At 41.9% G+C, this 55747-nt stretch carries 48 protein-coding genes and 1 tRNA gene (1 of these 49 only partly in view); 17 read left to right on the top strand and 32 right to left on the bottom strand.

The window, feature by feature from the left end:
- Window positions 1-140 precede the first annotated feature (140 nt).
- Both EJN84_RS07930 and EJN84_RS07925 read right to left on the bottom strand, forming a co-directional pair.
- Window positions 141-1484 carry a Gfo/Idh/MocA family protein gene (locus EJN84_RS07930; protein ID WP_129594914.1) on the bottom strand — a complete coding sequence of 448 codons (1344 nt, stop codon included), beginning with the start codon at window positions 1482-1484 and terminating at the stop codon, window positions 141-143.
- Window positions 1485-1837: 353 nt separating this feature from the next.
- Window positions 1838-2416 carry a DDE-type integrase/transposase/recombinase gene (locus tag EJN84_RS07925; RefSeq protein WP_129594913.1) on the bottom strand — a complete coding sequence of 193 codons (579 nt, stop codon included), beginning with the start codon at window positions 2414-2416 and terminating at the stop codon, window positions 1838-1840.
- A 583-nt stretch (window positions 2417-2999) separates the two neighbouring features.
- On the opposite strand from EJN84_RS07925, the gene EJN84_RS07920 reads away from it, so the two are divergent.
- Window positions 3000-4160 (top strand): helix-turn-helix domain-containing protein, encoded by a 1161-nt coding sequence (locus EJN84_RS07920; protein WP_238943968.1) that lies wholly within the window; start codon window positions 3000-3002, stop codon window positions 4158-4160.
- A 185-nt stretch (window positions 4161-4345) separates the two neighbouring features.
- On the opposite strand, the gene EJN84_RS12450 is transcribed toward EJN84_RS07920, so the two are convergent.
- The 8 genes from EJN84_RS12450 to EJN84_RS07885 all read right to left on the bottom strand — a co-directional run bounded on the left by EJN84_RS12450 (window position 4346) and on the right by EJN84_RS07885 (window position 10980).
- Entirely contained in the window at window positions 4346-4705 is a 360-nt protein-coding gene (locus EJN84_RS12450) for a 3-keto-disaccharide hydrolase (RefSeq protein WP_262707351.1), read from the bottom strand.
- Complete coding sequence (locus tag EJN84_RS12445) at window positions 4677-5105, bottom strand: 3-keto-disaccharide hydrolase (protein ID WP_262707350.1); 429 nt, start codon at window positions 5103-5105, stop codon at window positions 4677-4679. The genes EJN84_RS12450 and EJN84_RS12445 overlap by 29 nt, the downstream gene beginning before the upstream one ends.
- 207 nt (window positions 5106-5312) lie before the next feature.
- Entirely contained in the window at window positions 5313-6332 is a 1020-nt protein-coding gene (locus EJN84_RS07910; protein WP_129594912.1) for a S41 family peptidase, read from the bottom strand.
- 8 nt (window positions 6333-6340) lie between these two features.
- A complete protein-coding gene (locus EJN84_RS07905; protein ID WP_129594911.1) occupies window positions 6341-7156 on the bottom strand; it encodes a glycoside hydrolase family 25 protein in 816 nt (271 codons plus the stop codon).
- A 35-nt stretch (window positions 7157-7191) separates the two neighbouring features.
- Window positions 7192-7650, bottom strand: coding sequence for an RpiB/LacA/LacB family sugar-phosphate isomerase (locus tag EJN84_RS07900; RefSeq protein WP_129594910.1), 459 nt, complete (start codon window positions 7648-7650; stop codon window positions 7192-7194).
- A gap of 81 nt (window positions 7651-7731) precedes the next feature.
- Window positions 7732-9756 carry a transketolase family protein gene (locus tag EJN84_RS07895; protein WP_129594909.1) on the bottom strand — a complete coding sequence of 675 codons (2025 nt, stop codon included), beginning with the start codon at window positions 9754-9756 and terminating at the stop codon, window positions 7732-7734.
- 167 nt (window positions 9757-9923) lie between these two features.
- A complete protein-coding gene (locus tag EJN84_RS07890) occupies window positions 9924-10592 on the bottom strand; it encodes a DUF2461 domain-containing protein (protein ID WP_129594908.1) in 669 nt (222 codons plus the stop codon).
- Window positions 10593-10905: 313 nt separating this feature from the next.
- Window positions 10906-10980, bottom strand: a tRNA-Pro gene (locus EJN84_RS07885).
- Window positions 10981-11123: 143 nt separating this feature from the next.
- Here EJN84_RS07885 and aspS point away from each other — a divergent pair.
- Window positions 11124-12875 carry an aspartate--tRNA ligase gene (aspS, locus tag EJN84_RS07880; RefSeq protein ID WP_129594907.1) on the top strand — a complete coding sequence of 584 codons (1752 nt, stop codon included), beginning with the start codon at window positions 11124-11126 and terminating at the stop codon, window positions 12873-12875.
- 77 nt (window positions 12876-12952) lie between these two features.
- Here aspS and EJN84_RS07875 read toward each other — a convergent pair whose 3' ends face one another.
- Window positions 12953-14269, bottom strand: a complete 1317-nt coding sequence (locus EJN84_RS07875) for a Gfo/Idh/MocA family oxidoreductase (protein ID WP_129594906.1) — start codon at window positions 14267-14269, stop codon at window positions 12953-12955.
- Window positions 14270-14651: 382 nt separating this feature from the next.
- On the opposite strand from EJN84_RS07875, the gene EJN84_RS07870 reads away from it, so the two are divergent.
- Window positions 14652-16013, top strand: a complete 1362-nt coding sequence (locus tag EJN84_RS07870; protein ID WP_129594905.1) for a sigma-54-dependent transcriptional regulator — start codon at window positions 14652-14654, stop codon at window positions 16011-16013.
- Between the two features lie 52 nt (window positions 16014-16065).
- Here EJN84_RS07870 and EJN84_RS07865 read toward each other — a convergent pair whose 3' ends face one another.
- Complete coding sequence (locus EJN84_RS07865) at window positions 16066-18498, bottom strand: hybrid sensor histidine kinase/response regulator (protein ID WP_129594904.1); 2433 nt, start codon at window positions 18496-18498, stop codon at window positions 16066-16068.
- A 340-nt stretch (window positions 18499-18838) separates the two neighbouring features.
- On the opposite strand from EJN84_RS07865, the gene EJN84_RS07860 reads away from it, so the two are divergent.
- The gene (locus EJN84_RS07860; protein WP_129594903.1) at window positions 18839-19765 is read left to right on the top strand and encodes a hypothetical protein; all 927 of its coding nucleotides are present in this window, start codon (window positions 18839-18841) and stop codon (window positions 19763-19765) included.
- Window positions 19766-19905: 140 nt separating this feature from the next.
- On the opposite strand, the gene EJN84_RS07855 is transcribed toward EJN84_RS07860, so the two are convergent.
- The 5 genes from EJN84_RS07855 to EJN84_RS07835 form a co-directional block, all read right to left on the bottom strand.
- Entirely contained in the window at window positions 19906-20661 is a 756-nt protein-coding gene (locus tag EJN84_RS07855; RefSeq protein ID WP_129594902.1) for a shikimate dehydrogenase family protein, read from the bottom strand.
- 5 nt (window positions 20662-20666) lie between these two features.
- Window positions 20667-21428: a bifunctional demethylmenaquinone methyltransferase/2-methoxy-6-polyprenyl-1,4-benzoquinol methylase UbiE gene (ubiE, locus tag EJN84_RS07850; protein WP_129594901.1), complete on the bottom strand. Its 762-nt coding sequence runs from the start codon at window positions 21426-21428 to the stop codon at window positions 20667-20669.
- Window positions 21429-21464: 36 nt separating this feature from the next.
- Window positions 21465-22409 (bottom strand): phosphoribosylaminoimidazolesuccinocarboxamide synthase, encoded by a 945-nt coding sequence (locus EJN84_RS07845; RefSeq protein ID WP_129594900.1) that lies wholly within the window; start codon window positions 22407-22409, stop codon window positions 21465-21467.
- A 104-nt stretch (window positions 22410-22513) separates the two neighbouring features.
- Window positions 22514-23485: a PhoH family protein gene (locus tag EJN84_RS07840; protein WP_129594899.1), complete on the bottom strand. Its 972-nt coding sequence runs from the start codon at window positions 23483-23485 to the stop codon at window positions 22514-22516.
- 9 nt (window positions 23486-23494) lie between these two features.
- Window positions 23495-25408: an amidophosphoribosyltransferase gene (locus tag EJN84_RS07835; protein WP_129594898.1), complete on the bottom strand. Its 1914-nt coding sequence runs from the start codon at window positions 25406-25408 to the stop codon at window positions 23495-23497.
- A 226-nt stretch (window positions 25409-25634) separates the two neighbouring features.
- On the opposite strand from EJN84_RS07835, the gene EJN84_RS07830 reads away from it, so the two are divergent.
- The gene (locus EJN84_RS07830; protein WP_129594897.1) at window positions 25635-27278 is read left to right on the top strand and encodes a fumarate hydratase; all 1644 of its coding nucleotides are present in this window, start codon (window positions 25635-25637) and stop codon (window positions 27276-27278) included.
- 484 nt (window positions 27279-27762) lie between these two features.
- Here EJN84_RS07830 and rpsO read toward each other — a convergent pair whose 3' ends face one another.
- Window positions 27763-28032, bottom strand: a complete 270-nt coding sequence (rpsO, locus tag EJN84_RS07825) for a 30S ribosomal protein S15 (RefSeq protein WP_129594896.1) — start codon at window positions 28030-28032, stop codon at window positions 27763-27765.
- 88 nt (window positions 28033-28120) lie between these two features.
- On the bottom strand, window positions 28121-29389 hold the full coding sequence (locus tag EJN84_RS07820) for a carboxypeptidase-like regulatory domain-containing protein (protein WP_129594895.1): 1269 nt from the start codon (window positions 29387-29389) through the stop codon (window positions 28121-28123).
- 217 nt (window positions 29390-29606) lie between these two features.
- Between EJN84_RS07820 and nadB the strand changes: the two genes are divergently transcribed.
- From nadB to EJN84_RS07795, 5 genes are read left to right on the top strand one after another with little or no spacing between them, the layout of a single operon-like run.
- Window positions 29607-31187 carry an L-aspartate oxidase gene (nadB, locus tag EJN84_RS07815; RefSeq protein ID WP_129594894.1) on the top strand — a complete coding sequence of 527 codons (1581 nt, stop codon included), beginning with the start codon at window positions 29607-29609 and terminating at the stop codon, window positions 31185-31187.
- A gap of 1 nt (window position 31188) precedes the next feature.
- Window positions 31189-32031 carry a dihydropteroate synthase gene (gene folP / locus EJN84_RS07810; protein WP_129594893.1) on the top strand — a complete coding sequence of 281 codons (843 nt, stop codon included), beginning with the start codon at window positions 31189-31191 and terminating at the stop codon, window positions 32029-32031.
- A gap of 19 nt (window positions 32032-32050) precedes the next feature.
- Window positions 32051-32815, top strand: a complete 765-nt coding sequence (gene cdaA / locus EJN84_RS07805) for a diadenylate cyclase CdaA (protein ID WP_129594892.1) — start codon at window positions 32051-32053, stop codon at window positions 32813-32815.
- A gap of 12 nt (window positions 32816-32827) precedes the next feature.
- Window positions 32828-33934 carry a DNA replication/repair protein RecF gene (gene recF, locus EJN84_RS07800; RefSeq protein ID WP_129594891.1) on the top strand — a complete coding sequence of 369 codons (1107 nt, stop codon included), beginning with the start codon at window positions 32828-32830 and terminating at the stop codon, window positions 33932-33934.
- A gap of 18 nt (window positions 33935-33952) precedes the next feature.
- Window positions 33953-34246 carry a DUF721 domain-containing protein gene (locus tag EJN84_RS07795; protein ID WP_129594890.1) on the top strand — a complete coding sequence of 98 codons (294 nt, stop codon included), beginning with the start codon at window positions 33953-33955 and terminating at the stop codon, window positions 34244-34246.
- A 7-nt stretch (window positions 34247-34253) separates the two neighbouring features.
- Here the strand turns inward: EJN84_RS07795 and EJN84_RS07790 are convergent, their stop codons facing one another.
- The 11 genes from EJN84_RS07790 to rpe form a co-directional block, all read right to left on the bottom strand.
- Window positions 34254-34913, bottom strand: coding sequence for a hypothetical protein (locus EJN84_RS07790; RefSeq protein ID WP_129594889.1), 660 nt, complete (start codon window positions 34911-34913; stop codon window positions 34254-34256).
- Window positions 34914-35075: 162 nt separating this feature from the next.
- Window positions 35076-35438: a preprotein translocase subunit SecG gene (secG, locus tag EJN84_RS07785; RefSeq protein WP_129594888.1), complete on the bottom strand. Its 363-nt coding sequence runs from the start codon at window positions 35436-35438 to the stop codon at window positions 35076-35078.
- Between the two features lies 1 nt (window position 35439).
- On the bottom strand, window positions 35440-36222 hold the full coding sequence (locus tag EJN84_RS07780) for a tetratricopeptide repeat protein (protein ID WP_129594887.1): 783 nt from the start codon (window positions 36220-36222) through the stop codon (window positions 35440-35442).
- 17 nt (window positions 36223-36239) lie between these two features.
- Window positions 36240-36743 carry an LPS assembly lipoprotein LptE gene (gene lptE, locus EJN84_RS07775; protein WP_129594886.1) on the bottom strand — a complete coding sequence of 168 codons (504 nt, stop codon included), beginning with the start codon at window positions 36741-36743 and terminating at the stop codon, window positions 36240-36242.
- Complete coding sequence (locus EJN84_RS07770) at window positions 36740-38026, bottom strand: sigma-54 interaction domain-containing protein (RefSeq protein WP_129594885.1); 1287 nt, start codon at window positions 38024-38026, stop codon at window positions 36740-36742. Before EJN84_RS07770 ends, lptE begins: the two co-directional genes overlap by 4 nt.
- 59 nt (window positions 38027-38085) lie before the next feature.
- Entirely contained in the window at window positions 38086-38919 is an 834-nt protein-coding gene (locus EJN84_RS07765; protein WP_101486567.1) for a 1-acyl-sn-glycerol-3-phosphate acyltransferase, read from the bottom strand.
- A gap of 110 nt (window positions 38920-39029) precedes the next feature.
- A complete protein-coding gene (gene glmM / locus EJN84_RS07760; protein WP_129594884.1) occupies window positions 39030-40412 on the bottom strand; it encodes a phosphoglucosamine mutase in 1383 nt (460 codons plus the stop codon).
- Between the two features lie 29 nt (window positions 40413-40441).
- Window positions 40442-40981, bottom strand: a complete 540-nt coding sequence (locus tag EJN84_RS07755; RefSeq protein ID WP_129594883.1) for a DUF4827 family protein — start codon at window positions 40979-40981, stop codon at window positions 40442-40444.
- Between the two features lie 122 nt (window positions 40982-41103).
- Entirely contained in the window at window positions 41104-42153 is a 1050-nt protein-coding gene (locus EJN84_RS07750) for a DHH family phosphoesterase (RefSeq protein WP_129594882.1), read from the bottom strand.
- A gap of 29 nt (window positions 42154-42182) precedes the next feature.
- Window positions 42183-44144 (bottom strand): ComEC/Rec2 family competence protein, encoded by a 1962-nt coding sequence (locus EJN84_RS07745; protein WP_129594881.1) that lies wholly within the window; start codon window positions 44142-44144, stop codon window positions 42183-42185.
- 35 nt (window positions 44145-44179) lie between these two features.
- The gene (gene rpe, locus EJN84_RS07740) at window positions 44180-44830 is read right to left on the bottom strand and encodes a ribulose-phosphate 3-epimerase (protein WP_129594880.1); all 651 of its coding nucleotides are present in this window, start codon (window positions 44828-44830) and stop codon (window positions 44180-44182) included.
- 593 nt (window positions 44831-45423) lie between these two features.
- On the opposite strand from rpe, the gene EJN84_RS07735 reads away from it, so the two are divergent.
- From EJN84_RS07735 to EJN84_RS07710, 6 genes are all read left to right on the top strand, one after another.
- A complete protein-coding gene (locus EJN84_RS07735; RefSeq protein WP_129594879.1) occupies window positions 45424-46527 on the top strand; it encodes a TlpA disulfide reductase family protein in 1104 nt (367 codons plus the stop codon).
- Between the two features lie 230 nt (window positions 46528-46757).
- A complete protein-coding gene (locus EJN84_RS07730) occupies window positions 46758-47846 on the top strand; it encodes an N-acetylmuramoyl-L-alanine amidase family protein (RefSeq protein ID WP_238943967.1) in 1089 nt (362 codons plus the stop codon).
- A gap of 21 nt (window positions 47847-47867) precedes the next feature.
- Window positions 47868-48764: an MlaD family protein gene (locus EJN84_RS07725; RefSeq protein WP_129594878.1), complete on the top strand. Its 897-nt coding sequence runs from the start codon at window positions 47868-47870 to the stop codon at window positions 48762-48764.
- 369 nt (window positions 48765-49133) lie between these two features.
- The gene (dnaA, locus tag EJN84_RS07720) at window positions 49134-50531 is read left to right on the top strand and encodes a chromosomal replication initiator protein DnaA (protein ID WP_129594877.1); all 1398 of its coding nucleotides are present in this window, start codon (window positions 49134-49136) and stop codon (window positions 50529-50531) included.
- 124 nt (window positions 50532-50655) lie between these two features.
- Window positions 50656-51915, top strand: coding sequence for a metallophosphoesterase family protein (locus EJN84_RS07715; protein ID WP_129594876.1), 1260 nt, complete (start codon window positions 50656-50658; stop codon window positions 51913-51915).
- Complete coding sequence (locus EJN84_RS07710) at window positions 51912-52538, top strand: ribonuclease HII (RefSeq protein WP_238943966.1); 627 nt, start codon at window positions 51912-51914, stop codon at window positions 52536-52538. The genes EJN84_RS07715 and EJN84_RS07710 overlap by 4 nt, the downstream gene beginning before the upstream one ends.
- A 21-nt stretch (window positions 52539-52559) precedes the next feature.
- Here the strand turns inward: EJN84_RS07710 and ybaK are convergent, their stop codons facing one another.
- A complete protein-coding gene (gene ybaK, locus EJN84_RS07705) occupies window positions 52560-53036 on the bottom strand; it encodes a Cys-tRNA(Pro) deacylase (RefSeq protein WP_101486578.1) in 477 nt (158 codons plus the stop codon).
- 40 nt (window positions 53037-53076) lie between these two features.
- Window positions 53077-55200: a Tex family protein gene (locus EJN84_RS07700; RefSeq protein WP_129594921.1), complete on the bottom strand. Its 2124-nt coding sequence runs from the start codon at window positions 55198-55200 to the stop codon at window positions 53077-53079.
- A 109-nt stretch (window positions 55201-55309) separates the two neighbouring features.
- Between EJN84_RS07700 and radA the strand changes: the two genes are divergently transcribed.
- Window positions 55310-55747, top strand: partial view of a DNA repair protein RadA gene (radA, locus tag EJN84_RS07695; RefSeq protein ID WP_101486609.1) — the 5' end (the start) only. 930 nt of this gene lie beyond the right edge of the window; 438 of the gene's 1368 nt are visible here — the first part of the coding sequence; its start codon is at window positions 55310-55312; its stop codon lies off the right edge, out of view.

Genomic DNA, 55747 nt, shown 5'->3' with positions numbered 1-55747 from the left:
ATTTATTTGCGTGTCCGGCATAAAGCCGAACAGAAGATTAAATGATAAACTTGTTAAAGAACTCGTCGAGTTTGCAGCAATTGCTGCATGATTCGTATATTAAATAATTAACGAACTATTGATAGACCTGACTAGTACAATTACCAATACGGCAGTTTATAAGGTTCTCTGTAATCATACCAATACAATCTGTGAGCTTGTGCTTCCTTATCATCGCCAAAACTATGAGTTACGGGATCCCATTTTACCGGTCTGTTCAACTCGGTTGCGATATTAATCAAGCAACAAAGGATATTTGTGCTGCAACCGGCTTCCACAGGCGCAATCGGGTTTTGACGAGAACGCATGGAATCCAGAAAATTCTGCATATGTGGAGCGCTTACTTCAAAAGCTCCTGCTTCAATCTCTTTTTCCGATTTTTTCAGAAGCGAGGGATCCGAACACTCGATGTATCCTCGAGCAACCTTTATCCATCCATCTGTTCCTATAAATTGTATACCCTTATCATCCGGCTTGTCTTCACGAAATGGTTGCTCTGTCATTACTATTCCATTCGCATATTTAAGCGTTGTGTATTTAGTTCCATTATAACCTGCCGGAATATACTCTATTGGTCCCGAACCATCCAGTCCAAGAGCCCATTGTGCTATATCGAAATGGTGAGCGCCCCAGTCTCCGGTAAAACCGTTTCCCGTTTCCCGATAATAACGCCATGTCGCCCATTCTCCTTTTTCTTGATAATCAGGGGGTGATATAGGAGGGCACATGGAAGGATGGTAATGTACCTTAGGGTCGTTCAACGGACCCAGCCAATGTCTGAAATTCAAATTTGAGGGAACTGGCATTTCAGGTAAATCAAAAGGTTTTGGAGGTTCGCCGATACGAACGAAGACTTTTTCAATATGTCCAATTTTACCTTCTCTCACTAACGAAACAGCTTTTTGGAACTCTGAGCTGGAGCGTTGCTGACTTCCAACCTGAAAAACGCGTTTGTGTTTTCTGGCAGCTTCTACCATGGATAGACTTTCAGATATGGTGTATGATAACGGTTTTTGACAATAGACATCCTTTCCTGACTGACACGAATGGATAGCTGTCAGTGCATGCCAGTGATCCGGAGTTGCAATTGAAATGGCGTCTATATCTTTCCTTTCCAGCATATCTTCATAAAATTCATACGTTTCACATTTAACGGGAAGTCGACTTATTTCTTGCCATCCGGTAACTACATTTTTGAACCGGTCACGTTTCATAGAGTCAACATCACTACCAGCCAAAACTTGTACTCCGGGGCATTGGGCAAATGCATGGAAATCACTAATTCCCTGTCTTCCGAGTCCAATAAAACCTAATGTGATTCGATCACTCGGTGCAATTTTTACTCCATTTATAGTCCAGCTGGGCAAAATGGTTAATCCACTCAATCCTAATGCAGACCTGCCCAGGAACTCTCTACGCGTTATATTCTTTGATTTTTCTTTCATGTTTTAAATTTTTAACTGTCAAGTTTCGCAATGATGCAAGAATAATATTTTATTTTTAAATTACAAAATATTTTCTTTAAAATTTTCCGGTTTTTAACTTAAACCATTTTTCAACCGCCTCAAAAGGAACTTTAATATTTAGCTCTTTTTTTAACTACCGTGTCTTCTCCACAAAAGGTAAAACACAAAGAATTCATCAGGTGTATATCCTTTTCTTCTTTTTGTAGCATATTGTTCTGTGAAAATAGTGTTTGATTCGATAATGCCATTGGCTTGCTCCACCATACCGTTTGTTTTAGGTGTATTGGGTTTAGTAAGACGATGATCAATATTCTTTATTGTACAGAACTCATCTACTTTAGAGGGTTTTCACAGCATCGCCCTTTCTTTAACACCAAAAACGCATTGGTAAATTCAAGTCCGTTGTCGGTAAGTATATGAGTTATCTTGAAAGGAAAAAACTCTTCACACCTGTTCATAAAATTCTCTGCATTTTCGGCTGTTTTGGCATCATACCTCTGATAAAAGAGTGTTCGTGTAGCACGGTCAACAGCTACGAACAAATACTGTTTTACACCATCAATTTTTGGCCGATAGGTTACGTCTACGTGCAGGTAACGGGGTTCATACTCTTTGAACTTTTTTGCCTTTTCTCTCTCCTTTTCCGGTACTTTGTTTAACCCTGCCGATAACAGCGTTCTATAGACAGCACTTCGTGATGCCGATGGATTGGGTTGCCGTGCCATTTCTTCTATTTCATCCGGTGGCAACCGCATGCTTCTGCGAACGGTCTTAATATCTTCCTGCTCTATATCGGCAAGGGAGCAATAAATCTTGTGCGGTCCGGAACCGCGGTCATATAGTTCATCCCTACGCTTCCATTTGCTCACCGGGTTTTCAGACACATTATATTTTTCTGCCGGATGGTTCATTGGCAAATTACTTTTTGAATCGCGAAACGAATGTGTACTTTAGTCATTTCGATGGAATGATAAACTTGTTTCATTTTGTACATTTTTTGTGGTGAATAATTTACCAAGCAAGTTATTTTTTCCGAATTTAGATTTCATGCCCTCGAGGACGGGAAATCTAAATCATCACACCCAATAACGTGGTGAAACTAAACAATAAAGATCTTAAAACATCTATGGTTAATTGTTTCTGAGCAGTAAATCATGATATAGTTAAATTAAATAAGTTATTTCATTCTGAACCTCTACCCCAAGTGTAAAAAATACTCTTGTTTTCGCAAAAGTAATAAGTTTTTTTTATTTTTCAAATTAATTTTAATTTATCCTTGTCCAATAATTTTTTCTGAATCTTTTTCTAGTTGATAAATATCATAAGATCGTTTACCTATTTGTATCATAAGATCGTTTACATGCTAATTGGCATTTCATATCATAAGATCATTTACCTCTTAATGTAGATTTTGTATCATAAGTTCGTTGACATAAATATAAAAAGATCTTTGACAAGTTGTTTACATTTTTGTTCGTAATACAAAAAAGTATTATGAACGAGGAAGAAATATTAAGAAAAGAAGCAGTAAGACTGCACCTTCAGGGAGTATCCGTAAAGGATATAAGTGCACAGTTGAATCGCAGCCGCCAATGGGTTCACAAGTGGCTCAAACAGTATGAAAGGAACGGTTCATCCGAATCCTGGTACAAGAGTGGCAACCGAAGGCCCAAGCAAGTGAGAAACAAAGTATCTCCGGAAATTGAGAAGGCCGTTATAAACATTCGCAAGGAACTCCTTTCAGAGCCTTATCATCAGAGGGGGGCGATCAATATTCTCTACCGGCTTGAAGCAATGGGTATTCAGACACCTTCGACGGCCACCATAAATCGCATCATCAAACGCAACGGGCTACACAATAGAGAAACGACGGTGCTACGCAAAGAGGCCGAATACCCTGCAGGATTTGTCAATGTCCAACAGATGGATCTCATCGGTCCGCGTTATCTGAAAGGCGGGTTTAAATTTTACTTCTTTTCCATCATGGATGTGGATTCGCATTACGCCCGTGTTTACCCGGTTAAGAACAAGTCCGCCAAAAGCATCGTACCCTGCCTGATAGATTGTTGGAGCGATTATCAGTTGCCTGATTTTTTACAGATGGACAATGAGTTGTCTTTCAGAGGGAGCAACAAGCATCCCCGAAGTTTGGGATTACTGCTCAAGGTGGCGCTTTCAAACGGGATTGCTCCCATTTTCATTCCTCCGGCCGAGCCCTGGAGAAACGGCGTAATCGAGAAGTTCAACGATAATGTACAGAAACGGTTTTATACCGCCCATATCTTCTCCGATTTTGAACAAATGAAAAATGAAGCCATTCGTTTCAGCGATTTTCACAACCGGAATCATCGCTACGGCTGCATCGGTTACAAAACGCCGGAGCAAGCCGTCGAGCCTTTAGAAAAACGATCCAGACTATCTGCGGAATGGGATATGAATGCCAAGATCCTTATTGAAGAAGGCTCTCTGATTTTTATACGGTTCATTCGCAGCGACTGTAAATTGCGTATCCTCGATTCGGTTTTTAGTGTTGATGAAGAATTGAAATATTCATACGTAATCGCACGAATCGTCATCGAAAAGTATGTTTTAACGGTCTCGAGAAACAACATCGTTTATCATATTTTCCCTTTCCCGATGTTTCTTCCAAAATAAACAACGTGTAAATGAACTCCTGATATTTTGACTGTCCTAACAAGTCGGCCAACCCCATGGGGTTGTGTCAACGAACCTATGATACATTCCCTTGATTAGAATGTAAACAACCTCCTGATACACTTTCCTCGCTTAGAAGTGTAAACGATCTTATGATACATAACATCTAGTCAACAACTTGGCTTTTATAATTTTCTGATCCATATATTTCTGAAACTTACCGGATTGCCGTGATCCTGCAAAACAATGCTGGCTGCACCGTGCTTTTCGACAAAATATTCCGGAATGCCGATATATTGTGTAGGTCCACGTAATTCGACATGATTTTGAATCAAAACGCCATTTTGCAAAATGGTAATGGCAGGACGTGTAAAATAAGTCCCATCGTTGTTGAAACGGGGTGCAGTGTAGATGATATCGTATGATTGCCATTCACCGGGCGCTTTGCAAACGTTAACCAGCGGCGCGTATTGTTTGTAAATACTTCCTGCCTGACCGTTCCTGTAAGTTCGGTTGTTATAAGCTGTCGAGCACCTGAACCTCATAGCGTTCCTGCATGAATATGCCGCTGTTTCCGCGACCTTGGCTTTCGCCTTCCACTTTGGTGGGTGTTCGCCATTCGATATGCAATTGACAATCATCAAAAACTTTTTTTGTCTTGATGATCCCGGCTCCTTTGACAACGGTAACGCATCCGTCGGCTACTTTCCATCCGGGCAGGCCGCCTTCGGCATTTGTCCATTCTTTGGAGAGGTCGTTGCCATCGAATAGGATGATGGCATCCGAAGGAGCATCAGCTGCAGTTCGACCGGGAGTAACGACAGGAACTTCCGGTTCCCAGATTTCGGTCATTTCCGGTTTCATTTCCATAGGCTGTTTTGTTTGTGCGGACACACTTAAAGCAATGGCTGACAAGGTGAACGCTAAAATGCTAATTTTTTTCATCTGGTAAATATTTTGAAGTAATGTGTTCGACAATAAATATTAATCGATTGTCATTCAATGGTATCCGATAACTTTTGTGAATTTGTCATGAGCTACAGATGTTTCATGTCCATTTGTTTGGCATTGCTCACAAAAGTAATAAATTTGCGGTCAAAAGTGGAATAGTAATTTGAAAAAGTTAAGAAATATTTGGGAACGCGTGAAAAATTATTGACTGACAACCGAGTTTTCTTCAATAATTGTTCTTGCGGTTTCGATAATGGTATCGATTTTTTTATTGGCATCTGCTTCACTCATCATCACCTCGAGATCCGGATCCACTCCAAATTCGATATGCTGTTTTTCGGCATTAAACATCGGACTGGCTGAGAAACGTACCGACCATCCGTTGGGCAACTCCGACGAAAAAGGCAAACCGCTTCCTCCACCGGTTTTGTCGCCAACCACAGTTACTTGTGGAGCATATTTCATAATGCTGACAAATTCGTTAGTGGCACTATAGCAGCCTCTGTTTGTGAGGATTACTACCGGTTTTTGATAGCGAACATAAGGTGAGCTTTCGATATATTTGGGATACAACCCAGAGAAATCGTTGTGTCCCGGACCTATTTTGTGCGAAATGTATCCAATCAGCGTTCGCTCGTTGAAAAATCGGCTGGCGATACGTTCAACGTTGGTCAAACTTCCCCCGCCATTGTCTCTCACATCAATGATCATGCCTTTGCATATAGCCATGCGGCTTATGATTTGCGAAAGAGTACCTTCTCCCACATCATCCGAAAAACTGCCATAATATACATATCCGATATTGTCTTCCAGTATTTTATAAATCATGCCTCCGGCTATCGAATAATCGTTACCTAAATATTTTTCTTGAATCTTTGGATCAAAATTGGCAGGATAATCTTCTTGCCATTTCCAATAGCGAGATATATCGTGCGATGCTATTAGATTTACGTGTCCGTCTTTCAACTCTTCAAGCATCATTCCAAGTAGGTTAAAAAGCGATTCGCTGCTCATATTTTCCGTTATGCGGGGACTGTATTTTAAATAGACCGAATCCCAATCTATTTGTTTGTAATCGAAAAAACAATAATTCCGATCTATGATATACCATAACGCTTCAAAATTGCCTCGTGGCGAATTTTCGAATGTCATCAATTCGTCTCGACATCCGGTAAAGCAAAAAAGCACGATCAAACCCATCAAAACATTTTTCGATTTCATATCTTATCTTATGGCATGAGCAGTTGTTGAAAGTCGGCAAACGAATATCGATAATAATTCAAATCAATATCATCGGCAGCGGCAGCAAGTCTGCCTGTGTGCGAAAACTGCCAGATTACCCATTCATCCCTGGCGACAGTCGGTTCTTGATGTAAATCGCAAATCCAAATCGGATTGTCGGGAAATTCGGATTCGATATAGGCATTGTAGCAATCTTTGTTGGTGTAAATAATCGGATGTTTGCCGTAATGTTCAAACATTGCCTGTTCCATGTTTTTCAATTCGGTCAGCATTTTGGCACGCGACGATTTGTTGCGCGAATCCACATTGATACGCGAATGTTCGACATCTATCGCCGGAATCAAATCGCCGGAGTGAATGTTGGAGTTGCGGATAAAATGTGCGGCCTGTCGTCGTCCGTTCAACCCGAAGATGTAAAAATGGTAGGTTCCTACTTTCAGCCCCGCTGTTTTTGCGGCGCGATAGTTACTTTTGTAGTTCTTGTCTTTATGACTCATGCCTTCAGTGGATTTCAGATACACGAATGTAACATTTTCATCTCGCAACTGTTCCCAGTTGATAAAAGAATTGTGATGCGAAACATCTATTCCCCGAACGAAATATTTATCCGAAAACTCCGAATCGTCGAATGTGTGAAAAACCGAATTTCGCAGACGAACAAAATGAATGATAATAACCGACAAGAGGATGAACAAGAAGCCGGCAGAGACAAATCTGATGATTTTTCGTTGTTTCCGTTTAATTGTTCTGTGTCTTCTTCTGTTTCTTTTCGATTTATTTTTTGCAGATGTGCGAGCGCTCATTTTCGGTTCCGAAGTACAATTGACTTTTGTTGTGTTTATCCACACGCAATTTTGTTGATTCGGCGTTCATGTCTTCCCCCCTCGAATGGTGTATTCAGAAATGTAACCAATATGTCGTATATTTCTTCTTCGGAAAGATAGCGACCCGGCAAAGAAAGGATATTAGCATCGTTGTGTGCTCGTGCATAAAAAGCAATTTCGGGAATCCAGCACAAGGCGGCTCTTATTCCCTGATGTTTGTTGACGGTCATGTTGATGCCGTTGCCGGTTCCGCAAATGGCTATACCGGGATAACATTCTCCGTTTTCTACGGCCGTAGCCAACGGATGTGCATAATCGGCATAATCGGAACTTTCGGGCGAATAAGTGCCAAAATCCTTGTAGGGAATTCCTTTTTCCTCAAGAACTTTTATCACATATTGTTTGGCTTGATAGCCGGCATGATCGGATGCCAATCCGATGGGTTTTTCGGCTTCGTCGAACAAGGTTGCCATTGTTTACATCTTTTTTTATTTTCTTGCAAATATAATTGTGTTTCGAAGAAAAAGTTTCTCCGAAACACAATAAATGTATGATTAGAGCAATTTTTTTACTTGTTGATATACGTTTTGGGCGGTGAATCCGAGCTTTTCGTCAAGTACTTTGTAGGGTGCCGAAAAGCCAAACGAATTCAATCCCCAAACGCTGCCGTCGGCGCCTACAAGTCCTTCGAGAGTTACCGGAAGTCCTGCCGTCAAGCCGAACTTCTTTTTGCCTTTCGGCAAAACCGATTCCTGATATTCGATGCTTTGTTTGCGGAACAATCCTTCGGAAGGAACCGATACGATGCGGACGCCAATGCCCTCTTTGCGCAACAAGGCAGCGCCTTCAACAAGGGTCGAAACTTCAGAACCCGAAGCCAACAGGATCACATCGTAGTTTTCGTCGCTTTCCACCACATAAGCACCCTTGTCGGCTTTCAATGCTTCTTCGAAGCGTGAGGTTGTGGCCGGCAAATCCTTGATGTTTTGTCGCGAAAGGATGAGAGCCGAAGGCGTATTTTTGTTTTCCAACGCCAGTTTCCATGCAACTGTCGTTTCGTGCACATCGGCAGGACGAAGCACAAGCACCGAATTTCGTCCGCTGTGGTTCTGCAGCTTCTCCATCAGCCTGATTTGGGCTTCCTGTTCCACAGGTTCGTGGGTAGGCCCGTCTTCGCCCACTCTGAAAGCATCGTGTGTCCAGATGAAAACGATCGGCTTTTCCATGATGGCTGCCAGTCTGACAACGGGCTTCATGTAATCCGAAAATACGAAAAATGTTCCACATGCCGGAATCACGCCTCCGTGAAGGCTCATACCCACACACAATGCACCCATTGTGAGTTCCGAAACGCCAACCTGCAGGAACGCACCCGTGAAATCGCCTTTTTTGAAAGCATGAGTATATTTGAGAAATCCGTCGGTTTTGTCGGAATTTGACAGATCGGCTGAGGCTACTATCATATTTTCGACGTGTTGAGCCAAATAACCGAGAACGGTTGCCGAAGCTGCCCGAGTAGCCTGGTCAGGCTTTTGGGCAATTTCGTTCCATTTGATATCCGGCAGTTTGCCCGAGAACCATTGTTGTTCCTTTTCGGCTAATTCCGGATGAGCAGCAGCCCATTGCTCATGTTTCGCTTTTTTGGCGGCAACAATTTCTTTCAATTGGGCTCTACGATTTTCATATAGCGCTTTTGATTCGGGGAAAATGACAAACGGATTTTCGGGATCACCTCCCAAATTGCGTACAGTTTGCGCAAAATCGGCGCCGGCAGCGCTCAATGGCTGTCCGTGTGTGGAAACTTTACGTTCGAATGACGAATTGTCGGCAGCTTTGGCACCTTTTCCCATCACGGTTTTTCCGATGATGATGGTTGGCCGCTCGGTTTCGGCTTTGGCTTCGTTGAGTGCCGCGCGTATCGCATCCACGTCGTTTCCATCGATGGTAATAACTTTCCAATTCCAGGCTTCATATTTCTTAGCCACATTTTCGCTGGTGACGGCATTGGTTTCGGTGGAGAGTTGGATGTCGTTCGAATCGTAGAACATAATCAGATTGCTTAAGCCTAAATGACCGGCAATGCGTCCCACGCCTTGCGATATTTCTTCCTGAATGCCGCCATCCGAGATGTAGGCGTAAATCGTATGATTGACGATGTTTCCCAAACGTGCCTCAAGAAATTTGGCGGCAATAGCTGCTCCGGCCGCAAAAGCATGACCTTGTCCAAGAGGGCCCGAAGTGTTTTCGATGCCTCTTTTCACATCAATTTCGGGATGTCCCGGAGTAGGACTGCCCCATTGCCTGAATTCCTTCAACTCGTCGAGGGTGAATTTGCCGCTCAATGCGAGTACCGAATAGAGCATGGGCGACATGTGTCCCGGGTCGAGAAAAAAGCGGTCGCGATGTTCCCAATGGGGATTCTCGGGGTCATATTCGAGAAATTCGCTGAATAACACGTTTATAAAATCGGCGCCTCCCATGGCACCGCCCGGATGTCCCGAATTTGCTTTTTCGACCATTGCTGCCGAAAGAATGCGGATGTTGTCCGCTGCTTTTTGCATGATTGATTTATCGTTCATAAAAGAAAATTATGTAAATAAGTTATGGAATTCAACGTTAAAGATACAACTGAGCAATTTGTTGTTGTTCGATGTTCGCAAAGATAAACTTTTTCGCCTACAAACAAGTGTAAAATTTGATATGTTTAGTGGATAAAACGGTATTTTTGATAATTCTTATCGATCATTCATTTATCGAGTGCTCTGTTGATAAACGCATTGAGTGGATATTGTGCTTTGAAAACATCCATGATGCGCTCTATGAGGTGTTCTTGCATGAAAAAATCGTTCGGCACAGGATAGCCGGTAACGAAATGTTTGTTTTTCAATAAATCTATTTCTTCGAAATCTTTCGGATAACCCTTGGGCGGATTTTTCAGTTTGTCTTCTTCAGACAGAGTGCCGAAATATTTTTTGAACGATTTGTTTTCGAGTATTTTCCTGATTTCTTGTGGATGATGGTATATTTCGTTGCGAACGGATTCGAGTGTTTCGGGAGCCGGCATGTAGATGCCGCCCGACAGCATCGATTCGTCGGGTTGGATGTGAACATAGTATCCCGCCCGTTCGGCTTTTTTCCCGCCTTTGGCAATGAATGCTCCGAAATTGGTTTTGTAGGGAGATTTGTCGTGCGAAAAGCGTACATCGCGATAGATGCGGAAAATGCACTCTTCGGCACTTACCGTACCGATACTTTCGTCGAGTTGACTTAGGGGGACGATGAGAGCATTGACAAATCCGGCAAATTCCCGGTGAGCCGCCATGTATTCGTCCTTATGCTCGTTGAACCAGTTGCGGTCGTTGTGTACTTGAAGTTTCGAGAGAAAATCGAATATTTGTTTGAAATTCGTCATCATCTTGTTTTTTATTGTTCGAAACGATTACCCTAAAAGGCGGAGAAATTCTCCAAAGCCTTTAATACGAATGCAAAAATATTGCTTTTATTTCAGTTGTTTACCTGTTTTTGTGTTTTATTGACGTTAAAACCGAAAAATATATTGCCGAAGAAATGTACTCAATTCAATTTAAGAGTAAAATGATTTTCAAATATGAGTTCCCTTCGATTTAGATGCTCGAATAGCCACTAAAATAGATAAAGCGGGAGAAACAATAAAATTGTATTCTCTCGCTTTTGATTTCGGACGTCGTATTGCCGTCGTTAAATTAATGTCGGGGTACCAAGATTCGAACTTGGGACCCCCTGCTCCCAAAGCAGGTGCGCTAACCGGGCTGCGCTACACCCCGAAAATTCTTTTCCGTTGAATTGTGGCGCAAAATTACAACGAATCTCCCACATCTCAAAACATTTCCTGTTTTTTTTACCTTCGTGCATGTTTCACACAAGAATTCAGTACATTTGCACTCGCGAAAAAACAATTTAAAACCTTATGTATAGAACTAAAACGTGCGGCGAACTTAGATTGGCCGATGTCAATTGCGAAGTGATACTTGCCGGATGGGTGCACAAAATTCGAAAAATGGGGGGGATGACTTTTATCGATTTACGTGACCGATACGGAATTACTCAATTGTCGTTTAATCAGGAAGTGGATGCCAATCTTTGCGAACAAGCCAACAAACTGGGACGCGAATGGGTTGTTCAGGTTACGGGAACCGTGAAAGAGCGTTCGAATAAAAACCCGAATCTTGCGACCGGTGACATCGAACTGATTGTTTCGAAACTCATCGTGCTCAATCCTTCCAAAACTCCGCCTTTCACTATCGAAACAGATACCGACGGTGGCGACGATCTGCGTATGAAATATCGCTATCTCGATTTGCGTCGGACTGTTGTTCGTCAAAATTTGGAACTTCGGCATCGCATGGCTTTCGAAACGCGCCGATATATGGACGAACATGGTTTTCTGGAGGTCGAAACTCCCGTCCTGGTGGCTTCCACTCCCGAAGGCGCTCGCGATTTCATCGTTCCTTCACGTATGAATCAAGGCGAGTTTTATGCATTACCACAATCGCCACAGCTGCTTAAACAATTGTTGATGGTAGCCGGATTCGACCGCTATTTTCAGATTGTGAAATGCTTCAGAGACGAAGACTTGCGGGCCGACCGTCAACCGGAATTTACCCAAATAGACTGCGAAATGTCGTTTGTGCAGCAAGAGGATATTCTGAATATTTTCGAAGGATTGACCAAGCACTTGTTCAAAACGATCAAAAATATAGATCTGCCCGAATTTCCACGTATGAGTTACGCCGATGCCATGAAATATTATGGCTCGGATAAACCCGATATTCGCTTCGACATGAAATTCGTTGAACTAAAGGATCTGACCGAAGGTCACAATTTCTCCGTTTTCGATTCGGCCGAATATGTCGGAGGCATTTGTGCAAATGGATGTGCAAATTACACCCGCAAACAGCTCGACGAGTTGACCGATTTCGTGAAACGGCCACAAATTGGAGCCAAAGGTTTGATATACGTTCGTTACAACGAAGATGGTTCCATCAAATCGTCAGTAGATAAATTTTACGGCGAAAGCGACCTGCGAGCATGGATCGACCGCTTCAATGCCAACCCGGGTGACTTGCTGTTGATACTTGCCGGCGAAACCGAAAAAACGCAAAAACAACTTTCGGAACTTCGTTTAGAAATGGGCACGCGCCTCGGATTGAGAGACAAATTCAATTACAAATGTCTGTGGGTGGTAGATTTTCCGCTGTTGGAAAAAGATGAAGAGCTGGGACGATATTTTGCGAAACATCATCCATTCACCTCACCTAAGCCGGAAGACATTCCTTTGCTCGACACCGATCCGGGAAAAGTCCGCGCCAATGCCTACGATATGGTCATCAACGGAGTTGAAGTTGGTGGCGGGTCTATTCGTATCCACGACAGCGAATTGCAGAAAAAAATGTTTGCCACTCTCGGATTTACGGAAGAAAGAGCTCAAGAACAATTCGGATTTTTGATGAACGCTTTTCAATACGGTGCACCGCCTCACGGAGGAATCGCATTCGGATTGGACAGGCTTGTTTCCATTTTTGCAGGACTCGACAGTATTCGCGATTGCATTGCTTTCCCCAAAAACAATTCGGGACGCGATATGATGCTCGATGCACCGTCGAAAGTTGATCAAGCACAATTGGACGAGTTGGGAATCATGATCAAAGAAAAGAAATAATATCGTTTACTCCATCAAACAACAAAAGCTGCCCCGCGGGGCAGCTTTTGTTGTTTATAAACGCCGGTGTCATCTCATCAAAGAGAATATCCTTCGCTGTAGGTTTTGTTGTAGAGTCTGTTTTTCGTCGCTTCCTCATCATCTACAAAAGTTTGCGTTTCAGGATTCCATCTGATGGGGCGCATCAGATCGTAGGCGATATTACCCAATGTGCAAACCGTGCACGAATGATGTCCTATTTCAACCGGAACAACCGGATCGGTCTTCGATTTTATCGATTCGATAAAGTTGACCAGATGCGGTATTTTGGTTTCGTAAGCACCTTCGGTTTCTTCTACTTTTGGCGGCAGCAAACTGTCGTCTGAAGCCAGAAAATGCTCTCTCGATATTTCAATCCACCCTTTATCTCCCCAAAACTTCACGCCTTTGGTCTTCTGTTCGTTGAATGGTTCTTCCGTCATTACCACTCCGTTTGCATATTTGTAGGTAAGGAATTTTGTGTCCCGGTAGCCGGCAGGAATGATTTCGACGGGACCACTGTTATCCATGCCCAGTCCCCATTGTGCTATATCGAACATGTGTGCACCCCAGTCGGTAGTGAACCCTCCGCCCAATTCTTTATACCAACGCCATGCGCCCCAAAACTGTTCGTTTTGTTCGGGATCAAGGCTTATGGGTGGATTTAGTTGTGAATTGTAATGAACATATTCCGAAGGGCCTAACCACATCTTCCAATCTAAGTCGGAGGGAACGGGTTCTTCCGGTAGATCATAGGGTTTGGGAGGCGCTCCTACATAAGCATTCACGCGCTCGATTTTCCCGATTTTACCTTCCTGTACCATTCGCACTGCGTGTTGAAAATTAGGATCGGAGCGTTGCTGACTGCCGACACCCAAAATCACCCCATTATCTCGAACGGCTTTAACCAACGCCTGTCCTTCCTTGATGGTGAATGTCAGCGGTTTCTCGAGATAAACATTTTTCTTTGCCTTGCAGGCATCCATTGCTATGAAAGCATGCCAATGGTCGGGTGTAGCTATCACAACTGCATCGATGTCTTCACGGGCAAGTAGATCTTTATAGTTGCCATATGTTTCTACTGCAACATTCTGTTGTGAAGTGGCATAATGATTGTTTACCCGCCTTAAAAAACGCTCTCTTTTCACACCGTACACATCGCTGCCAGCCACCACTTCAACTCCCGGGATACTGATAAATCCGTTGAGCAAATACATGGCCTGCTGCCCTAATCCGATAAATCCGAGCCGGATGATTTCGTCATCGTTTTTTTTGTTTTGTGTACACGAGGCCAAAAATTGAGGAAACACGGCAACTCCGACTGCCCCCACTGTTGCGGTCTTTAGAAAATCTCTTCTGGAAAGTTTATTGCTCATGATCGATTAGATATTAAATAAATAACTCTGTTCGTGCGCAAATTTATATCAAAAAAATGATTTTTATACACAGATCAATAAAAAAATCAATACGCCGATTTTTAGTCATTTTCGAGCATACTTTTCCGTTCATGTTTCGGTCGTATTTGGGTCGTACTTGCGTCGTATTTGGTTCGAATAAAAACCAATCGAGATTTTACCCGACCATCAACAATTTCAGGTCATTCTAATTTCTCATGAAAGCTATATTCCAACTTTTTGTTGTTAACGCGCGTGAATGAAGTCCAAAGGAAATTAATCGGTATTCATAAAGGTTATCTTTTCGATACTCGTTTTCATTTTCGAAGAAAAAATTTTATCTTTACCTGTTCTATTTCGTTCAATGAATTCGAAAATATTGATTGTGGAAGATGATGCTTCTTTTGGAACCATGTTGCAAAAATGGTTCGAAAGAAACAATTTCTCGCCGGTGTTGTGTTCTGAAATGCAGTCGGCAAAGGAAAAAATGCTGAAGGCTTCGTTTGATCTCGTCTTGTCCGATTTACGACTTCCTGACGGGGATGGAATTATTTTGCTCAATTGGATGAGAGAGCGACATTTGGATACGCCGGTTATCATCATGACGAGTTACGGCGAGATTTCAACTGCAGTCTCTGCCATCAAACTCGGAGCTTCCGATTTTCTGGAAAAGCCTCTTAATCCTTCGGTCTTGAAAGAAAAAATCGAAGCAATTCTTCGCGCTCCCAACCCCGACGAAAATGTTTCGAAAAAGAGGGTAACGCCGGTTGATACACAATCCGCCGAAAGCAAATTTGTAGAAGGTAAGTCGCCATTGACCGTCCAGATGCATCATTATGTCGATTTGGTGGCTCCCACACTCATGGCTGTAATGATTGTCGGTGAGAGTGGAACAGGCAAAGAACATACTGCCCGAATGATTCACGACAGAAGCGATCGTGCGAACGGACCTTTTGTGGCGGTCGATTGTGGTGTTCTATCGATGGAATTGGCCCCAAGTGAGCTTTTCGGCCATAAAAAAGGTTCGTTTACTTCAGCCGTTGAAGACAAAAAAGGCGTTTTTGAGGAGGCAGATGGCGGAACCTTGTTTTTGGATGAAGTAGGCAATTTGCCTTATGGCGTTCAGAAACAATTGTTGCGGGCTCTGCAGGAAAAGAAAATTCGCCCGGTAGGAAGCAATGCAGATATTGAGGTGAATGTTCGCCTTGTAACGGCAACGAACGAGGATCTTGAAAAAGCTATTGCGGCCGGCACTTTTCGCGAAGATCTGTATCATCGGTTGAATGAATTTATGATTCAGATTCCTCCGTTGCGAAAGTGCTTGGAGGATATTGGCGCGTATGCCGAACATTTTATGAACGAAGCGAATGTCGAGCTCAACAAACATGTGCGATTCATCGAAAAAGATGCGTTAGACCGATTGAAAAGTTATTCCTGGCCCGGAAATTTGCGCGAATTGCGGAATGTGATTCGTAGAGCAGTGCTTTTCGCTACAGAGGATGTCATCAGAGCTGAGTCTATTTATTTGCCGACCGAAAAAGCGACAGATTCGGATGAATTGTTGCCTGAGCAGCTTTCATTAAACAAAAATCCCGAAACCGAAATAGAAAAAATCAAAGCCGCCCTGGCAAAAGTCAACGGCAACAAATCTCAGGCAGCCCGCATGTTGGGTATCGATCGGAAAACGTTGTACAATAAATTGCACCTGTATGGTATAGAGATTTGATTGCAGTTTTGGCCTTTTTTTGATAGCAATCGGGTTTACCTTTTTCTCAATTTTATTTCCCGTTTTTCAGATAATTGATTTTTACCAATTCCGTAAACTTTTCCACTTTTTTCACTGTTTCGGCGAGTTCGTTTTTCCAGTTGGGATACGCCGATTCATTCTGTCCGCGCAACTTATCCATTTTTATCAATACATCACATAAATAATCGGCATTGAGTTGTGCCAGAAATGGATGCATTTTATGGCACAGTCGTTGTGCATTTTCGAAATCGTCCTTTTCAATCAACTTACGCAGCTGCTTCGTATCATTTTCGGAGGTTTCTACAAAATTTGTCAGAATCTCGCGAATGGTTGCCTCATCGTCGCCAAAAAGTGAGGCGAGCGCAGGAAATTGTTGATTGATGGGTGTAGGTATTTCCGATATGTTGTTGAGATGCAAAATTTGGTCGAGCTGGTTCAATCGAATGGGTTTGGTGATGAGACCATCGAATCCGTCTTTAGAAGCCTGTTCCATAGAATAGTCGTCGTGAGCCGTCATAATCCAAACCGGGATTCGTGAATCACGCCGACGTATGGCCTCCAAAATGTCTTTTCCGGTGATGCCGATCATTTCCATATCGGTGAAAACGATATCGAAATTCGAAATTTGATTTAACAACCGATCCGTTTCTTCGGCATTTCTGCAAAGAACGACTTTGCATCCACGTTTTTTCAGGTATTCCGAAATCATATTGCCCAGCGGCGCATCGTCTTCGAAAATTAAAATATTACGAAGTTCGGGGTCTCTTTTTTCGACTGCATCCTCAGGATGAATATTCGGAGTTTCCATTCTTTCGAAAGGAAATTCGATGGCTACTTGCGTACCCTTGCCTTTTTGGGACTTTACCGAAATATTGCCATGCAGGGATTCTACCAACCCTTTTGTAACATACATGCCGAATCCGCTTCCTTCGGTTTTCAAACCATTTTCCATCCGCGAAAAAGGTTTGAAAATTTTATCGATGTTCCGGTTATCGATGCCGATACCGGTGTCGGTAATTGCTAAGACAACTTTTTCGTGATGTTCCAATGTGATGTGGATGCTCCCGCTCGTAGTATATTTCACTGCATTCGAGACCACATTTGTGAGTATTTGTTTGACGACGGTATAGTCAGAATCTGTTGGGAAGGTTGGCTCGGCGAGGTTTTCGAATACAATCTCCAGCTTTTTTTCTTCTATAAGCGGACGAAACATCTCGACAACCTCTTCTACGAGTTCTATCAGATCGAATCGACTAATATTGAGTGTTCCGGAATTTTGTTCCAATCGTGAAAATTCGAGCAGATTCGAAAGCATGTTCAGCATATATTTGCCGGAGCTTTGAGCCGAAATCATCTGATGTTTTTTTTCGGGATCGGATTCCTGTCTGCTCCACATCTCAAGATAACCCATAATAGAGCTGAGAGGCGTTTTCATATCGTGCGAGATGGACAAAAGCAGTTTGTGCCGACTTTCCATAAGGCTTTCGGTGAGTCGTTTTTCTTCGGCTAACTCGCGTCGGGCTCTTTGGCCTCTGTTGAGATCTTTTATGATAAACAAAATGATGGTTGCGACGAGCAGTAAGGAAAAAGCGCCTACGGCAACGGCAAAGAGAAAAATCTTTTGTGTCAGATTTTCGTTTTTCGATGTATTCAGTTTTACCACCTCCACCGTTCTATCGTATAATTGAGTCAGGAGTTCGGATATTTGAAGCGATATCGACTGTTCGGCCTGAATTAAATTCTGCACCTGTTTTTCGATGTCTCTAATGTTGGAGGAATAGCTGAGTGATGCTTCGTGCGTGATATCTTTCAGGTCCTTATAAAATAGGGTGTCGGCTTTCGACGTAAGAACCGTGTCTTTTTTCGTTCGAGTGATAGTGATGGTTGTATCAGGTGCATGTTTTGGATTGAAAACGCCTTTCAATCTCGACCAGAAATTTTTTTCTTTTTTCACGACTATCGTAGTATCCTTGTATGTGGTTACCGAAACGGAATCTTTCACGATATCGGAATAAGATGTGTCGATTTTTTTATCGACTTTCTTCAGCGGATTTTGTGCCTTGAACTGACGAATGAGCTGGCCCACAATCTCGTTTTTTTCCACCAACAACGAATCGATATTGTCCAATAACCGATTTTGATCTTGGCGGATACTTTCCTTTTTAATGGTTGCAATTTGTCGCAAAATGTCCGTTGAAATCGAATCATAGAGATTTCGGTCCATATCTTGAGGTGCAAGCAGATATGAGTTCATGAGATCTTGCGCCTGCTGAACCGAGTTGATGAGATTGCCCGTTTGAGCAAGTAGTCGATAGGAGGTGTCAACATTTTGAGATTGTTCATCAATACTCGTTTTCAGACGTAACGAATAAGCAAGGACGCCGGCGAAATAAAGTGCAATAATCAGAAAAATCAATCCGATCTTTATTCTTATTCCACGTTCTAATGAATTTTCGTCGCTCATGTTTTCTTATTTTGGCCGTTCAAATATAATCAAATTTGGTGGTAACTATTCTTTTTTTTATTACCGAGATCGTATAGATTGATCTTTATTACGAAACAAATGTGGATTTTCCGGATTCTGCGTGTGGAAAAATTCCACATCCTCCACATTACTTCCACACATTCCGGGTTTTGGCACACATCGATATAATGTTTTTAATATTCAGATAATCAAATATGTAATGTTCTATCAGACGAAAAAAAGGTTTGTGTTGTATGATATTTGTAGATGTAAATGCAGACAGATGAAATTAAGATTTCAGATCAAAGTAAGTGAAGTTAAACATTAAAAATTTATCGTTATGAAAAAAGTTATTTTATCATTTGCAGTAATAGCCGGGTTGGGCACATTAACAAGTGTCAATGCTTCGAATATATCGAACGATGAGGCTAACGTGATTACCGTTTGGCAGGACAATGGGTATGTAGATGTAACTCTGGACTCGCTGAATGAGAAAGTGCAGGCATCGATAAATGCTATTTTGCAGGAATATGAATTGAATTCTCTTCAATACAATGCCGAAAAACAGATTACCAAACTTGAAGCTACCAATAAAAGCGACACGAGCGTAAAAGTTTTCTATTTCGATGCCGAAGGCAAGGAAATAAAAATGGAAGCTCCGGCCGAAGAACAAAAGACGGATGCAGGTAATACCGCTACATCGCCAAATGTACTTTTGGTAGAATCGTTTGAAACGAGCCAGGACAGCGATTTTGTTGATGTCAAATTCGAAGAATTAAACGAGAAAGTGCAAGCTGCCGTTCGTGTGATCGATCAAACTTATTATCTGAATGCTTTGCAGTATAATGCAGAAAAGCAGATTACTAAAGTGGAAGCTACAAAGAAGGATGACAATTCGAAAAAAACATTCTATTTGGATGCAGAAGGAAACGAAATTGAAATGGAGTCTTCCGAAAAGAATGTCGAAATTACGTCCGGCACACAAGCTCCTTCCATCGAAACGATGTATGCAATGCAGGATGACGGTTTTGTGGAAGTTAAATTAGAAGATTTGAATGAAAAGGAACAGGAAGCGGTTCGGACGATAAGTGAGACATACGAGCTCAACTCGTTGCAGTACAATGCCGAAAAGCAAATCACCAAGGTTGAGGCTACCAAGAAGGATGATCAATCGAAGAAAACTTTCTATCTCGATAAGGATGGTGTAGAAACAACGATGGATCAATCTTCAGAGCCGCTTCAAAACACGAGCGAAGGCATGGAATAATCAACCGGATTTATGACAATTTACACAATCGTCTCTATATATCTTCTCTTTCCTATCTCTTTCAGGTACAAGTGATTTAACCAAACCTTAACTATGCAAATTACCTCTTTAGGGCGATCTTAAAGGGGTAATTCCTTTTTCTACTGCTGGTTCCAAATTTGCCACGATTCCAATGCCTGAAGTTCGAGCATTTCGCGACCGTTTTTGGTGGCAGCGCCTTGTCTTTTACCTTTCTTCAAAAACAATGTTTCGTCTGGGTTATAAACCAAATCGTAGAGCAAATGTTGCGACGTGATAAGCGAATAGGGAATTTGAGGGCATTCGTCCACATTCGGGAAAGTGCCTACCGGCGATGCATTGACAATGACGGTGAAATCTTTCATGATTTCGGGTGTCAATTCATCGTAAGTAAATCTGTTTTCGCCTGCTGACCGAGAAACAAAACGATGCTCCAATCCCAAGTCGAAAAGAGCTTTGGATACGGCTTTCGATGCTCCCCCTGTTCCCAAAATCAGTGCTTTTCGGTGAATTTGAGGTTGCAGGAGTGGCGCGATCGATTTTTTGAATCCGATATAATCGGTATTGTATCCTGCAAGTCGATAAAAATACATATTGCCCGGTTCGCATGTGATTTTGATAACATTCACTGCCCCTATCGTAGCGGCAATGTCCGAAATTTCATCCAAAAACGGAATGACCTTTTCCTTATATGGAATAGTTACATTCAAACCTTTGAGGTGCTGATTGAACAAAATCACTTCCCGAAGTTGCAGAATATCGTTGATTTCGAAATTAAGGTATTCGGCGTCGATATGTTCACGACTAAATTTTTCGGCGAAGAATGCTGCCGAGAAAGAGTGTTTCAGCGGAAATCCGATTAAGCCGTAAGTGTCCATTCCGTTCAGTATTTGAGGCCTTTTTCTATGGGTTTTTCTGCAATGTACATCGTACAAATTCCGAGTGTTAACCGACGGAGACGAATTTTGGTAAATCTGTTTTTTTTGAGAATCTGCATCATTTCTTTCCCTTGGGGAAAAGCAGCAATCGATTCGGGCAGATATTCATATGCGCGTTTTTCGGTAGCGAGCAGGTCTGCCATCAGAGGCATCACATAGTCGGAATAGACTTCATATAGTTGCTTGATCGGCGTTTTTTCGGGAGTGGAGAGTTCGAGAAAAAGGAATACTCCTCCCGGACGGAGTACACGCAAGATTTCGCGAAAGCTTGTGTCGATATCTTCGAAATTGCGAACGCCAAATGCTGCAATAGCCGCATCAAACGTATTATCGGGAAATCGTAAGTTGGCACAGTCCTGCTTTTCGAACGAAATCACATCGTTCAACCCTTGTTTTTCAACTTTTTGTCGCCCGATTTGCATCATTCCTTCGGAAATATCGATTCCGATTACCTGATCCGGACGAACTATTTTTGCTGCCATGATGGCAAAATCGCCTGTACCGGTGGCAATATCGAGCACATACTTCGGCCTAAATTGATATAGTACTTTCATGGCCTCTCTGCGCCAATATTTGTCGATTCCCATCGATAGAACCCCATTGAGTTTGTCGTAGTTGGGAGCAATGGTATCGAACATGTGCGATACTTGCTCCCTTTTCGACTCAACTGTGTTGTAAGGATGTATTTTTTCTACTTTGTATGCCATTAATGAAAACAGTTGATTTCCGTTTGAGGGATAAATTTATTTATTCAGATATTCCAGAACGTTTTTCTCGATACGCTTTTCCAAATCTTTTGTGTCGGCTTTTACAAATTTTTCGCCCGTAATAGTTTCGAATAGTTCGATGTATCGCTCCGAAACACTCTCACAAAACTCGGGAGTCATCTCGGGTACTTTTTGACCTGCCTGCCCTTGAAAACCATTATCCATAAGCCATTTACGAACAAATTCTTTCGAAAGCTGCCTTTGCTCTTCTCCTTTTTCGAATCGTTCTTCATATCCTTCGCTATAGAAGTAGCGCGATGAGTCGGGAGTGTGAATTTCGTCGATGAGGTAGATTTTGCCGTCCTTTTTACCAAATTCGTATTTGGTGTCCACCAAAATCAGCCCTTTTTCGGCAGCCATTTGTGTGCCGCGTTCGAACAAGGCGTAGGTGTATTTCTCGATTTGTTCGTATTCTTCTTTGTTTACCAGCCCTTGTGCAATGATTTCTTCTTTCGAGATATTCTCGTCGTGTCCTTCTTGTGCTTTAGTCGTAGGCGTGATGATGGGTGAGGGGAATTTCTGATTTTCTCTCATTCCCTCGGGAAGTGAAACGCCACAAAGTGTGCGAATCCCATTCTTGTATTCTCTCCACGAACTTCCGGTGAGATAGCCGCGAATAACCATTTCAACTTTATAAGGTTCACACTTCATACCCACGGTAACCATTGGATCGGGTGAAGCCTGTTTCCAGTTGGGCACAATATCGGCAGTTGCATCCAGAAATTTAGACGCAATTTGATTGAGCACTTGTCCCTTATAAGGAATTCCTACGGGAAGAATGACATCGAATGCCGAAATTCTGTCGGTGGCAATCATCACCAACATGTCACTGCCAATGGTGTACACGTCGCGCACTTTTCCGTGGTAAACAGCTGTTTGCCCCGGGAAGTGGTAATCTGTCTTTGTTAACGTATTGTTCATATAATTTAATGTGAAAAATGATTTAACTTGTTTTTTCTGACAGAACATTTTATTATTCGTCAATCTTAATCTGAAATTGCAGAAGAACTGAAAATTAGTATCAGTCAAATTAAATTTGCTTCTTTTTTGTCCTTCTTGTTTTGTTCGTCTTCCTTTTCGTATGCCTCCACAATCTGTTGCACCAACTTGTGACGAACAATATCTTTTTTGTTGAATTCAACTGTAGCAATACCTTTTATGCCTTTGAGCACATGCATGGCATGAATCAATCCCGATTGCTGCGTGTGTGGAAGGTCGATTTGAGTGATATCGCCCGTGACAATCATTTTGCCGTTGAGCCCCAATCGTGTAAGAAACATTTTTATTTGCGGTTTCGTAGTGTTTTGGGCTTCGTCGAGAATAATCACTGCATCGTTGAGCGTGCGACCACGCATAAAGGCAAGCGGAGCAATCTGAATAATATTGTTTTCGATATATTCTTTGAGCTTGAGCGGAGGAATCATATCTTCAAGCGCATCGTAGAGGGGCTGCAGATATGGATCGATTTTTTCTTTCATATCGCCGGGAAGAAATCCGAGTTTTTCGCCTGCTTCCACTGCCGGTCGGCTGAGAATGATTTTTCGAATTTGCTTGGTTTTCAGTGCGCGTACCGCGAGGGCTATCGCCGTATAGGTTTTTCCCGAGCCCGCAGGACCAATGGCAAATACCAAGTCGTTGTCGTTGAAAGCCTCCACCAATTTTTTTTGGTTAGCCGTTCGTGCTACAATTGGCTTTCCGTTGAGCCCGTGAATGATGAGGTTATCCTGATTCACGATGGGCGGTGTTTTGCCTTTCACAATGTCGAGAATGTCTTCCTCACGCAACAGATTCATTTCGATACTGAACTTTTCCAGTTCATGAATTTTTTCTTCGAAATGGACAATTTCTTCTTCATCGCCAATTGCTTTGATGACGTTTCCACGAGCTACAAGGCGCAATTTCGGGAAAAGTGTTTTCATCAATTGCAAATTGATGTTGTTGATGCCGAAAAATATAACGGGATCGACACTTTCGAGTATCAGGATGCGTTCTATCATTTCGCCTTTTTAAAAATTCAACTTAAATTGGTAAGGTCGGTTTTCCTGTCCCTGCATATAATTTATAAAAGCATAATTCACCATTCTGTTCCCTCCGGGTGTAGGATAATCTCCCGAAAAATACCAGTCGCCTGCATGTTCGGGACAAGCCCTGTGCAGATCTTCGATGGATTGAAAAACGATTTCTACTTCTGCTTTCGTATCCTCAGGGGTAAGCATTTGTGCAATTTTGTCGGATATTTCTTCGTCGGTAAAGGGAGCGTAAAGTTCCTTCACATAATTGACAATCTCTTCCTTTTTCTTGTCTTTTTGAGCCAGAGATTTTCGATAGACATCGTCAATTAAATCCTGCATTCCTCGCTCTTTCAGCAATTGCATAGCTGCTTTGAATGCGATGAATTCGCTCAAGCGCGACATGTCGATGCCGTAATAATCGGGATATCGAATTTGAGGCGACGATGATACGATGACAATTTTTACCGGATCGAGTCGATCGAGGATTTTAATGATGCTTTGTTTAAGGGTAGTTCCTCGCACAATGCTGTCGTCAATAATAACCAGTGTATCTTCATTGCGACGCAGCGATCCGTAGGTGATATCGTAAACATGTGCTGCCAAATCATTGCGTGTATTGCCGCCGGCAATAAAGGTTCGCAATTTGATATCTTTGATCGCCACTTTTTCCGAACGAACCCTTCGCGAAAGAATTTGCTGAATGTCGGCTTGCGTCAGCGAGCCGTTTTTTTCGCTAATTTCCTTTGCTTTTTGTTCGTTGCAATATTTTTCGAGTGCTTCAAGCATTCCAAAGTATGCAACTTCAGCCGTATTCGGGATAAATGAAAAAACGGTATGATCGAAATCGTAGTCGATAGTTTTCAAAATTTTCGGGATCAGCAATTCTCCGAGTTTCTTTCGTTCGCGATAGATGTCGTAATCCGATCCGCGCGAAAAATAGATACGTTCGAAAGAACAAGGTGTAATTTTTTCTTTTTTTTCGGCAATCTGATCCAAAATGAAGCGCCCGTTGCGTTTCACGATAAGTGCTTGGCCGGGTTGTAGTTCGTGCACATCTTCTTTTTTCAGATTGAAAGCTGTTTGAATTACCGGACGTTCGGATGCTACCACAACCACCTCATCGTCATGATAATAAAAAGCAGGACGAATGCCCCACGGATCGCGCATTGCGAAAGCGTCTCCACAACCAATCAATCCGCTGATCACATAACCGCCATCCCAGATTTTGCAGGCGCGTTTCAGCAAAAATGAGATATCGAGCCGCTGTTCGATCAAATTGCTGATTTGTTGCCCTGTAAGACCTTCTTTTTCAATGTGATCGTATTGATACTGAACTTCCCTGTCGAGATAATGTCCCAGTGATTCGAGTATGACAAACGTGTCGGCTGTATCCCGGGGGTGTTGTCCTTCCGAAATAAGTTGAATAAACATCTCGTCCACATTGGTCATGTTGAAATTTCCGGCAAGCAAGAGACTACGAGAAGCCCAATTGTTGCGCCGCAATAATGGGTGTACGTAGGTCAATCCTGTCCGCCCCGTTGTGCTATAGCGGAGATGCCCCAGAAACAGCTCTCCCGCATAAGGAACGTTTTTCTTGACAAAATCCGCATCATTCAGTTTTTCTGCACCGACCTCACGAAATTTTTTCTGTGCATTCTCGAATATTTCGGGAATCGCATTCGATCCTAAACCCCTTTCTCTGAAAATATATTCGGTTCCCGGTGCTGCATCAAGCTTTACCGAAGCCAGCCCCGCGCCTTCTTGTCCGCGGTTGTGCTGCTTTTCCATAAGCAAATACAACTTTTCGAGGCCATATTGCCACGTGCCGTATTTTTCGTAATAATATTCGAGGGGTTTCAAGAGGCGGATAAGTGCTATCCCGCATTCATGCTTAATTTTGTCGGTCATAAACAAGCCTTTCAGAAGTTTGGTACAAAATTAGCGCTATTTAGGTAAATGTCTCTAAGAATTACTCTAAAAAAACGGAAAATCTGTATATCCTTATCCGATTCAATAATAAATCGGTTTCTTCGATTTTCGCTTTTTTAATCGCAGCGATTTCAGGAAAAGTGAATTTATTCGTAATTTTGTGCAAAGTGGAATACAACTAATCCAACACACTAAAAATTAATTTATGGCAACTAAACCATTCGTTTATCAAGAGCCCTTCCCGATATCGAAAGACGATACCGAATATTATTTGTTGACGAAAGATTATGTTTCGGTTTCGGAATTCGAAGGGAAAGAAATTCTAAAAATTCAGCCAGAAGGGCTTACGCTAATGGCTCAAACCGCCTTTCGCGATGTGGAATTTTTGCTTCGTCCTGAACATCAGCAACAAGTTGCGAAAATTTTGGATGATCCGGAAGCAAGCGAAAACGATAAATTCGTAGCGCTCACATTTTTGCGCAATGCCGAAATTGCGGCCAAAGGCATACTTCCATTCTGTCAGGATACAGGTACAGCAATCATCATCGGTAAAAAAGGTCAGCAAATTTGGACAGGTGGCAATGACGAAGAAGCACTTTCGCATGGTGTTTACAATACGTTTGTAAACGAAAATCTGCGTTATTCGCAAAATGCGCCTCTCAATATGTACGATGAAGTAAACACAGGGTGTAATCTGCCTGCTCAAATCGACTTGTATGCCGTTCAAGGCAACGAATATAAATTTCTGTGTATTGCCAAAGGTGGCGGATCGGCAAACAAAACTTATCTCTATCAAGAAACGAAGGCCTTGCTTACCCCCGGTAAACTCGAAAATTATCTGATCGAAAAGATGCAATCGTTAGGCACAGCTGCCTGTCCGCCTTATCATATAGCATTTGTCATTGGCGGTACTTCGGCTGAAGCTAATCTGAAAACCGTGAAATTGGCATCGGCTAAATATTACGATAATATTCCTACCGAAGGGAATGAATATGGACAGGCATTTCGCGATCTCGAGCTGGAAGAGCGCTTGAAGAAGGCTTCCGAAAAATTGGGACTGGGGGCACAGTTTGGCGGAAAGTATTTTGCTCATGATGTCCGCGTGATCCGACTTCCGCGTCATGGTGCATCGTGTCCTATCGGAATGGGAGTTTCGTGTTCGGCTGACCGCAACATTAAGGCAAAAATCAATAAAGATGGCATTTGGATTGAGAAACTCGAAGATAATCCCGGTCGTTTGATTCCCGAAAAATATCGTCAGGCAGGCGAAGCCGGTGGCGTGAAAATAGATTTGAATCGTCCGATGAAAGAGATTTTGGCCGATTTGACAAAATATCCTGTTTCGACACGCTTGTCACTCAATGGCACAATTATCGTTGCTCGCGATATGGCTCATGCCAAACTTAAAGAACGTCTGGATCGGGGAGAAGACCTCCCGCAATATTTCAAGGATCATCCGATTTATTATGCCGGTCCGGCCAAAACGCCAAAGGGATATGTGTCCGGTTCGATGGGTCCAACTACTGCAGGACGTATGGATTCGTATGTCGATTTATTTCAATCGCACGGCGGCAGCCTGATTATGTTGGCTAAAGGTAATCGTAGCCAGCAAGTCACCGATGCATGTAAAAAATATGGCGGGTTCTATTTGGGTAGCATTGGAGGCCCTGCTGCAATTTTGGCTCAGAACAATATTAAAAGTCTCGAATGTGTGGAATATCCCGAATTGGGAATGGAAGCAATTTGGAAAATAGAAGTGGAGGATTTCCCTGCATTTATTCTGGTGGATGACAAAGGAAACGACTTTTTTAAAGTGGTGACACAGCCCAATTGTGCATTTGGCGGATAACGGCAGCGAAACACAAAATTGATAGAATGTGCAGAGGTTGACTAGCATTTTGCTATGTCAGCCTTTGTTATTTTTTTCGAGAAATGGAGGAAAACTGCTCAGAAATGACCAGTGTGTCCGTTGCGGCTATGGAAGGACAATATTGTTGAATAACTACAAAATACTCATCAGCGTAGAGTAGGAGTTGCGTTGGAGTTACATGGGAGTTGCCATGGAGTTGCCTCGGAGCTATAGAATGGAAAAGGAATGGAAGAGGGAGAAATGAGTGGGAATAAATAGCGTTTTGGACAGAATACAAACGATCACGATATTGATGCTCTAACTACCTAACTACATAAAAGCATTGAAAAATAAGATGTTGTAATATTGCGTTTAGGAATCCAATTGTGTTTTTGCGGCATAATTGCTTTGTATGACAAAATAGATAGAGGCTGCTTAGCATTTTGCTCGGCAGCCTCTCATTCAATTTTTTCGTGAGAAATAATTATTTTCTGATGTTCAATTCTTTGATGATAGAGCGATATCTTTCGATATCTGTTTCGATCAAATAGTCGAGCAGCCGGCGGCGTTTGCCTACTAAAATTCTCAACGAACGTTCCGTGTTATAATCTTTCTTATTTGACTTCAAGTGTTCGGTCAAATGCGAAATACGGTATGAAAACAATGCAATCTGAGCTTCAGGTGAGCCAGTATCAGTGTTAGACTTTCCGTATTTGGCGAAGATTTCTTTCTTTTTTTCTGCGTCTAAATACATGTTGAGTTTATTAAATAAATAACTTTCGGGTTGCAAAGATAAGAGTTATTTTTTTATTCGACAAGCAATTCTGAAAATATGATTTTTGTTATTCGCGGCGACGAAGTTTTTCGCTCAGTCGTTTGATTGCTTTCGTGATTTCCTGATCAGGCTCGATTACATTGTAATCGCCCCAAAAATCGGGATCTTGAAAATATTCCACTTTTTCCGCGATCACATCTGTAGATTTGATACGTTCCTGACGAGGAAATTTTACCACACCGTTGCTGTAACGATCGGTAATTGCCATTTCGGAGCCAATAGTGTAGGTGGTTGAAAACAATCCGAAGAATCGATTGGTCCATCTCACTTTGAATGCAACGTCGGTTTTGCAGTAATTAAAATACCATTTTCCATTGCTCTCGATGTAGTTTACAGTGTAGGCCGCATGTTCCATATTTACTTTCATTTTGGCCGGTTTGCGTTTGATGAAAATATTCGATGCATCTTTTCGTCCTTCTACATTCATGTTAAAGTCTATTCTCGAAAAAGCCAGGCTATTGACGTCCAGATAAATCGTGCCACGAAAGAGGATATCTTGACCGGAGACCATTGGCAAGAACGAAATGATGTATTGAGGTTTATTATTGATATTGGTAGTGCCCTCGATATTGAAAATATATTCTTCCCCTTCTTTTCCGAAAACTATTTCCGGATTTTTGGCAACATCGAGTAAGAGTGCATCACTGATCCCTCCCTGAAATTTCAGCATTACGGTATCGCGCGGAGTTATATCCGTGGCTTTGCGTCCGATGTAAATACGCGCCTGATCATCGCTGTAAGAGTGGTAAGGTGCTTTATAAATATCAAGAACCGCTTCGACGAGTGAAATATAATTGTTTCCCTTTTTGATAGATTCACGATAAAATGCAATCATCATGTTCGGTTCATCAGAATAGTTGACAGGTATTTTTTGAAGTGCTTCTTTTATCAAAGGAGCCCCGTCTCCCGAAACAATTTCAATTTCCTTCAACGGGATTGATGATGGGCTCATCAATATGTGATTGTTAGGATTATCGATAAGAGTGATTATCGGAATGGCTTTATTTGCATAGCTAAGATGGCGAATGATAAGTTGAGAATTTTTCGCCGATAAAGGAACACGTATCGAGAAGTAGCCATCTTGGTTGGTAACACTCGATATGTTGGAATTTTTTACCGTTACACTTGCATAAACCAATGGCTGATTGGTGTCTGCGCCAAGCACTCTCCCGCGAAGCGTCACAACTGAATCGTTCGTTTGAGTCGCTTCGTTTGCATATCCCATAACAGTGAATAAGCAGAGTGTTAATAGCAAGATGAATAGGTGTGATTTCATAGGAGTTTGGATTGATTTGTACGTTTCAAAAATATTTTGTATCAAAGAAAATATTTTAATTGCAATAAAACAATATAATTGAGCAATTTAACACAATATTTTTGCGTATATTTTTATGGCGTTTTATGTTTTGTGAAAACATTATTCGAATGCTGTATCTTTTAAATTGAACTTAATTGCGTAAATTTGTAGATGTAAAAGATTTAAGATTCCCAAGATGGTTTACAGATATGATTTTTTAGTGATCGGGTCAGGAATTGCCGGCATGAGTTTTGCCCTGAAAGTTGCCAAATATGGTAAAGTAGCTATTATCGCCAAGAATTCTCTCGAAGAGGCCAATACATATTTTGCTCAGGGTGGAGTAGCTTCGGTCACCAATCCTTGGGACAATTTCGAAAAACATATTGCCGACACACTGGATGCGGGTGCCGGAATTTGCGACGTAAAAGCCGTGGAAAAAGTCGTTCGTGAAGCCCCCAATCAAATAAAAGAACTCATTAGTTGGGGGGTCGATTTCGATAAGGACGAAACCGGTCATTTTGATCTGCATAAAGAAGGTGGCCATTCAGAATTTCGAATTCTTCATCACAAGGATAATACGGGTGCCGAAATTCAGGTGAGTTTGATCGATACCGTCCGAAGTCATCCCAACATCGATGTTTTCGACAATCATTTTGCTATCGATATTCTAACACAACACCACTTGGGGAGGGTTGTCACACGTCATACGCAAGGCATCGAATGCTATGGGGCTTATATTCTTGATCAGGCCACAGGCAGGGTGGATACATTCCTTTCTCGGATAACGATGATGGCTACCGGCGGAATAGGTTGCATTTATCACACAACGACGAATCCTTTGGTTGCCACCGGCGACGGCATTGCAATGGTCGCACGTGCCAAAGGCGAAATTAAAGGGATGGAGTTTGTGCAGTTTCATCCAACGGCTCTTTACCATCCGGGCGATCGGCCTTCGTTTCTGATTAGTGAAGCAATGCGTGGCTACGGGGGCATTCTGCGTACGAAAGACGGCAAAGAGTTCATGGATAAATACGATCCTCGAAAATCGCTCGCGCCACGTGATATTGTTGCTCGTGCTATTGATACCGAAATGAAAATTCGCGGGGACGATCATGTTTATCTTGACGTAACCCATAAGGATCCGGACGAAACTCGGAAACACTTTCCGACAATCTACGAGAAGTGTTTGTCATACGGAATAGATATCACAAAAGACTACATTCCGGTTGCACCTGCTGCACATTATTTGTGCGGAGGAATTCGTGTCAACTTGGATGGAGAATCGAGTATCGGTCGGTTGTATGCTAATGGTGAATGTGCCTGCACAGGTTTACATGGAGCTAATCGATTAGCGTCCAATTCACTGATCGAAGCCGTAGTATTTGCCGATGCAGCAGCCAAGCATGCTATTCCGCGATTTCAAAATTATGCTTTTGAAGAGGGCATTCCCGAATGGAATGCCGAAGGTACTACGTGGCCAGAAGAGTTGGTGCTTGTAACGCAGAGCTATAAGGAAGTGGGCGAGATCATGTCGTCTTACGTTGGCATAGTTCGAAGCGATCTACGTTTGAAAAGAGCGATGGACAGGCTCAACATTCTGTTTCGCGAAACCGAAGATTTATTTCAGCGTTCGGTCGTTTCGCGGGATATTTGTGAATTGCGAAACATTATCAAAGTAAGTTATCTGGTCATAAAGCAGGCTACAGAACGAAAAGAAAGTCGGGGTTTGCATTATACCATCGATTATCCTGACCGATTACCTAATTCTTCTTTGTGATATGGGCAAGAGTATTAATATACGTGGGTCATTGGTTGATCTTTCTACTCCGATTGTAATGGGAATAGTCAACATAACTCCCGATTCGTTCTACGCTCAGAGTCGAAAGACCAACGAAAAACAGATTATAGAACGTGTTGCCCAAATTTTGGAAGAAGGTGGTTTAATTATCGACATGGGTGCGCAATCTACGGCTCCTTCTTCTCCCTTTTTGAGTGTTTCGGAAGAAATGGCAAGACTTAGGCCCGCGTTGAAAAGTGTGAGGCGTGAATTTCCCGATGCCGTTTTATCGATTGATACCTTTTACTCGGATGTGGCGGCAATGGCCTCAGAGGAATTCGGAGTGGACATTATCAATGATATTTCGGGAGGACAGATCGATGAACGTATGTTTAACACGGTTGCTCGACTTAATCTCCCATATATTCTGATGCATATGCGAGGAACACCGCAAACAATGCAGTCATTGACTCAATACGAAAATTTTTTGCAGGACATACTTTTTTATTTTTCTCAAAAAACGACTTCTTTAAATCAGTTGGGAGTGAATGACATTATCATTGATCCCGGTTTTGGTTTCAGTAAAACGTTGTCTCAGAACTACGAGTTGATGTCTTATCTTTCTTATTTCAAAATTTTCGAAGCTCCCATTTTAGTTGGAATTTCAAGAAAATCGATGATCTACAAACTGCTCGAAACATCTGCTAATGAGAGTTTGAATGGTACATCGGTATTAAATACCTATTCTTTGCTCAATGGCGCCGATATTCTACGCGTTCACGATGTGAAGGAAGCTGTAGAGTGTATCAAAATTGTATCCGAGATAAAGAAATTCGAAAAATAATAAATTATACCCTTATCGTATGTTTGCACATTTCGGCATAAAGGATTTCATTGATGTAGTACTAGTTGCTCTTCTGCTTTTTTATCTTTTTCACCTTGTGAAAATTTCGGGAATGCGGCCATTGTTTATGGGCGTTCTGGTGTTTTTGATTATCTGGGTGTTGGTGTCGCAGGTGTTCAATATGGTGCTGCTTGGATCGATCCTCGATCAGTTTGTGAGCATCGGGCTTTTCTTGCTGGTCATCTTGTTTCAAGACGAAATACGTCGATTTCTGATGTCGCTCGGTTCTCGTAAGGGATGGCGGTTTGTGTATAAATTATTTGCTCCTTCCGAAAGACAAAAGAAAGATAACTCGTATCTTACCTCCATCGTACTTGCTTGTATGAATATGGCAAAATCGTACACCGGAGCACTGATCGTGATACAAGGAGACATTCAATTAAGTTTGTATGAACAGACGGGGGAAATCATTAACGCCGACGTTTCGTCGAGGCTGATAGAAAATATTTTTTTCAAAAATAGCCCGTTGCACGATGGAGCTATGATCATCGTCGGTAAAAAAATAAAAGCAGCCGGTTGTATTTTGCCTATTTCACAAAATCCCAACATCCCCAAGCATTTGGGGTTGCGTCATCGAGCGGGGCTAGGTATTTCACAGGAAACCGACGCCAAAGTGATCATCGTATCGGAAGAATCGGGAAGAATCACTTTTGCTTCTCAGGGAAGGCTGAGGATGAATATAACGCCGGAGGAATTGCAACAAATACTTATTGACGAAACTTAAAAGAAGATTGCTATGGTTCTTCAACAACTATCCATCCTCAATTTCAAGAATCTGGAACAAGTAGATATCGAATTATCTCCAAAAATAAATTGCTTTATCGGCAACAATGGCATGGGAAAAACCAATTTGCTCGATGCCGTATATTATCTTTCTTTTTGTAAAAGTCATATCAATCCCGTCGATTCGCAGATCATACGTCACGATGCCGATGTGTGCATGATTCAGGGGAGATATTATGTTTCTAATCGGCAAACCGAGGAAATTTATTGCGCTATCAGACGACATCAAAAAAAGCAATTCAAACGAAACAAAAAGGATTATGACCGGCTCTCCGATCATATAGGTTTTATTCCGTTGGTGATGATTTCGCCTGCCGACAACGAAATTATTTTGGGAGGAAGCGATGAACGTCGCCGATTTGTCGATATGGTTATATCGCAATTCGACAAAGAATACATGAATGCATTGATTCGCTACAACAACGCTTTGCAGCAAAGAAACGCTCTGTTGAAAAACGAACCCTCACAGATCGATCCGACATTACTCGATTTATGGGAGGAGCAAATGGTTGAGGAAGGACAATCCATATTCGAAAAAAGAAACGCTTTTGTCAAACAGTTCATTCCTATTTTTGATCTTATATACAAACAGATAAGTCGTTCAGGCGAATCGGTATCACTCGAATATGTGTCGCAACTCCATGCCTCGGATTTTGCGCGTCAACTTAAAGCCGGAAGACAGCGCGACATGATTCTCGGACATTCAACAATGGGTGTTCATCGCGACGATTTGGAAATGCTCCTCGAGGGTTATCCGATCAGAAGAGTCGGTTCTCAGGGGCAAAACAAGACGTTTTTCGTTTCTCTTAAACTGGCGCAATTTCGTTTTTTGCGCGTGATGTCCCATACTACGCCTATTTTGTTGCTCGATGATATTTTTGATCGATTAGATACTTCGCGCGTGGAAGAAATCGTGAAACTTGTTTCGAGTTCTGATTTTGGACAAATTTTCATTTCGGATACCAATCGTGAGTCGTTGGATGAAATATTGTCGGCAACGGATCATGATTATCATATCTATAAGGTGGAAAATGGCGATATTTCGCGTGTCTTTGAATAACCATATTTAGATGAAGTTATGAGAAAACAAGAATCTAAATCGTTAGGCGATATTTTATCCGAATATTTCGATGGCAATGCGGTATTGAAAACCAATCTTGCCGAACGAAGGGCTGTAGAAGCTTGGAAAACATTGCTCGGATCGGGCGTCGGTGAGTATACACGCAATGTTTATCTGAAGCGTAATGTGTTATATGTGCAACTATCTTCGTCGGTGTTGCGTGCCGAATTGCAAATGAATAAACAAAATTTGATCGACAAATTGAACGAAGCGGCAGGGATGAATGTGGTAAAAGATATCGTGTTGCGTTAACAAAAAATCAAAAAAATGCCGAAACGCCTAAAAATAATCCTTCCGGATAGGGCGAATTCACTTCGTGAATCAAATCGTAATTGAACGTAATATGCGTGAATCCAAGTCTAAATCCTGCTCCCACAACTATTGACGGCACAATTCCGCTGTCTTTCGAAACTTCATTGGTTGTTTCGTTTTCGACACTTGTCCATAGATAATTCAATTCGGGCTGCGCAAATATCGTAATAAATTTTATCGGGTAGATGTATCCGAAAATATTCGCACCCAAAAGGTTGTTTTTATACAAGTACGAATCTCCATAATCATAAGCCCTTGTTTTGGTATAATAATATTTGATGCCTGCCCCGGCCATGAAATGGTTGCGAAACGAATAGCCAATCTGTGGTCCCAAACCGAGAACTGTATAATTCCTGCTGAGAGAAAGGCCGAGATTTGCGCCGAATCGTAATTTCGTTTTATCGAAACCATTAATTTCGTTGCTTTTTGTAATTACTTTGTTTGTTTTTTCCGGTGCATCTGAGGTTGTGCCGTTATTTTTATAGGTGTGGATGTTGCGACTGTCATTTTTATCTACCCTGACAGTGTCGAGCCTGAAATTATTTTGAGCCTGAATAAATATCGGAATAAAGCACAATATAAGGTATATGCTTGCAGATTTTCTCATCTTTGTCTGTTTTAGCAAAAATATCGTTAGAAAGAGAATTGAAAAACAATTCTTTAAAATTTGGATGTAAAAATAGTGATAAACAAAAAAGGCTGTATCTACCCGAAACAGCCTTCTATTATTTGTCTTTTATTAATTTCGTTAATTTGTCGATTGAGGGGGCTATTGCCCGTTTGCAGGTTGATCATCAGCCGGCTGTGTGGGTGTTTGTGCAGGAATAGGCACAGTTACGTCAGGCGCGGTAGCAGGATTGAGCGGAGCCGGTTGTTGAATATCGACCTCCGATTTTGGAACATTGGATTGCGAGGTTGTCAATTTTGCGGCGACAATACTCAATATGAGAATTGTGCCTGCTAAAATCCACGTTGTTTTTTCGAGGAAGTCGGTAGTTTTTCTAACACCCATGATTTGGTTTGACGACGCAAACCCCGAAGCTAGTCCGCCTCCTTTTGATTTTTGCACCAAAACGATGAGAATCATCAAAATAGAGGCGATCAAAATTAAAATTGTAATAAAAATATACATGTTAAGATTGTTTTTTATTTTTCTCGTTGAAAATCAAAAGTTCTAAGAATCGAATTTGGTCTGCAAAGTAAGCACTTTTTTTTGGAAAATTCAAACTTAATCGTTGAATAATTGCAAGTGCCGGTTCGTATTTTTTTTGTTTGATATAAATTTTGGCTAAAGTTTCCGTCAGAAACTCATCTTCAATGCCTTCGTCGATTTGATTATCCGTTTTTCCGGAAGTTGTTTCCTCTTCATTTTGGGGAAAAGAAGCAAAAATGTCGTGCGAGGCAACTTTTTCGATAAAGCTATCGATCATGTGCTGATGCTGAAGAGGATTCGATTCTTCTTCTTCCGTATCCCACTGTCTATTCTCGACGGTTGAAAGGTATGCGATGTAGTCCATCGAAGCCAAATTAGCTTCAGGATCGGTTAACGAAGAGGCAGAGAATTCTGACGAATCGGTATATGTGTCCAGAAACGAATCGATAAGTTTCTGTGTTCGATCGACTTGTTGAGTTGGCTCGGCGGGTTTATTTGCAGATGTTCGATTGATAAAATGTCCGAATCGAGTATCGTTTATCAGATAGAATAACCGCTTACGATCGGCACAAAAAATAGCTGTTCGAGTTAGCTGATTCTCATAGTCGGGATGTTGCAGATTGTGAAGATTTTTTAGTTTTAGAAGATCTGCAGTTTGAAAATATGGCCATTCACGAAGGATATCGTCCAAATCACTCAATGAGTCGTGATCCAGTTTTTCGGGATGTGCCATATATTCCATTAAATCTTCTTTTTGCATCATGGCTCAAAGCTGATTAGTTACCAGTTAGACATGGTAGAATTGAAAATCTGATCGACGATATCGTCAATGAGCTCTTTAATCAACTGATCCTGAACATCTGTAAGAACGCGGTCGCTTGGGAAATTGCGATATGCGGTAAATGTTTCCTCTTTATTTTGACCATCTATTTTATTGTTGATATATCGCATTCGAACGGTCATCGTCAGTCGAGTTTCGGAGGCAAGAGCATCTTCTTGCACGGCCATAGGCGTAAGTTGATATCCAACGATTTCACCTTCGATTTCGATATCGGCGTTTTGGTTTACAAAACGCAGTTTCGTGTTACGCGTAAAAATGTCTTTTAGTTCTTCATTGAAGCGAGGTTCCAGCGGAGGATATACAAGAGGGGCCTGATTTGGAAAGTTAGCCAAACGGAGGGTTTTGGTTAAGTTGTAATCGATAGATGCTCCGTTAAATTTATACGAGATGGAGCACGATTGTAGCAGTATAAAAATTATTGAAGCAAGAAGAGCCCTTTTCATAGATTTTCCAGATTATATTCCTTGATTTTTCTGTAAAGGGTGCGTTCGGATATTTTCAGATCGTTTGCGGCCAATTTTCTTTTGCCACCGTGTCGTTCGAGGGCGCGTTTTATCATATCTTTTTCGACTTCCTCGAGCGATAATGCTTGCTCTTCATATTCTGTGGCATCAAGAATATCGTTTTCCACCTGCTTTTTCGTTGGAGTAGTTTCTCTCGACGATGATGGTGTTTCTTTGTATTTAACAGGCAGAGCGGGTATGGCTTCCGTTTCCTGTTCAACGAAAGGATATCCGGTTCTTGTGTCGGTTTTGTCCAAATTTGTTGCAGATGGATCAGTTTGTCCTGAAAGGATATTCTTTACCACATGTTTTAAATCCATGATGTCTTTTTTCATATCGAAAAGTACTTGATAGAGAATTTCTCTTTCGTTGGCAAATGTTTTTTGCTCGGCGTCGTGTATGTTTGAGATAGCAACCGGTAGCATACCAACTTCGTTTTCGGGAAGATACGTTTTTAAAATTTCGGGAGTAATTATTCTTTCCTGCTCAATAATAGAGATTTGTTCCGTGATATTTTTCAGTTGTCTTACGTTTCCGGGCCAACGATATTCTTTCAGCATTTCCTTAGCCGCGTCCGTTAGTGTGATGGGGGGCATCATGTATTTTTCGGCAAAATCGTTGGCAAATTTTTTAAAAAGCAAGGGAATATCTTCTTTGCGGTCACGTAAAGCCGGCACGCGAATGGGTACTGAGTTTAAACGGTAATACAAATCTTCTCTAAATTTCCCGTTTTCTACAGCATAGACTATGTTGACATTGGTTGCAGCTACAACTCGTACATCGCTTTTTTCGACTTTCGACGAACCTACTTTGATAAATTCTCCGGTTTCAAGCACGCGAAGCAGTCGAGCCTGCGTAGGGAGTGGAAGTTCAGCAACTTCGTCAAGGAAAAGGGTGCCGCCGTCTGCCACTTCAAAATATCCCTTGCGTGTAGCTGTAGCTCCTGTAAATGAGCCTTTTTCGTGTCCAAAAAGTTCGGAGTCGATAGTGCCTTCGGGTATTGATCCACAATTGATGGCGAAATACGGGCCGTGTTTTCGTCGACTGTATTGATGGATAATTTGGGGGAAATTTTCTTTTCCTACGCCACTTTCGCCGGTAATTAAAACAGATAAATCGGTGGGGGCAACTTGCAAAGCAATATCAATAGCTCTGTCCAGTTCGGGAGAAGCGCCAATAATCGAAAAACGTTGTTTAACCTGCTGTATGTTTTGTTTTGCCATAAATATTTTCCCTTGTTTGTCCGAAATTGTGACGAAACGAATTCAAAGATAAAACATTTTTATTTGTTTTTGGCTAAGGCATACGTTTTGTCGCGCAAAAAATTTCCCAATTGGTCAGCGTTGGGATGTTGTGCGATTTCTTCGGGCATAATGGGATTCCCAATCGAAATGATCATGGTATGGTTTTTTTTATTTTTCAACTCATGACATAATCGAACCGGTTGCACCCTCCATCCGAAAATGATACGGGTAAGATAGAATGATAGCGAGTTTCGACCCGAAAAGTGAATCGGAATGACGGGGACTTTGGCTTTCTGAATCAGTTTGATAACCGATTGTTGCCATGCACGATCGTAGATTCGTAAAATACCGTTTACAAACTTTAATCGCGAATTGGATCCTGCAGGGAAAAATCCGAGGGGATATCCTTTCTTGAGGTGGGCAATGCATTCTTTGATACCGTTAAGCGATTTACTGTCGGGTTGTTCGGATTTATAGGGTGAAACGGCGATGAAATTTTCGGACATGGTGTCTATCAGTCCCAAAATATAGTTTACCATTACTTTGTAATGATCAACACGTGAAGCGACGGTCTCTATCAATGCGATGCCGTCGATATGTCCGTAGGGATGATTAGAAACTGTAATGAAAGGTTTGTTTTTAAAGCTTTCCAGTATTTCTGCATTTTTTACAATCCTCTTAACTTGCATCTTGTCGAGCAAATCTGTACAAAATTCATGACCCGAAAGATGTTTCGATCCATCATATACGGCATTTGCCACATCAAGAGCGGTTAACTTTACGCCGAATTTAATGAGTTTATCTCCGTATTTTCCCTGAAAAATTGGATGTAGGCATCGAATATCTTCAGGACTGATTAGCTTTTCTTTCATTTATATTTTTGAAACTGTTTGAACACGAGAGAGCCGTAAATATTCTCGATTGTTGAAAAATTTACGGCAATCCGGTTTTTGAGTTAAAGATTATCGAAAAAACGATTCCGTTAAACCATTTCTCGAATCATATCTATGATTTGTTGACCTATTTCTTCTGCTTCTTCTATCGATTTTGCTTCTGAATATATCCGGATAATGGGTTCCGTATTCGATTTTCGCAGATGAACCCATTTATCCTCAAAATCTATTTTAACGCCGTCTATATCTGTAACCTGCTGATTGGCAAATTTTTCTTTCATTTTAGCCAAGATGGCATCCGGATTGATCTCGGGCGTGAGTTCTATTTTTTGTTTTGCCATGAAATAATTGGGGTATGAAGCCCTCAATTGGCTGACTTTTTTCCCCGATTTGGCCAAATGAGTCAAAAAAAGTCCGATTCCTACCAATGCGTCCCGACCATAATGTGATGCCGGATAAATTACGCCTCCGTTACCTTCACCTCCAATCACTGCATTTACTTCTTTCATTTTAGCTACGACGTTCACTTCACCCACGGCTGCCGAGTAATATTTTCCCCCTCTCGAGAGTGTAACGTCGCGCAAAGCTCTGCTGGAGCTCAGGTTCGAAACAGTGTTTCCGGGTGTATGTTGTAGGATGTAGTCGGAAACGGCTACGAGGGTATATTCTTCGCCGAATGGCTCACCATTTTCGCAATAAATGGCCAGACGGTCAACATCGGGATCAACCGCAAAGCCTACATCGGCCTTCGAGCTTTTCATCAAGGTTGATAGTTCTGTCAGGTTTTGCGGAAGTGGTTCGGGATTGTGCGAAAAATTGCCATGAGGTGAACAGTGTAGTTTGAAAACCTCCTTGACCCCCAAAGCATATAGCAACTCGGGAACGGCTACTCCCCCTACCGAATTGACTGCATCCACGGCAACGCGCAAATCGGCTTCCCTAATTGCCCGCACATCTACCAAGTCGAGTGAAAGTACACTGTGAATATGTTCTTGAAGGTATTGTTTAAACCTGATTTTACCTAACTGCTCTACCGGAGAAAAGTTGAAGTCTTCCGATTCGGCAATAGAAAGAATTTGGTCACCTTCTTCTGCATTTAAGAATTCACCTTTATCGTTTAAGAGTTTAAGAGCGTTCCATTGTTTCGGATTGTGGCTTGCGGTGAGGATGATTCCACCTGCCGCGTTTTCGCCAACTACCGCCAATTCGGTTGTGGGTGTGGTAGCCATCCCGATGTCCACTACATCGAATCCCATCGCCGTAAGAGTTCCTAATACAATTTGATGAACCATGTTGCCGGAAAGTCGGGCATCACGACCGACGACAATTTTCTTTTCTTTATCATTGAGATGAGTAGAAATAAATACGGCATAAGCGGCCGTAAATTTCACGATATCGAGTGGCGTCAGTCCCTCTCCGGACTTTCCTCCAATTGTTCCACGAATTCCGGAAATTGATTTGATAAGCGTCATTCTTTTGGCAGTTTAATTTTCGATTTTTATCAGTTTTGTCCTATTCGATATTCCATCAATCCATAATATACTGTATAGTAATAGCTTTGGTCGTATGTGGTTCCACTATTGAAAGGAACAATCATTTTCACTTTTGCTTCATGACCTACATTTGGGATGGGGGCGACCCATCCGGTACTCTGATAGGTGTTTAAATTGCCGTAAATCAATTCCACCGGGCCATACAAGCTGAAGTAGTTTCCGTCATATACTGTTGTGTCGTTACCGGATATATATCTGACATCTTTGTAACGGATGTATATCTCATCCCCAAGATTTGGTTTGTAGCTGCCCTTGTCGATAACGTTATAGTAAACGCCGGTTGTGGGGTCCAAATAAAATTCGTTCGGTGCGAATACCGAATCGGAAGGATATTCTTTTAAAACTGTAATGTTATTCTCGCTAATAAATGCTTTAATGGCTTTTTTTTCGTCATTCAACCGATCGATGTAGGTGGCCGTGTCATTACAAGATAGGGTGAATAGAAGGACGATTATCATGAATGATATTCTAAAACTTTTTTTTCTCATTTGTTGCAATGCATTTTTTAGTTAGTGCAAAAGTAAGGAATCAACTTCAAATAAACGTTATTTTCCCGGCAATAAACTATTATCTATTCTTAAAATAAATTCCTGAGTCAAAGCCGAGTCTGTTATCTCTTTGAGGATTGCAGTTTTTGAGCGTATTGCTGAAGCCCATTTTCGAAAATTTCAAGTACTTCTTTCATCGTACCGTAATATTCTCCCCCTGAAGCATTACGATGACCTCCACCGTTGAAAAATTCGGATGCAAATTCGTTGCATGCAAAATTTCCCTGCGAGCGGAATGAGATTTTGATATAATCTTCGTCTTCACGAATGAAAGTGGAAAAGACAATGTCTTTGATGCTCAGCGGATAATTGACAAATCCTTCGGTGTCGCCTTTGTTGTATTTAAATTGGTTTTGATCTTCTTTTGACAGATAAATCAGAGCCGAATGTAGTTCGTCATAAATTTTCATCCTGTGTAACAATGTGAACCCCAACAGAAGGAAGCGATCTTTTGAGTAATTATTATAAACGTTGGAATATATGGCATCCTTATCGATCTTTTTTTTAAGGAGAAGACTGATTATCTCAAAAATTTCAGGATCGTTTGAGTTGTAGGTAAAACCTCCTGTATCCGTCATCATGCCGCAATAAATACATTCAGCCGTGGCATGATTCATGCTCTCGTATTCGCCCAATTGATCAATGAGTCGAAAAATCAGCTCGCTTGTCGACGATTTTTCGGGATGCGAAATCACCACGTCACAGGCCTTTTCGGGATAGGGGTGATGGTCGATCAAGATTCTCTTTGCATGCGCATTCTGTACGTGTGTGGCCATTTTCCCGATTCGTTTAGGAATGTTGTAATCGAGGCAGAAAATCAAATCGACTTCGTCGATAATATGTTTTCCGGCTTCCGGATTATATTCGAAAATAAGTATGTTCTCCGATCCTTTCATCCATTTCAAAAAATAAGGAAATGAGTTGGGAACCATCACCCGCACTTTTTTACCCCGCTTTAGCAAATGGTGATATAGCCCAAGCGAAGATCCCAGTGCGTCGCCATCCGGTGAAACGTGCGTAGTGATAAGAATATTGGATGATTGAAGTATTAAGTCTCGAACGTGTCTTAAGTTTTTTTCGTCTATTAATGGGGTGATGGGCGTTGCTAACATTCAAATAATTTTTTTACACGACAAAAGTACTAAAAATTAACGATAAATGCTCCCGATTCTGCAATATCATGAACTTTGATCCCGAGTTCTCGGCATTGTCGTATCAATCGCTTTGAAGCGCTTCTTGACAGTGAGCTGTCGAGTATTACTTCACGCGTGACGAAATGATTTTTCAGCGTGTACATCGAAAACGAATTGTCTTCCGAAAGAATGAGATAATCGCTCACGAAAGGTTGTTTTGAAACTTTATTATCGAAGATATTGCTCGAAATTTTCACAATTCGTTTCGTGGGGTGGGGTATGATTGTGTTCCCCGAATTCGGAAATATTGTTTTTTGGCGTCCGTGCACATATGCTATTTCGCTAGCAGATGGTCTGTTAAACACGACTAATTGAAGCGGTTTCGGCTGGATTGATTCGATCGTTTGTAAAGAGAAAAGTCCGAGTGCCGCTGACAGAAATATAAAAATCGGAGCGAATTTTTTGTTTTCGAACCTTATGAAAAATGATATCACTATAAGAAAGACCAAAATCATACCCCAAAAAGTGAGGTATTGATCTTTGATTTGTGCTGCAGGAAGAGTTTCGAAAAAATAAACGACCGATAGGGTGAATCGACAAATCTTATCAAATAGCCATTGGCAAAGCATTGCCGGAAAATCGAATACGGCAAATCCGATACTTCCTGCAGCCGAAAAGACGGCTACGGGAATGACGGCATAAACAATCAGATTCGTTAGTGGCACTATCAGCAGGTTGGTAATGAAAAAATAAGTCGGAAATGTTCCAAAATAATAAAGTACAAGTGGAAAAACGCCCGCTTGCGCTGCAAGTGAAAGTGTAAAAAGACTCCACAAGGTAGCCGGAACTTTGTTTTGAGGCATATAGAGTCGATTGATTTTAGGCTGGAAAAACAGAATTGCCATTACGGCCATAAAACTCATTTGAAAACCGATTTCGAATAATCCGAACGGGCGCGACAGCAGAATAAAAAATGCCGCTATAGCCACCGTATTGTACGAAAATCCTTTTCGATTGAACATATTGCCCACACAAAATATGCTGAGCATGATTGCTGCCCTGATGACGGCAACCGAAAGCCCCGTGATGAAAGCGTAAGCCCACAAAGAAAGAATGATAATGATTTGTTTGAGTATGTTTTTTCGTTTCGATCCTTTGAGAAAAAACAACATCGAAGTAATCACGAGATAAATGATGCCTACGTGTAACCCGCTTACCGAAAGGACATGCGATGTGCCCGATGCGCGAAACGCTTCTTCCATTTCCTGAGGAAGAAACTCCTTATAGCCGATGGTTAAGGCCGTAATAAATGCATATTCGTCATTTTCGAGTCCGAACGATTTGTAAAATTCGAGAGCTTTCAGCCTGATTTGTTGCGAAATTACATAGGGTGTACGATTCAAAATCTCTGTTTTCATCCATTGATTTTCGGGAACATAACCCGAGGCTGCAAATCCTCGGTTCCTCATCAATCGGGCGTAATCGAAATCGTCGGGGTTCCCGAAATTTTTAAAAGGCTGCATCCGAGCTCGGAATATAACCACATCACCGGGAACTAATGATGAACTTTTGTCTGTTTTTTGAAAATAGACAATTACTTTTTTCTTATTTGGAACATTCAGCGCGATATTGCATTGAATCGATTTTGGCTTTTCTTGTGGGATATCGGTTACGTAGCCTTGGTATAGAGCGTTTCCGTTCGGAAAATTGAACTCCGCTTGTTGCTTTTCTTGATTGTATCTCAGGGTGGTAATAGAAAAGATCAGAGCCATCACACCTGCCCCAAACAGCCATCGCAGTCGGTAAGCATGTGCGGCCGGCACGAAAAAAGAAATACCCATCAGAATAATCGCAACCGTAGCTAACAGGAAAACCGATATGAAGCCCGGCATCAGATCGTTGATGACAATTGCAGCAACAACGGGCATCAACAGAAAAACGAATGGAGCTTTGCCGATGATATTTCTCATAATCGGTAAATTATGAGCGATTCTGTTTTTTTGTGTTAGAGATTTTTCAGTTGACGGATTGTGTCTTTTGGGTTGTTGGAAGAGAAAACAAAATTTCCGGCGACGAGCACGTCGGCACCGGCCTCGATTAATTGTTTTCCGGTTTCGAGATTAACACCGCCGTCCACTTCTATGAGCGTGCTCAGATTTTTTTTCAGAATCATTTCCTTTAGTACGGCTACTTTCTCAATAGAATGTACGATAAATTTCTGTCCGCCAAATCCGGGATTTACGGTCATCAACAGCACCATATCAAGATCGGCCAAAATATCTTCGAGCAACAGCACCGGTGTGTGTGGATTGAGGGTTACGGCCGCTTTCATGCCGGCTTTTTTGATTTCCTGGACCACACGATGCAGATGGGTGCATGCTTCGTAGTGGACGTTCATCATATAAGCGCCTGTGGCAGCTACCTCAGATATGAATTTTTGGGGTTCAACAATCATTAAATGCACATCCAACGGTTTGCGAGCTGTTTTTTTTACGAAATCTAATACCGGAAAACCGAAAGAGATGTTCGGTACGAAAACGCCATCCATCACATCGATGTGAATCCAATCGGCTTCGCTTTCATTCAGCATTTCGATCTCTTTCCCCAAATTCAAAAAATTGGCCGACAAAATGGATGGAGCTACTTTATGGTTCATCGTTTTTCTTTTTTGCCAAAATTAGTAAAAAAAATTCTCGAAAGCAGTTTCTACGTTGTTTTTTTGAAATTGCAACGTTTTTGATCCGGCACGAAATATTTACAGCTCCCAATTTTGAATGATCTACTTTCAAAGTTTTCCATCGAGTTCGTTTGATCAAAATGACCTATATCACATTTGAGATGCCATTTATTCCGGTGTTTTAACCATATTTTAAACAAAAAAGCGCTTGGACTTGATACGAACCAAATACGAGCCAAGTACGACTGAAATACGACGCAAAGGGTATTCGAAGAAGTACTCGAAAAAATACTAAAAATATTTAAAATATCGAATAAACAATTGCGAGAAACGCTCGTCAGGCAAAAAAATGAAATATAGTCTATATGCTTGATATTTTGATGTTTAATATTACAATCAAATCAATAGCTACTCACAGGATGGGAGCTTGTTACCGACACAATTGACCATTTGTCGAGGATAATTTGTGGATGAATCTCAAACTAAAAAGCCAATTTTTCACTTTATAATAATGTCTGAAATAGTTTTATGCTTATCTTTACACCTAATTACAAACCCAATATTCAGCGACAATGAAAAAAATACTCTTTTTATTTCTAACGGCAATTCTTCTCGTTGGATGCCAAAACGATAATAAAACCTCGATACAAGGAACCGTTATGGATCCTGCATTCGAAGGAAAAATGGTTTTTTTGAAAGATACCGCTTCTGTAAATCTTGACTCGGCTATCATTCGTAACGGAAACTTTAGTATAAAGACCAACTCCGACTCCTCGTCCGTCCGCATTCTTATGCTTGATGAACGTATCGATTCTAAAAATGATACCGAGGTTGCAATATTACTCGAATCGGGAACAATCCGGGTTGCATTCGATACGATAGCTATAGTAACAGGTACACCCGTCAATCAGACATATACCGATTATCGATTGAAGATCCGCGATATTTCAGACAAAATGCGTGCCCTCTCGGTTCAGTACAACGAAGCTGCTTCCCAAGGTGCGATGAATGACTCCCTCGATGCTCAGATCAATCAGGCCTACGATGCATTGGCTTCCGAAAGGTTACAACTTAGCTTCGATTTTGTAAAAAACAATATTTCGAATAGTTTGGGTCGGTATATTTTTGCCACAAAAGGACAAATGTTCGATTCCGAACAACAAAAACAACTGCTCGCGCTTACCGACGATGTGTTCAAAAAACAGGCTTCGGTGCAAAAAATGATTCGTCGTCTGGAGAATGAGGAACGGGTTTCGATTGGGAAAAAGTTTGTAGAGTTCACGCTCAAAGATCCTTCGGGCAATGATGTTTCGCTGTCGGATTATGCCGGTAAAGGAAAATATGTGCTTATCGATTTTTGGGCATCGTGGTGTCCCCCGTGTCGGGAAGAGATGCCAAATGTTGTGAAGGCGTATGCCAAATACAAAAATAAAGGTTTTGAAATAGTGGGTGTGTCTCTCGACAAAGATCATGATGCATGGGTTAAGGGAATTAAGGATTTGAACATCACGTGGCCGCAGATGTCCGACGTTAAATTCTGGGATAGTCAAGTAGTTGATTTATATGCTATCGACGGAATTCCTCATACCGTGTTGCTGGACAAAGACGGCATTATCATCGCCAAAGATTTACGTGGGGATGAATTGGATCGAAAACTATCCGAGCTATTGCAATAATCTATTAAAAAAAAATGAAAGCCGTATTTGCATCAGGTGAAATACGGCTTTTGTCCTTTGAAATAATTTTGGGTGTAGCGTCACGTTTTCGATAAAAACAAGATCATTATTCAGGTTTTGACTGAGATGAATTTTGCAAACTTTTTTCAACATGTCGGGACACTTTCTTCGTTCTATATTTGTCAGAAGGGCAGGGTAGTGTCGTTATTTTTATACTTTAAATGTTTGGAATGAATTCCTTCATCAGGCTTTTGGGTGCTTTTCTATCGGTATTTTTACTGATAGGAATGCCTGTTTCGGCTAAGTCCACAAAGTTTACGGTGGTTATCGATCCCGGACACGGAGGGAAAGATCCCGGTGCTATTGGGGCAAGGAGTAAGGAAAAAGATATCGTTCTTTCCGTTTCAAAAAAATTAGGGACTTTAATCGAAAAAAATCACGATGATGTTGAAGTAATTTATACCCGCAAGAGTGATATTTTTGTTCCACTCGATCGACGTGCCACTATTGCAAACAATGCAAAGGCCGACCTTTTTATTTCGCTGCATTGCAATGCTTTATCTCGAAAACAAACTTCGCCTCAAGGGGTTGAAACGTTTATATTAGGGTTGCACCGCAGCCAGGATAATTTGGAAGTGGCAAAGAAAGAGAATTCGGTGATTTTGCTCGAAGACGATTATTCGCAAAAGTATGCAGGTTTTGATCCCTCCGAACCGGAATCGTACATTATTTTCGAATATATGTCTAATCAATATCTGAAGCAGAGCCTGGATTTGGCTTCACTGGTTCAGCGAAGGCTCGTCAATTCTTCGGGTCGTCGTAATCGGAATGTTCGTCAGGCAGGATTTCTCGTCCTTCGCGAAGTGGCAATGCCAAGCATTCTTATAGAATTGGGGTATATCAGCAACCGAAACGAAGAGCAATATTTGATGAGTGCTTCGGGTCAGAGCTCTATGGCCGAATCTATTTATCAGGCTTTTAGGGAATACAAAAAAAACTTCGACAAAAAATCAATCGGGATTTTCGATTCTGACCCAAATTTGTCCGAGACTTCTACCGTTCAAGCGACTGAGGATCAAGTAGCCGGAGTTACGGAATATAGAATTCAGTTTCTTATTTCTTCCAAAGAAATCCCTGTTAATTCGTCTCGATTCAAAGGGCTGTCCCCGGTGAGTTATTATAAGGACGGAAAAGTGTTTAAATACACCTATGGTTCGTCAACCGACCAAAAGGAAATACTTAACCTATTAAAAGAAGTTCGACGCAAATTCCCCGATGCTTTTGTCGTTGAGTTCCGTGACGGAAAACGTATTAAATAATAACAATAGAAAACGTATTGTATGAAGAATAATTTGAGAAAAAATGTCATTATCGGATTAGCATTTTTAGCTTCGTTGATGATGTTGTATTTTGGAGTGAATTTTTTGAAAGGCTTTAATGTCTTGAAAAAACAAAATAACTATGTTGCCGTTTTCGATGATGTAACAGGATTGGTTGTTTCTTCGCCGATTTATCTAAACGGTTATCAGGTTGGATTGGTCAACTCCATAAAAATGATTAGCACTGATCCGGTGAAGATAGCGGTTGAAATAGGACTTGAAGAGAATTTTAAATTGAAAAGTGGAAGTTATCTCGAATATGACATTGAATTGCTGGGCGGATCGGCTTGTAAATTGTTAATGGATAATGAATCTACGACATATTTAAATGTAGGTGATACTATTCGCGGAACCAAATCGCGAGGGCTTATGGATGGCGTTGCCCAAATAATGCCTAAGGCCGATTCAATCTTGGCACATGTCGATTCTGTAGTACTCGCCTTGAACTCCATTATGAAAGACCCTGCCATGCAACAGTCGCTGACAAATGTACAGCAAACTGTAGTTTCATTGAATGCTGCAACATCTAAATTAAATATGATGTTAGGCGACTTACAGGCTGACTTACCTCAAATTTCAGGGAATTTGAATGCGGTTTCATCCAACCTGAAAGATGTTACGAACGATATCAATTCGATGGATATCAATAAAACACTTCAGAACATTGATCAAACGGTGGCCAACTTGGAACTCTTGACAAGTAAACTCAATTCTCCCGATAACTCTGTTGGAAAGCTGCTAAACACTCCTGAATTTCATGACAGTTTGAATGTAACCATTCAAAGTGTTACGAACCTTTTGAACGATATCCGAAAAGATCCGAAAAAATATTTGGATGTGAGGGTACGACTTTTCTAAGAGATTCGTTGTTATTTCGAGAAAGAATACTTATATAGATTTATTCTAAATAACGATATTATCGCTTTCATGAATTAAATTGTTTCATTTCCGCGTATTTATGTAACATAAACTTAATTTTCTTGATTTCCGATTGTAAAAAATACACTAATTGAAGCATGTTGAAACTTAGTTTGTTAGAAAAAACGATGCTTATCTATCCATTTAATTATAAGTATATTACATGTATGCGGTTGATAATGAAAGTTGTGTTTTTGTGGAGTGAAAGAGTGCGATAGAGAGATTTTTTTATATGGAAAATTATTCCAAAATTTGTGTTTCGAAAAGTCAAAAGATAAGATAGGAGGAATTAACTGATTGCGTAATTAAATGGAGCAAGATTTCGATTTTTTGTGGAGTAAATGTTTGAATGTTATTCGGGATAATATTTCCGAAGTTGCGTTCAATACATGGTTCGCACCCATCATTCCGTTAAAGTACGAAGATAATGTGCTTACGGTACAGGTGCCCAGCCAATTCTTCTACGAATATCTCGAGGAAAAATATATCGATTTGATTCAACAGGCACTCTATCGCGAAATCGGCGAAGGCACCATTCTCAATTATCGGGTATTGATAGAGACTGAAAACAATACGGCGGTGGAACTTCGGGGCGAAGCAAAGCCGATTGTAAACAAACCGACATCGGCAAAGATTTCGGTAAAAACGCCCAGCCCTTTCGACAGAGTAGAAACGGCAGAGTTCGATTCGCAGATTAATCCTAAATATTCGTTCAATAATTTTTTCGAAGGCGAAAGTAATCGTCTCGCACGCACAGCGGCTGAAGCTGTGGCCAAGAATCCGGCCAAAACCGCTTTCAATCCGTTTTTCGTACATGGGAATTCGGGCGTTGGCAAAACTCATCTTTGTCATGCAATCGGAGCTAAAGTTCAGGAACTCTATCCCGATAAAAAAGTGCTGTATTTGTCCGCGCATTTATTCAAAGTCCAATTTACGGATGCGCGTCGATTCAACACCATCAACGATTTCATCAATTTCTATCAGGGAATTGACGTTTTGATAATCGACGACATTCAAGAACTTTCGGGACTGGAAAAAACGCAAAATACGTTCTTTCATATTTTCAACCATCTACATCAGAACAATAAACAATTGGTGATGACTTCCGATTGTGCTCCTACGGACATGCAAGGGATGGAAGAGCGACTTTTGACACGTTTTCGTTGGGGACTGACAGCCAGTCTTGAGCGACCGGACAAAGAATTGCGAAAAAAGATTCTCAAGCATAAAGTGCTTGTTGACGGATTATCGATTTCGGACGAAGTAATCGATTATATTGCCGAGAATGTTACCGACAATGTGCGCGATTTGGAAGGAATTATCGTTTCCCTGATGGCTCATTCCATCATCAACAACCGCGATATCGATCTTAATCTTGCCCGCCGGGTGATGGAGCAAAATCTGAAGTTTGAAAGAAAACGTATCACCGTTCAAAAAATTCAAGAAACAGTGTGCGATTTCTTCAATATACGCAAAGATTTGATTCAGTCGGCATCGCGAAAGCGCGAAATTGTGCAGGCACGTCAGGTTACGATGTATTTTATTAAAAAGCATACCGAATTGTCTCTTTCACAAATTGGAGCACAAGTGGGGGGACGTAATCATGCTACGGTTGTTCATGCTTGCAATACGGTGAAAGATTTGCTCGAGGTGGACAAAGGGTTCCGTTCGGATCTGGAACAAATAGAGCGAATGTTGAATTCATAGTCACTGAATTTCTCGTTTTTTATGATATTTAAGGCAGAAGCGATTTCTGCTTTTTTTGTTTTTCCACTAACTTTGGAAAGTTTATTTTTCAATAATATTTCAATTTCAGGTTGCAGTTTTTTATATGAAAAAGCTATTGTCATTCTCCCTTCTTTTTTCTCTAACGGTTTTCTCTCTGTTCTCGCAAAATGCGCTAAAGATTGCCGTTATGAGCGATATTCACTTTCTGGGAACCGATTTGGCACAATCGGGAGAGGCTTTGACGAAGTATGAAAATGCTACCGGAAGAAATGTGAACGAATTACATGCTGTTTTGGATGAAACATTGAAACAAATTGAAGCTGCCTCTGTCAATGCGCTTTTGATTTGTGGAGACCTTACCAATCATGGCGAACGCGGAAGTCATTTGGAATTGATTCGGAAACTGACTTCGTTGAAGCAAAAAGGAATAAGAATTTACGTTATTCCGGGCAATCACGATGTGAATATTCCGGATGCCAAAGCTTACGTCGGCGATGAATCGTCACCTATTCAAACAGTTTCGGCAAAAGAATTTGCCGAATTATATGCACCTTTTGGCTATAGTGGTGCCATACGGCGCGATAGTGCATCATTGAGCTATTTGTCTGCGCTCACAGACTCACTTTGGCTGCTTTCGCTCGATTCGAATCGGTATAATGAATATACTGCGACTTCCATTTCGGGAGGTCGGCTTTTGCCCCAAACGGTGCAATGGGCGATGGATATTTTGAGCGAAGCACGAAGCAAAAACATAACGGTTTTGGGAATGATGCATCATGGTTTGGTGGAACACATGCCCTATCAGGCTACGTTTTTCCCGAATTATCTGGTAGAGGATTGGAAGAAATTGTCCACCGAATTTGCCGATGCCGGTATGCCCGTCGTTTTCACCGGGCATTTTCATGCGAATGATATTTCGAGTCTGACTTCTGCTAACGGAAACACAATTTACGATGTGGAAACGGGCAGCTTGTCGCAATATCCGCTGCCCTATCGTTTAATTGAGATAGATAGCAACACCCTGAAAATCGATTCTCATTTTATTCAATCCGTCGAGGGTGTGCCTAATTTGCAGGAAAAATATCAAGAGAAAATGGAAAGGTATGCCAAAGCTTCGGCTGAGGCACAATTGAGCAGATTGAAAATTCCACTTGCGGAAGAAACACGTCGAGCTTTGTCCGATTTACTTTCGCAGATTAATATTTTGCATGTCGCCGGCGACGAAAAAGTAGATGCCGAAACGACTGAAGCAATTCAAAAATTGGCAGAATCGGTAGGTGATGAAAATTTTGATGCGAAATCGTTTCAATTGGACTTTCCTCCTGCAGACAATCATTTGACCTTATCGTTGAAAAGAGAATGAGATTGCATCAACCGCTTCTTCAATCCATGCATCCCGATATGATTGAGGCCGGATGCGATGAGGCCGGTCGGGGCTGTCTTGCCGGACCCGTTTTTGCGGCAGCCGTGATATTACCTCCCGATTTTGAATGCGATGAGTTAAATGATTCGAAACAATTGTCGGAAAAGCAGCGTAATCGTTTGCGCCCGTTGATCGAGGAGCAAGCGCTGAGTTTTGCCGTAGCCATGTGTTCGAATGAGGAAATCGATGAGTTGAACATTCTTTGGGCTTCCGTTGAGGCGATGCATCGTGCTTTATCCAAACTTGTCATCATGCCTCAACATATTTTGGTAGATGGCAATCGGTTCAGAAACTACGAACAAATTCCCCATACCTGCGTAGTGGGTGGCGATGCCATTTATTTGTCCATTGCGGCTGCTTCGGTATTGGCCAAAACTTATCGGGACGAGTATATGACGAATCTTGCGCGAGAATTTCCCCGCTACGATTGGGATTGCAACAAAGGTTATCCGACTAAAGCACATCGCGAAGCGATTCGAAAATACGGCATCACACCTTACCACCGCAAAAGTTTTCGGCTACTAGAGCCGCAATTGGATATCGACTTCGGGCAATATCCTTAGAAAAGGCGACGACGCTTTTTTTTAAATCAAATCGGAGATTTGTGCTTTTGTCACGGAGATCAGGTCGGAGGGCGAGATTTTTAGCTGCAATCCACGTTGACCGGCGCTGACAAAAATATAGGGATATTCCTCGCAACTGTGGTGGATGTAGGTCGGATAATGTTTTTTCATACCGATTGGCGAGCAGGCTCCGCGAATGTATCCGGCCACCGAAAGTAAATCTTTTTGATGAATGAGCGCGCAACTTTTGTTGCCCGAAACGATAGCTGCCTTTTTTAAATCGATTTCGCTATCGCCTGGCACGATGCAGACAAAATAGTTGGTTTTATTTCCTTCCAATACCAATGTTTTGAAAACTTGTTCCGGATTTTCGCCCAGTTGCTCGGCAACGTGCATTGCCGACAAGTCATTTTCATCTACTTCGTAAGGAACAAGCTCGTATCGGATTTTCGCGCTATCCAAAAGTCGGGCGACGTTTGTTTTCGAAATTTTCTGCATTTTTCTGATTTTGGCAATCAATGACTGCTACTCTTTTTTCTTATACCGATTTCATTGAAAGTTGAATTCTTTTTCGCTGCATATCAACCGAAAGAACTCTGACTTTTACGTGCTGATGAAGCGAAACTACGTCGGTAGGGTTTGATACGAAACGGTCTGCCAATTCCGAGATATGCACCAGTCCGTTTTCCTTGATGCCGAAATCGACAAAACATCCAAAGTTGGTGATATTGGTGATAATTCCCGGCAAAATCATTCCTTCACGTACATCGGCAATGGTGCGTACATTAGGATCGAATTCGAGCACTTGTGCCGTATGACGCGGATCGCGTCCCGGCTTTTCGAGTTCGTGCAGGATATCGGTCAGCGTTTCTTCTCCCACAGTTTCGGATTGGTAGTGGCGCAGATCTATCGAGTCGATTTTCGATTTGTTTCCGATCAATTCCTTTACGGAGCATTGCAGATCAGCAGCCATTTTTTCGACGATGGCATAGCTTTCGGGATGAACGGCCGAATTGTCGAGCGGATTCTTGGCGTTGGATATGCGGAGAAATCCGGCACACTGTTCGAATGCCTTTTCTCCCAAACGGGGAACTTTTTTCAATTCGCTGCGCGAAGCAAAAGGACCATTCTCGGATCGGTAGTCGATAATGTTTTGTGCAAGGGTTTCGCCCAATCCCGAAACGTAGGTGAGCAGATGCTTGCTGGCCGTATTGAGATCGACGCCCACCAAATTGACGCAACTCTCGACGGTACGATCCAAAGCACGTTTCAGCTTTGCTTGATCTACATCATGCTGATATTGCCCGACGCCAATTGATTTCGGATCAATTTTGACCAATTCGGCAAGCGGGTCGGCCAATCGTCGTCCGATCGAAACGGCTCCGCGAACCGTAACATCGTAGTCGGGAAATTCTTCGCGAGCCGTTTTGGAAGCAGAATAAATCGATGCGCCGTTTTCGTTCACTACAAAAACTTTCACCGGCCTGTCGTATTGCAAATTTGCGATAAAGCGCTCTGTTTCGCGACTTGCAGTGCCGTTTCCGATGGCAATGGCCTCGATTTTGTAAGTCGAGACAAGTTTGGTGATTTTGGCAGCCGATTTCGAAAATTCGTTTTGAGGCGGATGCGGATAGATGGTTTCGTTATGGAGCAGATCGCCCTGCTCGCCCAGGCAAACTACTTTGCAGCCTGTGCGGTATCCGGGATCGATAGCCAAGATTCGTTTCTGTCCCAATGGTGCTGCCAAAAGTAATTGACGAAGGTTGTCGGCGAAAACCGAAATTGCTTCATCGTCGGCTTTTTCTTTTGCAAGATTTGCGAACTCGGTTTCAATAGAAGGTTTCAGCAATCGTTTGTAGCCGTCGATGACCGCTTTTTTTACGTATTCGGCCGCTTCGGAATGGTTGCGTACAAAGCGAGCCGAAAGTTTCTCGATGCATTTGTCGTCGTCAGGCGAAATGGAAACACGCAAAAAACCTTCGGCTTCGCCACGGCGAATGGCTAAAAGTCGATGAGAAGGACAGCGCGAAAGAATTGCCGAAAAATCGAAATAGTCCGAATACTTTTCACCTTCCGTTTCTTTTCCTTTGACGACTTTAGAGGTGATAACGGCTTCGCGCGCAAAGATATTTCTTACGGTTTGTCGTGCTTTTTCGTCTTCGTTCACCCATTCGGCTATGATATCGCAGGCGCCCTTCAATGCCTCGTCGGTGTCAGCAACTTCAGCGTTTATAAAGTTTGCAGCTTTTTGTTCAACCGCAACTGTCGGTTGTGACATCAGCCATTTGGCCAATCCCTCCAATCCTTTTCGTCGGGCAATTTCGGCGCGCGTTTGTCGTTTTGGTTTGTAGGGCAGATAAATATCTTCAAGTTCGATTGCCTCCATGCAATCATCGATTTTCTGCTTCAATTCGTCAGTCAGTTTTCCCTGCTCGTCAATGGATTTCAGGATGAAAGATTTTCGCTTTTCGAGTTCGATCATTTTATCGTACATCTCGCTGATCCGTGCAATCTGTACTTCATTGAGTCCCCCCGTCGCTTCTTTGCGATAACGGCTGATGAAAGGAATGGTTGCGCCGCCGTCGAGTAATTTGATCGTGTTTTCGATACTCGGGAGCGAAATTTGCAATGTGTCGGAAATGTAGGTATGAATGGATGACATTGTTTTGAACATTTATGGATGCAAAATTACAAAATTGTTTTGATGAGGCTGATAATCCTTATCTTTGTAAAAAAAACAGAACAATTTTTTGAATTTCACTCGAATTAGAATGGCAAAACTCAAATCGGTTTATTTTTGCAATAATTGTGGCTACGAATCGCCAAAATGGATGGGTAAATGTCCATCGTGTGGCGAGTGGGGAACCTTTGTGGAAGAATTGGTCAGAAAAGATGCTGCAGCTCCTGCCGAAGACACACGTTCCTTTATTGGCGTAAAAAGCGAGCCTGTTCCACTTGTTGCGGTGAAGGCTGAGGAAGAGCCCCGCATCGATTTGCGTGACGGCGAATTGAATCGTGTGCTGGGGGGAGGACTTGTTCCGGCATCGGTAACACTTATCGGAGGAGAGCCGGGAATTGGAAAATCGACGCTCGTTTTGCAAACGATGCTGAAGTTGAACGACTTTCGCACACTGTATGTCTCAGGTGAAGAAAGTGCAAGGCAGCTGAAGCTGCGTGCCGACAGGATTGGCATTCGCAATGAGAGTTGT

This window comes from Seramator thermalis, assembly GCF_004138125.1.
In the GTDB taxonomy this organism is placed as follows: Bacteria; Bacteroidota; Bacteroidia; order Bacteroidales; family Dysgonomonadaceae; genus Seramator; species Seramator thermalis.
Note: the sequence above shows the minus strand (reverse complement) of the source record. Positions and strands in the feature narration are given on the sequence as shown.

Bases quoted from the DNA above. Each gene is read 5' to 3' on its own strand.
- secG (WP_129594888.1), bottom strand. From the start codon at position 35,438: ATGTATATTTTTATTACAATTTTAATTTTGATCGCCTCTATTTTGATG.
- aspS (WP_129594907.1), top strand. From the start codon at position 11,124: ATGTATAGAACTAAAACGTGCGGCGAACTTAGATTGGCCGATGTCAAT.
- EJN84_RS07730 (WP_238943967.1), top strand. From the start codon at position 46,758: ATGAATTCCTTCATCAGGCTTTTGGGTGCTTTTCTATCGGTATTTTTA.
- EJN84_RS07735 (WP_129594879.1), top strand. From the start codon at position 45,424: ATGAAAAAAATACTCTTTTTATTTCTAACGGCAATTCTTCTCGTTGGA.
- EJN84_RS07855 (WP_129594902.1), bottom strand. From the start codon at position 20,661: ATGGACACTTACGGCTTAATCGGATTTCCGCTGAAACACTCTTTCTCG.
- EJN84_RS07925 (WP_129594913.1), bottom strand. From the start codon at position 2,416: ATGAACCATCCGGCAGAAAAATATAATGTGTCTGAAAACCCGGTGAGC.
- EJN84_RS07905 (WP_129594911.1), bottom strand. From the start codon at position 7,156: ATGAGCGCTCGCACATCTGCAAAAAATAAATCGAAAAGAAACAGAAGA.
- glmM (WP_129594884.1), bottom strand. From the start codon at position 40,412: ATGACGCTTATCAAATCAATTTCCGGAATTCGTGGAACAATTGGAGGA.
- EJN84_RS07865 (WP_129594904.1), bottom strand. From the start codon at position 18,498: ATGAGCGACGAAAATTCATTAGAACGTGGAATAAGAATAAAGATCGGA.
- ybaK (WP_101486578.1), bottom strand. From the start codon at position 53,036: ATGCAGAAAATTTCGAAAACAAACGTCGCCCGACTTTTGGATAGCGCG.
- EJN84_RS07700 (WP_129594921.1), bottom strand. From the start codon at position 55,200: ATGTCATCCATTCATACCTACATTTCCGACACATTGCAAATTTCGCTC.
- EJN84_RS12450 (WP_262707351.1), bottom strand. From the start codon at position 4,705: ATGAGGTTCAGGTGCTCGACAGCTTATAACAACCGAACTTACAGGAAC.
- EJN84_RS07710 (WP_238943966.1), top strand. From the start codon at position 51,912: ATGAGATTGCATCAACCGCTTCTTCAATCCATGCATCCCGATATGATT.
- dnaA (WP_129594877.1), top strand. From the start codon at position 49,134: ATGGAGCAAGATTTCGATTTTTTGTGGAGTAAATGTTTGAATGTTATT.
- EJN84_RS12445 (WP_262707350.1), bottom strand. From the start codon at position 5,105: ATGAAAAAAATTAGCATTTTAGCGTTCACCTTGTCAGCCATTGCTTTA.
- EJN84_RS07900 (WP_129594910.1), bottom strand. From the start codon at position 7,650: ATGGCAACCTTGTTCGACGAAGCCGAAAAACCCATCGGATTGGCATCC.
- EJN84_RS07830 (WP_129594897.1), top strand. From the start codon at position 25,635: ATGGCAACTAAACCATTCGTTTATCAAGAGCCCTTCCCGATATCGAAA.
- ubiE (WP_129594901.1), bottom strand. From the start codon at position 21,428: ATGGCATACAAAGTAGAAAAAATACATCCTTACAACACAGTTGAGTCG.
- EJN84_RS07835 (WP_129594898.1), bottom strand. From the start codon at position 25,408: ATGACCGACAAAATTAAGCATGAATGCGGGATAGCACTTATCCGCCTC.
- folP (WP_129594893.1), top strand. From the start codon at position 31,189: ATGGGCAAGAGTATTAATATACGTGGGTCATTGGTTGATCTTTCTACT.
- nadB (WP_129594894.1), top strand. From the start codon at position 29,607: ATGGTTTACAGATATGATTTTTTAGTGATCGGGTCAGGAATTGCCGGC.
- EJN84_RS07870 (WP_129594905.1), top strand. From the start codon at position 14,652: ATGAATTCGAAAATATTGATTGTGGAAGATGATGCTTCTTTTGGAACC.
- EJN84_RS07895 (WP_129594909.1), bottom strand. From the start codon at position 9,756: ATGAACGATAAATCAATCATGCAAAAAGCAGCGGACAACATCCGCATT.
- EJN84_RS07840 (WP_129594899.1), bottom strand. From the start codon at position 23,485: ATGATAGAACGCATCCTGATACTCGAAAGTGTCGATCCCGTTATATTT.
- EJN84_RS07920 (WP_238943968.1), top strand. From the start codon at position 3,000: ATGAACGAGGAAGAAATATTAAGAAAAGAAGCAGTAAGACTGCACCTT.
- EJN84_RS07820 (WP_129594895.1), bottom strand. From the start codon at position 29,389: ATGAAATCACACCTATTCATCTTGCTATTAACACTCTGCTTATTCACT.
- EJN84_RS07890 (WP_129594908.1), bottom strand. From the start codon at position 10,592: ATGATGACGAATTTCAAACAAATATTCGATTTTCTCTCGAAACTTCAA.
- EJN84_RS07780 (WP_129594887.1), bottom strand. From the start codon at position 36,222: ATGATGCAAAAAGAAGATTTAATGGAATATATGGCACATCCCGAAAAA.
- EJN84_RS07860 (WP_129594903.1), top strand. From the start codon at position 18,839: ATGAAAAAAGTTATTTTATCATTTGCAGTAATAGCCGGGTTGGGCACA.
- EJN84_RS07875 (WP_129594906.1), bottom strand. From the start codon at position 14,269: ATGAGCAATAAACTTTCCAGAAGAGATTTTCTAAAGACCGCAACAGTG.
- EJN84_RS07715 (WP_129594876.1), top strand. From the start codon at position 50,656: ATGAAAAAGCTATTGTCATTCTCCCTTCTTTTTTCTCTAACGGTTTTC.
- EJN84_RS07750 (WP_129594882.1), bottom strand. From the start codon at position 42,153: ATGTTAGCAACGCCCATCACCCCATTAATAGACGAAAAAAACTTAAGA.
- cdaA (WP_129594892.1), top strand. From the start codon at position 32,051: ATGTTTGCACATTTCGGCATAAAGGATTTCATTGATGTAGTACTAGTT.
- EJN84_RS07795 (WP_129594890.1), top strand. From the start codon at position 33,953: ATGAGAAAACAAGAATCTAAATCGTTAGGCGATATTTTATCCGAATAT.
- EJN84_RS07845 (WP_129594900.1), bottom strand. From the start codon at position 22,409: ATGAACAATACGTTAACAAAGACAGATTACCACTTCCCGGGGCAAACA.
- rpe (WP_129594880.1), bottom strand. From the start codon at position 44,830: ATGAACCATAAAGTAGCTCCATCCATTTTGTCGGCCAATTTTTTGAAT.
- EJN84_RS07770 (WP_129594885.1), bottom strand. From the start codon at position 38,026: ATGGCAAAACAAAACATACAGCAGGTTAAACAACGTTTTTCGATTATT.
- EJN84_RS07910 (WP_129594912.1), bottom strand. From the start codon at position 6,332: ATGAAATCGAAAAATGTTTTGATGGGTTTGATCGTGCTTTTTTGCTTT.
- EJN84_RS07725 (WP_129594878.1), top strand. From the start codon at position 47,868: ATGAAGAATAATTTGAGAAAAAATGTCATTATCGGATTAGCATTTTTA.
- EJN84_RS07745 (WP_129594881.1), bottom strand. From the start codon at position 44,144: ATGAGAAATATCATCGGCAAAGCTCCATTCGTTTTTCTGTTGATGCCC.
- rpsO (WP_129594896.1), bottom strand. From the start codon at position 28,032: ATGTATTTAGACGCAGAAAAAAAGAAAGAAATCTTCGCCAAATACGGA.
- EJN84_RS07790 (WP_129594889.1), bottom strand. From the start codon at position 34,913: ATGAGAAAATCTGCAAGCATATACCTTATATTGTGCTTTATTCCGATA.
- recF (WP_129594891.1), top strand. From the start codon at position 32,828: ATGGTTCTTCAACAACTATCCATCCTCAATTTCAAGAATCTGGAACAA.
- EJN84_RS07755 (WP_129594883.1), bottom strand. From the start codon at position 40,981: ATGAGAAAAAAAAGTTTTAGAATATCATTCATGATAATCGTCCTTCTA.
- EJN84_RS07930 (WP_129594914.1), bottom strand. From the start codon at position 1,484: ATGAAAGAAAAATCAAAGAATATAACGCGTAGAGAGTTCCTGGGCAGG.
- lptE (WP_129594886.1), bottom strand. From the start codon at position 36,743: ATGAAAAGGGCTCTTCTTGCTTCAATAATTTTTATACTGCTACAATCG.
- EJN84_RS07765 (WP_101486567.1), bottom strand. From the start codon at position 38,919: ATGAAAGAAAAGCTAATCAGTCCTGAAGATATTCGATGCCTACATCCA.